The organism is Actinomadura sp. 9N407 (genome assembly GCF_044326315.1).
In the GTDB taxonomy this organism is placed as follows: domain Bacteria; phylum Actinomycetota; class Actinomycetes; order Streptosporangiales; family Streptosporangiaceae; genus Spirillospora.
Genome location: NZ_JBIRAW010000051.1, coordinates 1 through 55456, shown reverse-complemented (window position 1 = coordinate 55456; position 55456 = coordinate 1). Strand labels below are relative to the sequence as shown.

The window sequence follows — 55456 nt, the reverse complement described above, 5'->3', positions numbered from 1 at the left end:
AGTCCTTCGCGGTGACCCACAGGCCCAGCGGGCCCGCCATGCTGTTGGCCCGCTGGTACTTCTCGTCCTCACCGAGTTTGCGGGTGTCGAACGGCTTGGCCTCGATCGAACGGCCCTTGGGCCGGCCGCCCTCGAGCTCGGGGTGGTAGTCGGCGTAGCCCTTGGTCCAGAAGAACCGCATCCACTTGCTCTTGTCGAGCACTTCCATCGCGGCGGGGCCGTTGTCGACGAAGGCGTCCAGGCGCTCGGCCGGGACCTGGCCCTCGGTCAGCAGGTCGAGGTAGCGGCGGATCGACTCGCGGCTGTCGTCGTGCCCGGCGGCCCGCAGCGTGGGGTTGTTGGGCACCCAGATGCCGCCGCCGGACAGCCCGGTGCTGCCGCCGAACTTGGAGCCCTTCTCCACGATCAGCGGCTTGAGCCCGGCGTCGACGGCGCTCAGCGCGGCGGCCATGCCGCCCCCGCCGCTGCCGACGATGACCAGGTCGTACTCGGCGTCCCAGCCCTGCGAAGACTCGCTCACGCTGTGCTCCCCGCTTCCGCTGACTTCCTGGCCACCGCTGTCTTTCCGGCCAACGCCGTGCTCCCCGCTCACGACTCGTCCTTGCGGGTCAGGAAGGCCAGCACGGCACTCTCCCAGGCCGCCTTCTGCTCGATCATCACCCAGTGCCCGCAGTTCGGGAAGATGTGCACCTCCACGTCGGGGATGGTGCGCATCGGGATCAGCGCCATGTCCATCGGGCTGACCCGGTCGTCACGGCCCCACGTGATCATGGTCCGCGCCTTGAGCTTGTGCAGCATCGCCCAGTACGGGGGCGTGTCCGACTGCGCCTGCATCTTGAAGTTGAAGGTCATCGCGGCCTTGCTGTACATCTTGCGGGCGCTGGCGAGGGTGGCCGGGTCGGTGGCCTGCTCCCAGCGCTCCTCGATGAGCTCCTCGGTGACCAGCTTCGGGTTGTACACCATCGAGTTCAGCCACTGGACGAGCCGCTCGCGGCTGGGCTCCTCGGTGAACTCCATCAGCAGGTTGATGCCCTCGCCCGGCGCGGGGCTGAAGATGCTCCGGCCGATGCCGCCGATGGTGACCAGCCGGCGCACCCGCTCGGGGTGGGCCAGCGCCACGTTGGTCCCGACGATCCCGCCCATCGAGTTGCCGATCACGTCGACCTGGTCCAGGCCCAGCCCGTCCAGGAAGCGGATCACCGAGGCCGGGGCGGCCAGCATCGGGTGCTCATCGGTCGGGTCGCTCACGCCGAACCCGGGGAACTCCAGGATCAGGCAGCGGAAGTGCTCGGCGAGCACCCCGAGGTTGCCGCGGAAGTTGCGCCAGCCGGTGACTCCGGGGCCCGATCCGTGCAGAAGCAGCAGCGGCGGGCCGTCGCCGGCCTCGTGGTAACGCAGCACGCCCTGGTCGGTGGCGAGTTCGCGCGACGTCGACTCGTAGGTCAGCTCCGTGGTCATGGTCCCTCAGCTCTTCGGGATGGGCACTGGTCTTCGGGGTGGGCACTGGTCGTCGGGATGGCCGCTGTTCTCGGGGTGAACACCGGCCGTCGGGATGGACACTGTCCGGGTGACCAGTGTCCTGGATGAACACCGTCTTCAGGATGGGCACTGTTTTGGGCACTATGGGGTGGCGTACCCGAAGGTAATCAAGCGCTCGTGCAAATCGCCCGGGTGGATCCCGATCAGCGGGACGCGCGTCTCACGAGAGTCGGGCGACCGCCGGGCCGGGGCCGCCGGGCGGCGGGTTCCACTCATCGGGATCGCGCTACGGGACGGTACGGAGCGCGACCTAACGTCAGGGTTCTGTTCGGCCCGCCAAGAGCAACGAGGTGACTGATGTCAGCCGAGCCAGCGCTCACCGCAGAACCCGGTCCTGCCACGTCGGTGCCGGCTCCCACGCCGGACGAGTTCCGGCGGGCCATGGCCGAGTTCGCCACCGGTGTGACGGTGGTCACCGGACTTGAGGGCGACGAGCCGGTGGGCTTCGCCTGCCAGTCGTTCACGTCGGTGTCGCTGGATCCTCCGCTGGTGCTGTTCTGCGCCGACCACCGCGGCCGGTCGTGGCCCCGGATCCGCGGCGCGGGCCGGTTCTGCGTGAACGTGCTGGGCGAGGACCAGCGCGAGCTGTGCCAGCGCTTCGGCTCCAGCAAGGGCCGCAAGTACGAGGGTCTCGACTGGGAGCTGTCCCCTTGGGGCACCCCGTCCCTGCCCGAGGTGCTGCTGCGCGTGCACGCGGGGATCGAGAACGTGCACCGGGCCGGCGACCACGACGTGGTGATCGGCCGGGTGCTGGCGATCGAGATCCCGAGGGTGGAGGAGCGGGGCGAGGAGCATGCCGGCGAACGGCCGATGATCTTCTTCCGCAGCCGGTTCGGGATCGGCGAGCCGGAGGGGCCGATCGCCCCGTACCCGTGGTCCCGGGGCGACCGGTGGGGCTGAGCACGCCCCCCGCCACCCTGGCCACCCGGGCCGCCCTCCGTATCGCCAGTGTGCCCCGTATCGCCAGTGCGTCCCGTATTGCCGGTGTGTCCCGTATCGCCGGTGCGTCACATCTGATCCAGGGACGGCCGGTGGGGCCGAGCACATCCCCGACCGCCCCCTGCACCGCCGGTCCGTCACATCCAGTCGCCGCGGCCGTCCATCGCCAGCAGCCGGTTCAGGGTCTCGGCGGACCAGGACGCGTCGGCCACCGGAGCGGCGCAGGTGCCGCGCCGGGAACGGGTGCGCCTGACCTCGACCGGGCCGAGGAACAGCTGCTGCGCCGCCTCGCGGGCGGCGGTCGCCACCAGCGGCGCGACGTTCTCCAGCGGGGTACGGATGTCGCCCACCAGGGAGATGCCGGCGACCGGGCCCTCGTGGCCGCGGATCGCGGCGGCCACGCAGGCGATGCCGGGGAACGACTCGCCGCGCTCGAACGCCAGCCCGCGGCGCTGCCGGATGCGGTGCAGCTCCTGGTGCAGCGTGCTGAACTCGCCGATGGTACGGCTGGTCAGCCGGCTGAGACCGGAGCCGAGGCTGGCCTCGACCTCCTCGGGCTCCAGCCAGGCCAGCATCGACTTGCCCAGCGCCGTCGAGTGGGCGGGGGCGCGGCCGCCGACCCTGGACGGCACGACGGAGGCGTAGCGTCCGCCCATCTTGTCCAGGTAGTAGATCTCGGCGCCGTCCAGCACGGCCAGATGGGCGACGAGGCCGGTGGTGATCTGCAGCTCGTGCAGCAGCGGCGCGGCGGCCTCACGGATCTTGCCGTGCCCGCCGTCCCGGCCACCGAGACCCAGCGCCCGCTGGCCCAGGCCGTAACCGTAGGAATTGTGTTCCAGCCACCGCTGCCGTACCAGCTGGTCAAGGATCCGGTGCGCGGTGGAACGAGGCAGCCCGGTGTGCCTGGCCACGTCCTCCAGGGTCAGCCGGGCCGACTGCCCGCTGAAGGCGTCCAGGATCAGCGAGATCCGCTCGACCATCGACGGGGGCGGTTCGTGGCGCAAAGAGGCCGGGTCGTGGCGCACCCCGGGGTCCACCGTCTGCTCGCTCATCGCAGCTCCCGTTGACTGAAATGAATTCTTGTTACTTGGAATCTAGCAACCCGGACCAAGTCTGGGAAGAGGTCTAGTTCCAGCAGGTTAAGTTGCTCTTGCCGCAACTCTCAGCGGCCCCACGAGCACCCGGCCGCACCAGCACATCTCAGTAGAATGTTTTCTTGATCCACACGCATGACCACGGTCGCTCGCACCACCGGCGACCGGTACCACCACCAGCGACTCGCGCCACCTACCAGCCACTGCACTACCAGTCGCACGTACTACCAGTCGCACGTACTACCAGTCACACGCACTACCAGCTAAGGGAGCACGGATGCGGATCGGCATCGTCACTCCGGTGGTGGCACAGCCGCCCCCGGGGCACGCGGCCTGGGAACGCGACGCCGGCATCGAGGAGATCGGACTGATCGCCGAGACCGCCGACCGGCTCGGTTACCACCATGTCACGTGCAGCGAGCACGTGGCGGTGCCCACCGAGGCGGCCGAGCAGCGCGGCGGCGTCTACTGGGACCCGCTGGCCACGTTCGGCTACATCGCCGCCCGGACCAGCCGGATCCGGCTGGTCACGCAGGTCCTGGTCCTCGGCTACCACCACCCGCTGGCCATCGCCAAGCGCTACGGCACCCTCGACCGCGTCAGCGGCGGGCGGCTCACGCTCGGCCTGGGCGTCGGCAGCCTCGAAGAGGAGTTCGCGCTGCTGGACGCGCCGTTCAAGGACCGGGGCGCCCGCGCCGACGAGGCCCTCGCCGCACTCCAGGGCTCCCTGTCCCAGCGCGAGCCGAGCCACCACGGCACGTACTACGACTACTCCGGCCTGGTCGTGGAGCCGCACGCCGTACAGGAGCACGTCCCGCTCTGGATCGGTGGCCGTTCGGCCCGCTCGCTGCGCCGGGCCGCGACCGCCGACGGCTGGGTGCCGTTCGGGCTCCCGCTCGACACGATGGCCACGATGCTCGCCGAGACCGACCTGCCCGACGGCTTCGACGTCGTGCTGGGCCCGAACCGCCCGCTGAACCCGATCGAGGACCCCGCCGCCGCCGGCAGGGCGCTGGGCCGCCTGCGCGACGCGGGCGCCACGATCGCCGGCGTACGGCTGGAGTCCTCCTCGGCCCGGCACTACTGCGAGCAGCTCGCGGCCCTCCGCGAGCTGGCCGACGACCACGGGCTCGTTTTCGAGGACGTGCGCGCCGGACAAGAAGGCTCTGTGGAAGTACAGCAGGGCGTGGAAGCACAGCCGGGCGTGGAAGCACAGCAGGGAGAGAAGCGATGACCGACGCACTCGAGCAGCGGCTGGCGGCCCTGGAAGACCGGCTGCGCGCCGTCGAGGACGAGCAGGCGATCACCCGGCTGATCCTCTCGTACGCGCCCCTGGTGGACAGCGGCTGCGCCGACCAGGTGGCCGGGCTGTGGGAGCCGGACGGCGTGTACGACGTCGACGAGATCCTGATGGAGGGGCAGCAGCAGATCAGGGCGATGGTCAAGTCCGGCAACCACCAGCGCTGGATCGCGGGCGGCTGCGCGCACTTCGCCGGTGCCCCGCACATCACGCTGGACGGCGACGACGCCACCGCGGTCTGCTACACCCTCATGATCGTGAACGGCCCGGACGGCTTCGCCCTCCGCCGCGCCACCGCCAACCACTGGACGCTGCGCCGTACGGACCAGGGCTGGCGCGCCGTCAACCGGACCAACCGCATCCTGGACGGCCGCGAGGAGTCCCCCGACCTGCTCGCTTCCCACTTCCCGGCCGCCGAGCGCTTCCGCAAGGAGTCGGTGTGACGACCGGCCGCGACGCAGCCCGCGAGGAGATCGTCCACGGGCTGTGCGCCGCCGCCACCGCCCTCGACACCCGCGACTGGGACGCCCTCGGCGCCGCCTTCACCCCGGACGCGACCGGCTATGGCGCGTCCGGCCGGGACGCGATCGTGGCGCAGGTCCGGCGGCACCTGGGCGGCTGCGGCCCGTCCCAGCACCTGCTCGGCAACCACCGCGTGGAGGTGGACGGCGACCAGGCCCGTTCCCTGACCTACGGGCGCGTGATGCACCTCGGCAAGGGGCCCACCGAGGGCCTCACGTACGAGTGCTTCGGCGAGTACGAGGACCACTGGACCCGTACGGGCGAGGGCTGGCTCATCACGTCCCGGACCTTCCGGGTCACCATCGAGCTAGGCGACCGTTCGGTCCTACGCCCCGCCTAGCTCCGTTGACTCGTGGCGTGTTCGCCCTTCCACGGCCGCGAAACAGGCGAACACGCCACGAGTCAACCGGGGCGGGTGGTCCGGTGCGCTTGAGTGGATCTTTGCGGACGCGTGGGCCCGCGTTCCGGCCGTGGCGGGTGTGACTCCAGTTATCTGGGCCTGTGCATGTGCCTACCGTGTTCGCGCCTGCCTTGCTCACGCTGCTGGCGTCTGCTCTGCCGGCGTCCACCGCCACGGCCGTACCCGCGCACGCGGACCCGCTGGACATCGACCGCAGGACGCGTCGCGTGGGTCCCGGCACCACGCTGACCTCGTTCGACCGGCTCAGCCCCAAGGGGTGGCTGCGGGCCGACCTGCTGACGGTCGATCTGACGGCCGGCGTGCGGGCCGGATACCTGTCGCCCGGTACGGTCGCGTCCACCGAGCCGCTGTCCAGGCAGGCGGAACGGGCCGGGGCGATCGCGGCCGTGAACGGCGACTTCTTCGACATCGGCCGTACCGGGGCACCCAACGGAGCGGCCGTGGACGACGGGAGGCTGATCAAGTCGGCGAGGCCCGGCTGGCCCACCGGCACGGCCGGGATCGGGCGGGACGGGCTGGGTCAGGTCGCCCAGATCTTCCTGGACGGCGAAGTGGTCCTCCCCCGGGGTCGCAGGATCCGGCTCGACCAGCTCAATACGCACACCGTTCGCGGGATCGGCGCCTACACGCCCCTCTGGGGGACTCGTCCACGCGCGAACGGGACCGAGGTCCTCGTGGTGGACGGCAAGGTCTCCTCCATCTCGGACGAACCAGGCTCCGGCCCCATCCCCGCGAACGGCTTCGTCCTGCTGGAGAACGGCGGCGACCTCCTGCGCGCACTGAAGCCTGGAGACCCGGTCGGCCTGCGCTACCGTCCCCGCTCCTCAGGCAGGAAGCCCGCCTTCGCCATCGGGGGACGCCAAGTCCTGCTCGAGAACGGCCGGATCCCGCCGCTCCCCGATCCCGTGAGGCACCCCCGTACCGCAGTGGGCTTCACCGCCGACCGCCGCCGGATGATCCTGATGACCGTGGACGGGCGGCAGGCCGACAGCCGGGGCGTCACGCTCGCGGGACTGGCCGCCCTCATGAAGGAGGCCGGGGCACACGACGCGCTCAACCTCGACGGCGGCGGCTCGTCCACCCTCCTGGGCCGCGAGCCGGGCCGTTCCCGGCCGCGCGTGGAGAACCAGCCGTCCGGTGGCCGGGAACGCGCCGTACCCAACGGCATCGGACTCTTCGCCAAGGGCAGCGGCAGGCTCACGGGCTTCTCGGTGAAGACGTCCAGCACCCGCGTCTTCCCCGGCCTGACCCGCAGGCTCATCGCGCGAGGCCACGACGAGACCCTGGGCCCCGCCAAGGGCGTCCCGCGCTGGATCAGCGGTCCGCGCGGCAGGATCGATCGGAACGGCACGTTCCACGCCCGCGAGCCCGGTCCCGTCACGGTCACGGCGGTCAAGGGCAAGGCGGTCAAGGGCAAGGCCCGTGGCCAGGCCGAGCTCACCGTGCTCGGCCGGCTGGCCCGCGTCGCCCTGACCCGGCGGAACGGCGCGTACAAGGTCGTCGGGTTCGACCGGGAGGGCTACTCCGCACCGATCGAACCGTCCGACACGAGGCTGACCTGCGACCCGTCCGATCCGTCGCTGGTGACGGCCGAGGTCCAGGGGAAGAAGACGACCACACAGCCGCCGCCCGATCCCGTGATCATTCAGGAGGGCACAGCCCAGGACAGCACCCTTGAGAACAGGGGGCTGCGGTTCGCGGTGGTGTCGGGAGCATCCAGGCATGCGCTCCGCGAGGTGGTGGCCGCCCGGCCGGACTTCCTGATCGTCAACGGCGACTTCGCGAGCACCGGCCGCACCGCCGACCTCGCGGCGGCGAAACGGGCCCTGGACGAGGAACTGGGCGGCCGCGTCCCGTACCACTACCTGCCCGGCGACCAGGAGATCCGCGGCCCCGGCACGATCGAGAACTTCCGCCGGATCTTCGGGCGACCGTGGCGGACGTTCGATCGCGAGGGCACCCGTTTCATCCTGCTGGACTCGTCCACGACCACCTACCGGGCCGGGTCGTTCCGGCAGCTCCACATGCTCCGGAACGCCCTGGACGGTGCCCGGCGCGACCCGTCCGTCCGTTCGGTGATCGTGGTCGGGCATCACTCCCGGCTCAGCGACCCCAAAGAGAGCGCGCTCCTGAAACGCTGGCTGTCGAAGTTCCGTGCCACGGGCAAGGGAACGGCCGTCCTGAACGCCCACTCCCCGGCCTTCCACGCGTCCCGCCTCGACGGCGTCCGAACGTTCACCAGCGGCACCAACGGCTGGGCGATGTTCGGCGTCTCCCCCGCGCGCACGCCCCGCTGGCTGCGCGCCAAGGTGAACATCACCCCACGCGGTACTCGCTCGGGGTGACGCCCCGGAGGCGCTTGAACGCGACGCTCAGCGCGAAGACGTTGGCGTAACCGACCCGGCGGGCGATCGAGCTCACCGTTCCGTCGCTCTGGCGCAGCAGATCGGCCGCCAGCGCGATGCGCCATTCGGCCAGATAGGCCATCGGCGGCTCGCCGACCCGCGCGGCGAACCGGCGGGCCAGCGTGGCCCGGGACACGCCCGTGCTCGCCGCCAGGCCCGCCACCGTCCACGGCCGGGCCGGATCGTCATGGATCAGCCCCAGCGCCTCGGCCACCACGGGATCGTCCATCGTCCCGTACCACGCGGGAGCGTTCGCCTCCGGCCGGTCGAACCAGCCGCGCAGCGCCGAGACGAGCAGCAGGTCCAGCAGCCGGTCCAGGACCACCTGCTGCCCCGGCCGCTCGATGGTGATCTCCGCGGCGATCTGGTCCAGCGGCGAGCCGCCGGGAACGGCCAGGACCCGGGGCAGCGTGCGCAGGAGCCGCCCGCTGATCCCGCCCCGGCCGTCGTACGCGCCGGCGAGCATCAGCGCCGAGCCGTCCGGACTCTCCCCGCAGGTCCGCACGTCCTGCGCGATCTCCTGGGTGCCGTCGGCCCGGAGGCAGTGATCGTCCACGGTCACCACGTACCGGGCCGGTGCGTCCGGCGCGTCGCCGACCACGAACGGCTCGGGTCCCCGGACGATCACGACCTCACCGGCGCGCGCCGGCACCGGCCCGCCCTCCGCCGGGACGACCAGGGCTTCCCCGCGCACCATCGCGACCAGCGTCAGCTGCGCCCCGGTCGCGAACCGCACCGACCAGGGCGGATCCATCACCGCCTGCCCGAAGATCGCGCCTCTCGCGCGCACGCCGTCCAGCAGTTCCGCCATCGCGTCCATGACCCCACGCTAGCCGCTGGATGAGATGCACAGACATCGATGTGCGCTCTTCAACCATGTTCCGTCTCACCGCTCGCGGCTTCACTGGACCCATGACCGAAACTCTGATCCTCGGCGGCACCGGCAAGTCCGGCCGCCGCGTCGCCTCGCTCCTGTCCGCACGGAACGTCCCGGTCCGGGTGGCGTCCCGTACCGGCGAGCAGCCCTTCGACTGGACCGACCGCACCACCTGGGACCTCGCCCTGAAGGGCGTGCGGGCGGTCTACCTCGTCCCGCTCGACGGAACCACCCTCACTCGCCCCTTCGTCGAACGCGCGGTGGACCTCGGCGTCGAACGGATCGTCCTGCTGTCCGGCCGGGGCGTGGACGTGCCCGGCTACGGGGACCCGACCAGCCCGGTCGGCGCCACCCACACCGACGGCGAGGCCGCCGTACGCGCCAGTGGCGTCGCGTGGACGATCATCCGGCCGGGCTGGTTCGCCCAGAACTTCAGCGAGGGCTTCTTCCGGGACGCGGTCCTCGCGGGCGAGATCAGGCTGCCCGCCGGCGACGGCGCGGCCAGTTTCGTCGACGCCGACGACATCGCCGCCGTGGCCGCCGCCGCTCTCACCGAGGACGGCCACGCCGGGCAGGTCTACGAACTGTCCGGCCCCCGCGCCCTGACCATGGCCGAGGCCGCCGCCGACATCTCCGCCGCGACCGGCCGCACGATCCGGTACGTCCCGCTGCCCGCCGGCACGTTCATCGACGAACTCGTCGCGCAGGGCTGGACCGCCGCCGACGCCCAGGACTACGCCGACGTGATCGCCGCCATCAGGAAGGGACTGGACGCCTACCTCTCCGACGGCGTCCAGCGCGCCCTGGGCCGCCCGGCCCGCGACTTCACCGAGTTCGTCCGTACGACCACCGCCGAAAACGCCTGGCCCGGCTGACCGTCACTGGATGCTCATCTCGTGGGGGTGATCGAACGAGTCGGGGCAGGTGAAGATCCACAGCCGGTAGCCGCGACTGATGGTGACGCCGGGGGGATTGGGGTCGTCGGAATCGTCGTCCTCACGGGGGCGCCAGCTGATGATCCCATCCCATTCCGAACTGTCGATCATGAAAAGCAGCTCCATGGCGGTGCCGCACTCGCAGTCCATGGGATAGCCGTCGGTGAGGTTCCACTGGGAATACCCGCCGATCTTCCAGCCGCTCGCGATGGACAGGTCGCACTGGTACGAGTGCTCGGAATCGTCCTCCCATTCCGCCAACCTGCGCCCCAGGTCATCGGGGAGGAAATCCCAGTACGGGTACTCGGTCACCTGCTCGGGGTGGAGCACGCAGGGGTTCGGCAGGTAGCCGTACCCCATCACCTCGGGCTCGGGCTGGGGGTCGATGACGTCCACGACATCGGCCGACCGGCGCCAGCGCAGCGTCACCGCCGGGCAGTACATGCCATCGCCATCATGATCGAACGGGCACCACAGCACCTGGAGCATGTCCATCCCCGGCGGTGCGACGAGATCGGGGATGTCACGGCAGTAGAGCTGCGCCACCGCCAGCAGGGTGAAGGGCTCCTCGGGCGGGGAGACGGGGATCTCACCGAGGCGGATGATCTCTGCCTGTTCTTCAGGCGTGAACCTGCGTCCCCGCGATGCCGCCAAAATCAGGCGGCGGCGGCGTTCGATATCCAGCCGCTCCAGAATCCCGTCCATGTAGTGGGACTTGGTGCAGACCGGCCATGGCTCATCGGCCGGCCACAGCAGCGGGCCGCCCACCGAACTGTCCTTCACCCCCGGTGCTCCCGCCCGGGGATGCAGGCGGGTCGTGATGCGGGCAAGCTCTTTGATCTCTGGGAAGACGGCCGCGATGTCGACCGGGCGCGGTGGCGTCGTACGGGTCATGGCGGTGAGCGTACGACGCCGGGCCGACAGGCCGAGGCGCAAGGTCAGGCCCTATGAAACAGTCAGGCGCGTTCGGCGAAGCGTTCCACCTTGGTGATGGGGCCTGCGATCAGGATGACGTCGCCGTACTCAAGGATGGTCTCGGTGGTGGCGTAGGTGAAGTCCTCGCCGGGGCGCTTCACGGACACGACGGTGACGCCGTGCTTGGCGCGCAGGCGGGTGTCGCCCAGGGGTATGCCGACGAGTTCCTTGGGCGGGAGGGTCTTGGCGAGGGCGAAGTTCTCGTCGACTTCGAGGTAGTCCAGCATCCGGCCGCTGACGAGGTGGGCGACGCGCTCGCCCATGTCGTGCTCGGGCAGCACGATGTGGTGGGCGCCGATCCGTTCCAGGATGCGGGCGTGCTGGCGGCTGATGGCCTTGGCCCAGATGTCGTCGATGTCCAGCTCGACCAGCAGCGAGGTGGTCAGGATGCTGGCCTCCAGGTCGCCGCCGATGCCCACCACGGCCCGGTAGAAGTCGGCGACGCCCAGTTCGCGCAGCGCGTCGATGTCGGTGGCGTCGGCCGAGACGATGTGCGTCAGCCGGCCGGACAGGCTCTGGACGATCTTGGGCCGGTTGTCGATGGCGAGCACCTCGGTGCCGCGCTTGGCCAGCTCCAGGGCCAGCGAGGTACCGAACCTGCCGAGTCCGATCACCACCACGGGGTCGTTTCCGATGTCAGCCAACGATGGGTCGCTCCTCTGGTAGCTCGTAGCGCCGGGTGCGCTCGCGAATCGCCAGTGCCGTTCCCAGTGTGAGGGGACCGATCCGGCCGATGAACATCAGTGCCACGATCAGCGCGTGGCCGGCCGTCGGCAGCTCGGCGGTGATGCCGGTCGACAGGCCCACGGTGGCGAACGCCGACACGACCTCGAACACCACCTGGTCCAGGGTGTGCTCGGTCATCTGCATCAGCGTGAACGTGGCGGTGACCACGAAGCCCACGGCCATCAGGGCGATCGCGACGGCCTGCCGCTGGGTGCCCTCGGGCAGCCGGCGGTGGCCCACGTTCACCCGGGTCTCGCCGCGCAGCTCGGCCCAGATGACGAAGGCCAGCAGCCCGAACGTGGTCACCTTGATCCCGCCGGCCGTTCCGGCGCTGCCGCCGCCGATGAACATCAGCACATCGGTGACGAGCCAGCTCTCGGGACGCATCTGCCCGATGTCGACGCTGTTGAACCCGCCGCTGCGGGGCATCACCGCGGCGAAGAAGCCGGCCTGGAGCCGGGTCCCCGGGGGCAGGGCACCGAGCGTCCGCTCGTTGCTCCACTCGCTGAGCGTCAGCACGACCGTTCCGAGGGTCAGCAGGGTGGCCGTCATCCCGAGGGTCACCCGGGTCAGGATCGACCAGGCGCTCGGCCGGCGCCAGCCGCGCGCCAGCTCGAAGACCACCGGGAAGCCGAGGCCGCCGACGACCACCGCGATCGCGGCGGTCATGCAGATCCACGGGTCACCGGCGAAGCGGGTCAGGCTGTCGGACCACAGCGCGAAGCCCGCGTTGTTGAACGAGGAGATGGCGTGGAAGACGCCCCAGTACAGGGCCCGCCCGAGCGGCTGCCCGTACTCGGTGGCGAACCGTACGGTCAGCACGGTCGCGGCGATCGCCTCGCAGAACAGGCTGAAGAGCACCACGTTCCGGACCAGCCGGCGGACGTCGACCATCCGCAGCGACTTGGTCTCGGCCTGGACGGCCAGCCGGGCGCGCAGGCCGACCCGGCCCGAGATGACCACGGCGAACAGGGTGGCCATCGTCATGATGCCGAGCCCGCCGACCTGCATCAGCCCGGCGATCACCACGTGCCCGAACGTCGACCAGTGCGTTCCGGTGTCGACCGCCACCAGCCCGGTGACGCAGACGGCGGAGGTGGAGGTGAACAGCGCGTCCAGGAACCGCGGGGACTCGCCGGTGTCGGTGGACGCGGGCAGCAGGAGCAGCAGGGTACCGATCGTGATCACGAGCAGGAAGCCGCTCACCACCACCTGCGCCGGGTGCTGGAAGCGCGACAGAAAGGTCCTGGTGATCCGCGCCCGCACGGATCCCATCGACGGCCGGTTCACCACGCGGCTGCGGCACCCCCAGGGACATGGAACGGCTGCGGAGCCGGTCCCGGCTTCCGCGCCAGGCCTACCGGCCCCACGGCTGCAAACCGTACAACAGCCAGGGTCGGCCAAGGCCACGGGCATGAAGCGAGCAGGGGCACGACCCGTTACTCGGAGTCTCTGCGGCCGGGGTCGGCCAAGGCCACGGGCGGTGGGCGGAGCATGAGCGCGCCGGAGGCAAGCGGGGGGACAGCCCGTATTTCGAAATCCCTTTGGCGTGGTTCGTGCCGTCGGTCATGATGTGCCGGATGAGACTTCGGCTCGCGGGTGGCGTCGTCGCGGCACCGGGGCTCGCCGCCTGGGCGCCCCGGCGGTCCGGTCCCGTACGGCTGACCGGTGAGGGCGAGGCGGAGCCCGGTGCCGCCGTCGCGCTGGGTCCCGCCACGGCGGACGCCGCCTGCGTGGAACGCGCGGTGGCCGGGCTGGCGCGCCTCGTACGGGACGGCGGGGTCGTGGCGGCGGGCGCGGGCATCGATCTGGGGGACGGCTTCCGCACGGCGCGGCTGGAGGGTGCGCAGGGCGACCAGCGGGACGCGGTGCTCGCGGCGCTCAAGGTGCTGGGCATCGAGGACGCCGACCGGCTCGGGGCCCGGGCGGGGTTCCTGGTGGCGCTGTTCGGGCCGTCGGTCACCAAGCCGGTGGGCGCGGCGGCCGCGAACGCGATCGCCGAGGGCCGCTGGGCTGCACTGCATCTGGCGACGGCGGCGAGCGATGTGCTGGGCCCGGAGCAGCTGGAACGGATCCTTGCGCTGACCGTCCCCGACGGAGCGGATCTCATTTCGGGTGGCCTTCCCTCGGCCCTGGCCGTGAACCTTCGCCAGGCGCTGGCGCCCGTTCCGCGGCCGCGCCGCCTGAAGTTGCTCACCGATCTGTGGGAACGGGCGTCGGAGCACCATCGCGAGGCCGCGAGGGCCGCGCGGCGGATGGCGAGCCAGGGACGCCAGACCCGGCGGTACGACCTGCGCAAGCGCAACACGGCCTTCGAGGACGAGTTGCTCCTGGCGGAGTTGCGCTCGGATCTGGGGAGCGCGCGCGAGCCCTCGCTGGCGGACGCCGCCCGGTGGCGGCCGACGGATTTCTACTGGGACGGGATGCTCAACCGGATCGGCCAGGACGCGCACGCCGCGACGGCGCTGGTCCGTACGGCGGTGGCGGTCGCCGATCACGGTTTCGAGGAGGGGCTGGCCCGGTCCGCCGCGCTGCTCGCCGCGACGGACGGCCTGCTTCCCGAAATGGCCAAGCGCTCGGGCAAGAGGGTGCCGGGGCTGACCGGCCTGCCCGCCCGTCCCGGCTTTCTCGTACGGCAGATCCACCACAGGCTGGACGGCCATGAGAGGTCGACGAAGGGCGGGGTGGGAGAGAGCGGGGTGGGAAAGGACGGGGCGGGTGATCTCGCCAAGCTGGCGGCGTACGTCGGTCCGCGCCTGACCCACGCCCGCGATTACGCCTGGATGGTCCTCGATCGGGTCCGCGACCTGATCGACGGGGATCTCGGCGTACCGGAGGACAACCTGCGCCGATGGGCCTCGGCCGAGATGCGCGAATGGCGCGAGGCGATCGGCGAGGGCACCGTACGGTCGGCCTTCGAATGGGTCGACGCCGCCGCGTGGCGGCTCCTGAACGGGGACCGCGAACCGATCGCCACCCGGCTCGAACGGCTGGACGTACCGAACCTCGCCGAGGTGGAGGTGGTCGGCGACCTGCTGTGGTGCGCCGAGCTGGCGGACGCGCTGGCCCCGCTGTACGGGCACCGGGCCGCGAAGGTCGACATCACGGTCGGGGCACCCTGGCTCGATCCGGATCCGGAGATCACGCCGGAGCCGCTGGAGCCGCCGCTCGGTTCCCTCACCCTGGCGATCGCCGGCGCCGCGCAGCTGGTCGCGCTGGGCGGCGCCGCGCCCGTACCGGCGCCGGCCCGCAGCGTGCGGACCTGGACGGACTTCACCGCGAGCCTGCGCGCCGGCGCGGAGATCGCCGAGGCGCTCGGCGGCGAGTTCGCCCTGCCGGCCACGCTCGCCGCCGTGGACGGAGCGTCCGTCCCGGGCACCGGCGCCCGCTTCCGGCTGGCGCGCGGCGCCCGCACCCTGGCCGAATGGGCCAACTACATGGGCAACTGCATCTCCGGCCCGTGGTACCTGGAGAACGCGGAGAAGGGCTGGTGCGGGCTCGCGGCCCTGCACGCCGACGACGGCCGGATCCTGGTCAACCTGGAGCTGAGCCCGCGCCGTCCCGCCGTCCGCGGCTGGCAGGTCACCGAGATCGCGGCGCGGTTCAACGAGGCCCCGGACGCCGATCTGGAACGGCGGATCCGCGACTGGGTCGGCACGATCCCGGGGAGCGTCGAGGACCCCGAGGCCGAGCCGCCGGTCCCCGAGGAGGATCTCGCGCCGGGACGTACCGTACGGCGGCGTCCCCGTCCCCGCCTGCTCCAGGAGGCCGGGCCCGCGCTCGGCGGGCTCGCCGAGCGGGCCTGGGCCGAGCAGCTCACCGGCGCGGCGGTGGGCGCCCTGGCCGTCCTCGCCGGTTCCGGCAGCGGTCCGGGCGGCGGTCCCGAGGCCTCCCTGACCCGGCTGCGGCGCCTGGGTCCCGTCGCGCTGACCAACACCGTACGGAACGGGCTCGGCGATGGCGGGCTCGATCTCGTCGACCTGTGGACGCTGTCGTCGATCCGTCCGCTGGAGACGGCGATGGACGGTCTGGCCCCGGTCTTGCGCGACCGCTTCGAGAATCTGCACCTGCTGCTGGGCGACACCCCGCTCCCGGGCTCGCTGCGCAAGCTGGTCAGGAGGCCCGCGGTGGCGCCCGCGTACTCGATGGGCCTGATGGCGCTCCGCCTGCGGGCGGCGATCGGACGGCTCGTGGACGACGGCGATCCGCTGATCGCGCGGGCCGTGTCCCGCCGGACGACCGAGCCCCTGCTCTGCGCCCTGGTCGTCACGGTGACCTGCGGTCCCGCGCGGAACGGCCACGTTCCGGTGGCTCCGCCGCGTACCGACACGGTGCCGGGCTTCCCGGTGACTTCCCTGGACGACGAGGACGGTCCCTGGCAGCGGGCCCTGCCCGCCGCGCGCGAGCTGGGCGCCGACACCGCCGCGTTCCGGGAACGGATCAGCGAGGACGGCCTGCGCATCCCCGCGACCTGGCTGAAGTCGGGCGGCTGGAACGCGCTGTGGTCCCGTGCCCACCGCGCCGGACGGTCCGCGCGCGCCGGCCGGTCCGGCCGCTAGCGTCCGTTGACTCGTGGCGTGTTCGCCTCTGGCAATGCGTTACCAGGCGAACACGCCACGAGTCAACATTCCGGCAGGCCGGTGTCGGCTGCCTGGTGCCGGTTACCGGGTCGAGCCGGCGCGGGCCGGACCGCTTCCGGCGCCTTGGCCGGCCATCTCTCCCCTCTCGTCGGCTCGGCGGCGGGACCGGTGCGCGTCCAGCGCCCAGGCGCCCGGGCCGAGCACCGCGATCAGCAGGAAGGCCCAGCAGAACATCGCCGCGAGCTCCCCTTCGTTGTGGTGGGGCAGCAGCCCGCGCGGCTGGTGGACGACGAAGTACGCGTACGCCATCGAGCCGGACGCCAGCGTCGCGCCGATCCGGGTGAACAGCCCGGTCAGCACGAGCAGGCCACAGACCAGCTGGATGAGCGCGGCCCACCAGCCGGGCCAGACGGCGAACTCGACCGCCTTCCCGGTCCCGCGGTTGCCGCCGAGCACGCCGAACAGCGAGGCGGCGCCGTGGATCGTGAACAGCAGCCCGACGACCATGCGGAACAGCGCGAGCATCGGATCACCGAATCGCTCAGGTCGCGGCATCGTTCGCACCTCCCTCCGGACTCCGGTCAACCCTCGTCCACCCAGCCGGTCATGATCCCCATGACGCCGTGGTGGGCGTGCTCCATCGCCTTGTAGTTGGCGGTGATCTTCAGCGTGTCGCCGCGGTTGATCCGGCCGAGCGGGGTCCCGGTGCACGTCGGCATGTTGGACACCTCGGTGCGGCCGTGATGGTCGATGAACTCGGGCGTACCGCCCTCCTCGGCATCGCTGCGGCACAGCAGGCTTCCTGTGGTCTCGTTCTCCGTCTTGACGGTGATGCCGGCGTGGTGCAGGTGGCCGCGCATGTGCACGAGGTCACCCGAGATCGTGGACCGCCACGTCCGCGACCTCTCGCTCGGCTCGCCCACCGGAACGTCCCAGGTGGAACTCGCGCAGCCGCCGGCGTCCATCCAGATCGGCGTGACGGGCTTGATCCGCGATCCCCACGACGATTCGTAGGTGAACGTGAATTCGATGAAGACCTGCTTCTCCTCGTGCCCGTGGTTCATCAGGTCGTAGAGCAGGGTCCAGCGGTCGCTGGAATTGACCTTGAACCCGTAGCCGGCCGGGAAGACGCTTTCCATCCGCTCGTTGCCGGACGACATGACCCGCTGCGGGCCGGAGCATACGGTGTCGCGTTTCGCGGAATTGAAGAACACCACATGGTGCAGCATCGGGCCGGTGTTGACGTTCGCGGTGGTCCCGTCCGCGTACACGAGATTGGGCTTGAATCCGGTGATGTAGCAGTTGGTGCACGGCTTCTTGACGTTCAGCGCGATCTGGTTGGGGAGCTCGCCGTGCTCTTCCTGCGTCGCCGCGGGGATCGTGTACGGGCCGTACCGGACGGATGTCGTACGCGCCGCGGCGGCCGCGGCGGTCACTGTGACCTGCTGCTCTTCGGGGGCGTCGCGGAAGGCCGTAGGGGCCAGCACGCCTGCGGCGAGCACGCCTGCCGTGACGATGGCGAACGAGAATCTCCTGAAGGACAGGAATCTCCTGAAGGACAAGGTCTCCTCCTCTGATGGGGCCGCCGCAGTACTTCGGCGGGGGCGGCGATGAGCCGGTGCGGCACCCCGGAGTACGACTCCTTCCTTTTCCGGCCGAGTATTCTTCACCCGGCCCTATTCACCGACGTGCCTTTCCGGCCGCAGTGCCCAAAGGGTGACCGGCAGGTCCGGTGAAGTCAATTGTGAACGGCGACAACCATTTCCTTGATCGCCGTACGGTGGGGCTGACCTGGAAATGCGCGAAGGCCCGGATGATGATCACCGGGAAGACGGGTGATTCCACCTACCCCACCCGCGCGGCCTACGGTTGCCACGGTCGCCCGGACGGGTCCGCCGGCGCTCGGACGGATCGGTGGGCGGACGGGTCGGCGGATCGGTCACTCGCCCTCGCGATGCGGCAGGAACTCCTGCATCTTGGTCTTGACGCCCTTCTTGATCACGCCCCAGCGGTCCTCGTCGCCGCCCAGCATCGCCTGCGCGGTGGACTTGGCCTGCTCGAAGCTGGCGTGCGGCGGGATCGGCGGTACGTCGGGATCGCAGCGCACGTCCAGCAGCGCCGGGCGGTCGGCCTGCAGCGCCCGGTCCCAGGCGGGCCCGATCTCCTCGGGCTTGTTGACCGAGATCCCCTTGATCCCCAGGCTCGACGCGAACGCCGCGTAGTCGACCTCGGGCAGCGTCTGCGAGGCCGCGAACTTGGGCGAGCCCTGCATCGCCCGCATCTCCCAGGTGACCTGGTTGAGGTCGTTGTTGTGCAGCACGGCGATGACCAGCCGGGGATCGAGCCACTCCTCCCAGTAGTGCTTGATCGTGATCAGCTCGGCCAGCCCGTTCATCTGCATCGCGCCGTCCCCGACCATCGCGATCACCGGCCGGTCCGGGTTGCCGATCTTGGCGCCGATCGCGTACGGGACGGCGCAGCCCATCGTGGCCAGCGTGCCGGACAGCGAGCCCCGCATGTCGCCGCGGAACCGCAGGTTGCGGGCGTACCAGTTGGCCGCCGACCCGGAGTCGGCGGTGATGATCGCATCGTCCGGCAGCCGCTCGGACAGCTCCTGGAAGAGCCGCATCGGGTTGATCGGGTCGGCCTCGACCATCGCCTCCATCCGGACGGTCTCCCACCAGCGCTCGACCTTGGACTCGATGCCGTCCCGCCAGCCCCGGTCGGTCTTGCGCTCCAGCAGCGGGATCAGCGCGCGCAGCGTCGCCGCCGCGTCCCCGACGAGGTTGACCTCGAACGGGTAGCGCATCCCGATCTGCCGGGCGTTGTTGTCGATCTGGATGCCCCGCGCCTGGTCCAGCTCGGGCATGAACTGGGTGTAGGGGAAGCTGGACCCGACCATCAGCAGCGTGTCGCAGTCCATCATCATCTCGTAGCTCGGCCGGGTCCCCAGCAGGCCGATCGAGCCGGTAACGAACGGCAGCTCGTCCGACAGCACGTCCTTGCCGAGCAGCGCCTTGGCCACGCCCGCGCCCAGCAGGTCCGCGACCTGGATCAGCTCCTCGCGCGCGCCCCGCGCACCGGCCCCGGCCAGGATCGCCACCTTGTGGCCGGCGTTCAGGATCTCGGCGGCGCGGCGGATCGCCTGGTCGTCCGCGTTGACCTCGGGCCAGTCGACGCCCAGGCTCGACGGGACCATCTTGAACGCGTGCTGCGGCGGGGTGTAGTCCAGTTCCTGGACGTCCGCGGGAATGATCAGCGCGGTCGGCGCCTGCTCGGCGATGGCCACCCGGATCGCCCGGTCCAGCACGTTGGGCAGCTGCTCGGGGACGTTCACGACCTGGACGTAGTCGCTGGCCACGTCCTTGTAGAGCGACAGCAGGTCGACCTCCTGCTGGTACGAGCCGCCCATCGCGGTGCGGTTGGTCTGGCCAACGATCGCGACCACCGGCACATGGTCGAGCTTGGCGTCGTACAGGCCGTTCAGCAGGTGGATCGCGCCGGGCCCCGACGTCGCGGCGCACACCCCGAGCCGGCCGGTGAACTTGGCGTACCCGACGGCCTCGAACGCGCTCATCTCCTCGTGCCGCGCCTGGACGAACCGCGGCTGATCACCCGCCCGCCCCCAGGCCGCCAGCAGGCCGTTGATCCCGTCGCCGGGATAGCCGAAGACCTGCTCCACCCCCCATTCGCGCAGCCGATTCAGCAGGTAGTCGGCGACATTGGTGGCTGCCATCTCGTTCTCCCTCCCATCCGGGCGGCCGTGGCCCCCTGGCCAGAGCGCCGCCTGGGGTCGCCTACCCGCAGTCCAGGCGGCCTACCATCGGCGGCTCCAAAAGGGGAACGAAAGAGGGATCAGGCCACAGAGGGCACCAGTCCTCCTAGAGAGCGCGGCACGCCTTGCGGCCGATTAGCACCGCACCCGCCGCGAGCGCAGCACCGGCGATGAGTCCCCGGTGCCGCCCCAAGTACATCTGGTAGCTCCGCCCATGGGAACGGTCATCGAACGACCCGTGCGCGCCGTAGTCATGCCCGGTGACACCGTCCGCCGGCTCCCACAGGTTGGCGGGCTGGTCGGGATCCTGCGGCCGTCCCGTCTGCTGCGATCTGAACCCGGTCCTGGCCAGGTACCGGTCGAGCAGGCCCGGAGCGAGCCGGTTCCCCAGCAGCGTCCCGACCGTACTGCCGCCGATCCAGTACTCCCGGCGCCCCGGATGGTCCGCCGCGTAGACCAGCGCCTTGGCCGCTACCTCGGGCTGGTAGATGGGAGGCACCGGCTGCGCCTTCTTGGGCAACCGCGACTCGACCCAGTCGAACTGCGGCGTATTGACCGCCGGCATGTGCACGATCGTCGTCCGTATGCCGCTGCCGTCGTGCATCAGCTCCGTACGCAGCGACTCGTGGAATCCCTGGATCGCATGCTTGGCCCCGCAGTACGCCGACTGCAGCGGGATCCCCCGCTTCGCCAGCGCCGACCCCGTCTGAACGATCGTGCCCCGGTCGCGCGGCATCATCAGGTCGAGGGCCACGCGCGTCCCGTACACGAACCCCAGATAGGTGACCTCCGTGGCCCGCTTGAACTCCTCCGGCTTGATGTCGATGAATTCGGAGAACAGCGAGCTGAACGCCACGTTCACCCACACATCGATGGGCCCGAGCTCCCGCTCGACCCGCCGCCCGGCCTCCTCCAGCGCCTCGTGGTCGGCGACGTCCACCGGCACCACCAGCGCCTCGCCGCCCGCCGCGCGCACCTCATCGGCCGCCGCCTTCAGCCCGGTCTCACCCCGGGCGAGCAGCGCGACCCGGTCGCCCCGTTCCCCGAAGGCCCGAGCCGCCGCACGCCCGATACCGCCGCTGGCCCCCGTCACTACGACCACACGTGAAGACATCGCTCAACCTCCGCCGGCCGCCTACCCCATGAGCGGATCTGTACGCTGAGCCGGTGGAAAACATCGGAGCCGGTCCATGAGCCGCGTTCGAGGAACGGCCGCTTACCTGGCCCTGCTCCTGGCCACCCACATCGCCGTCTTCCGCCTGGTGTCCCCCGCCACCAAGGACGACATCCTCCGCGCCATCAGCACCAACCTCGCCGACATGACATGGACGGCGCCCTTACGCCTGGTCGGCAGCGCCCTGGTCGCCGACACCTCGGGCACCATCCTGGACAACATCCTCGTCATCGGCCTGGGAATCGCCGTCTGCCTGAGCGCTTTGGAACGGCGGCTGGGCACCCTCCGGGCCTTCTCCATCTTCGCGACCGCCCACGTCCTCGTCACCCTCATCGTCCTGGCCGTGGTGGCCGTCGCGACCCACACGGGCCGCTATCCCGACGAGATCCGGTACGAACTCGACTACGGCGTCAGCTTCGGCGCCCTGGGCGCGATAGGCGCGGTCACCTACCTGCTCCCCAAATGGCTACGCATCCCCTGGGCCGCGATAGCCGTCCTCTACCCGCTGACCGCTGCAGACTGGTACGGCCTGCTCCCCGACTACTCCACCCTCGGCCACGCCCTGTCGGCCGCCACCGGCGTAGCCCTCTCCTGGCGAATCGTGAGATCGGCACCGGCACGAGCACGCGGCGATTCAGGCAGCGGTTCGGGCAGCCCCGTCACCTGATCGTCCGCGAACAGACCCCTCCAGAGCAGACCCCTCCAGAGCAGATACCAGTGCGAGGTCAGTCGAACCAGTTCCACTGCCAGGGCGTGATCGTACGGAGCGTGCTGGAGAGCAGCGTGGTCGCCGCCGAATCACCGGGCGCCTCCCCCACAAGGCGCTTCTTCTCCGCCAGGTACTCCAGCGGGTCCTCGTCCAGGAACACGGCCAGAACGCGCAACTCCCCCGCCCCGAAGTCGGCCTTGTCACCGAACGACGGCCGGCCAAGGCTCACATGCCGGCTGGAGAACGTCCACGCCCCCGCGGCACCGGCACAGGACAGCACCTCGGGGATATGCACCTGGTCGTGCCAGGCGTACAGCTCATGAGCGGCCTCGCTCCGGGGCTCGTCGATCCGCAGCACGTTGATCTCCAGACCCTGGTTGGGCCGGAACGGAATGACATCCGGTGAAACCCGCACTCGCGGAGCGGCATAGCCCTTGACCGGGGTGAAGGCCCCCATGAGGGGACGCCTCGTATAGGGAAGTTCCTGCCGCCGGCCCAGCTGGTAGGTCTGCTCTCCCAACCGGCGCCACTCCTGGAAGCTCTCCTCCACCGGATCGCGGAACCAGTACATGGTGGCGTAGTGCATCCCGGCCAGGAACTCGGCGGGAGGCGCCCCGGCCTCAGCGCAATCGGGAGAGCGCACCCACCGCTGTCCATGCGTCACACCGGGCAGGGCCAGGTTCTCCGGCATGTGGTCCAGTTGATGCCAGGCGTTGTACTCCTGGTGCCGCGAGGCATCGACTTCCGTGAACGAGAAGAACACCTTGTTCGCCAACATTCGCCGTCCCCCAGGATGAGCCGCCTTCTCGTCCGGCAACCTACGGACCCGCGCATCCGCATCGAACGCGACTCCCAGTGACCGGAACGTACCGCGCCCCGGCCAGGCCGGCAGGGCACGTCAGTGGACCGACTCGACCGGAGCCGGGGCACTGTCTCCGGCCGCGCTCGGTCCGGCCGAACGGGGGCGGCGGAGTGCGATCACGGCCAGCACGGCAAGAGCCAGGGTCACGGCGGCGCCGATGCCGGCGACGGCGTTCAGGGCGTCCGTGAACGCTCGCTGAGCCGTGTCGAGCAGGTCGGCGGCCGGTTGGGGCGGCAGTTGAGCGGCTGCGATGGTGGCGCCTTCGATGGTGTCGCGGGCGCCGTCGGCCAGGTCCGGCGGGATGCCCGCCGATTCCGGGACGGGCCCGGCCTGACGGTAGGCCAGCGTTCCGATGCTGCCCAGCGTGGCCACGCCGAACGCCAGGCCCAGCTCGGTGCTCGTCTCGGAGATGGCCGACGCGGAACCGGCCTTCTCCGGCGGGGCGGAACCGACGACAAGGTCGGTTCCCAAGGCCATCAGCGGTCCCTGCCCGATGTAGACGATGACGATGCCGGCGACCAGGTACGGGAGTCCGGCGGGCCGGTCGAGCAGTGCCAGCAGCAGGAAGCCGGCCGCCGAGATCCCCAGCGACGCGCCGATCACGTATCCCTCCGGCATCCGCCGCGCCAGGGCGGGAGCCGCCATCGAGGTCACGATCATCGCGGCCGCGCAGGGGACCAGCCACAGGCCGGCGGCCAGCGGGGGCAGGCCTTCGACCGCCTGCAGCCACCGCGTGACGAACAGGTACGTCCCGGCGGTGACGGTGAGTCCGAGGAAGAGGACGATCAGGGCCGCGCTGAAGATCCGGTGCCGGAAGAGCCGGAGATCGACCAGGGGATCCTCGATCCGGTGCTGCCGCCGGCAGAACACCGCCCCGGCCGCCACGCCGAGCAGGACGATGGCCAGGCCGGAGAGCACGCCGCTCCCGTGGGCGATCCACTTGATGCCGTAGACGATCGGCAGCATGGCCGCGATCGACAGCACCACGCTGATCACGTCCACCCGGCCGGCCGCCGGGTCGCGGTACTCGGGAAGCAGGAAGGGGGCGGCCACCATCAGGACGCCCATCACCGGCACGGCGATCAGGAAGACCGAGCCCCACCAGAACGACTCCAGCAGCGCTCCGCCGACGACGGGCCCGAGCGCGACGCCTCCGGACAGGCATGCCGCCCACACTCCGATGGCCGTCCCCCGCTGCCGTGGATCGCGGAACATGTTGCTGATCAGCGCGAGGGTGGAGGGCATCAGGGTCGCCCCCGCGATCCCCAGCAGCGCACGCGCGATGATCAGTGCTCCGGCGCTGGGCGCGTACGCGGCGGCCACCGAGGCGACGGCGAACGCGCCGGCCCCGACCATCAGCAGCCTGCGGCGGCCGATGCGGTCGCCCAGCGTCCCCATCGCCACCAGGAATCCCGCGATCATGAACCCGTAGACATCGGTGATCCAGAGCAGCTCGGTCCCGCTCGGCCGCAACCCGGCCGCGAGCCGTGGAACCGCGAGGTAGAGAACGGTGACGTCCATGGCCAGCAGCAGCGTCGGCAGGGCGAGCACCGCCAGCCCGATCCACTGCCGCGGACCCGCGGCGGAAGGGTGGTGAGCCGGCGGCCGCCGGCGTGCTGAGCGTGTCATGCGGCAAAGCTAAACTCTCACATCCATGTGAGAGTCAAATCCTGAGCGAGGACGTATGCGCATCGGAGAACTGGAACGGCGCACCGGAGTCAGCCAGCGACTGCTGCGCTACTACGAGGAGCAGGATCTGATCCGGCCCGCCCGGCGTCCCAGCGGCTACCGCGATTACAGCGAGGCGGACGTCGCGACCGTCGCGCACATCCGGACTCTGCTCGCGGCCGGGCTGACCACGACCACCATCGCCGACCTGCTGCCCTGCATGACCACCGACGGAGCCCACCTCATCGCGGACTGCCCGGAACTCCTGCTCGACCTCCTGCGGGAGCGCGACCGCATCAGAACCGCCATCCGCAAGATGGAGAGCGCCTGCGGAACCCTGGACACCGTCATCGGCACCGCGCCGCCCGAGACCGAGCAGGCGGCGCGCGTCCTGCTCGACGAGGAACGCAAGTCCGCTGTCCACTTCTAGACATTCCGCCGATTCCCTTGCGGGACACACCGCCTTAACCTGCTCGTACCCGGTCAAAACCCGGGAACTCGGGCGGCAGGGTCCCTCTGCGGCCGGATCCACGCCTATATAAACAAAGGTGTCTATTTGTGATAGCGTCCCGGACGTGCTCGTGAACAGGAGTGGCCGCGCCCCATCGCTGGCGGGGCGCCGGGTGCTGATCACCGGTGCGGCGCGCGGGATCGGCGCGGCGCTGGCCGAACGGCTGCACGCCCGGGGCGCGCGGGTGGCGCTGACCGGCCTGGAAGCCGAACTGCTCGCGGACGTCGCCGCGCGGTGCGGGGACGCGCCGTACTGGCCTTGCGACGTGACCGACCGGGCCCAGGTCGAGGACACCACCGCGCAGGCGGCGGAGTCCTTGGGCGGCGGGCTCGACGTGGTCGTCGCGAACGCCGGGGTCGCGGCGCAGATGCCCGTGATCGGGGGCGATCCCGAGGTCATGGAACGCACGCTCGCGGTCAACGTGATCGGCTCGTACAACACGCTGCGGGCGGCCGGGCCGTACATCAGCCACCCTCGCGGGTACGCGCTGGCCGTGGCGTCGCTCTCGGCCGCGGTCAATCTTCCGCTGCTGGGTGCCTACAGCGCCTCCAAGGCCGCCGTCGAGGCGCTCGGCAACACGCTCCGCGCCGAGCTGCGCCCGTACGGCGCGCGGGGAGGGGTGGCCTACTTCGCCGAGCTCGACACCGATATGACGCATCGCGGGTTCGGTACGCAGGCCACGGCCGCGCTCCTCGGCTCCCGCGGGGCCATTTCCAAGGTCACCCCGCTGAAGGTGGGCATCGACGCGCTGGAGCGGGGCATCGCCTGGCGTTCCAGGCGCGTCGTCGCTCCGTGGTGGGTCGCGGGCGTCCTGCCGGTACGGATGATCGCGCAGCCGGTGATGGAACTCGCCGTCCAGCGGCATCTCCGCGACGCCCTGGACATCGCCAGGGAGGAACGCGTCCCGCTGACGACCGAGCAGCCGGAACGGCCGTGACCGGCGCGCGCGTCCGGCCGGGCCGGCTGGGCGACGTGGGCCTGTTCACCCACGTGTTCGCCAAGGTCGCGGGCCGGACGGCGGGGACCGGGCCGCCGAACCTGTTCCTGACGCTCGGCCGGCAGCGCCGCATGTTCCACGCCTGGCTCTGGTTCGCCTCGTCGCTCATGCCCGGCGGCCGGCTCTCGCGCCGGGAGAGCGAGCTGGTCATCCTCAGGGTCGCGCACCTGCGCGACTGCCGGTACGAGCTGGAGCACCACGAGCGGCTGGGCCGCCGCGCCGGGATCGGCCCCGCCGAGCTGGACCGCATCGCCCTCGGCCCGGACGCCGACGGATGGACGCCCCGGCAGCGGGCGCTGCTGACCGCGGTCGATGATCTGCACGGGAACCGGACCCTCGGCGACGGCTCCTGGGCGCGCCTGCGGGTGCATCTGACCGAGCCCGAATGCGTCGAACTGTGCATGCTGGCCGAGCATTACCAGATGCTCGCCACCGTCATCGCCGCGCTGCGGATCCAGCCGGACGGGCCGCGCTAGAGGACGCCTTGCCGTCTCAGCACGCGGACGTGGGCGATGATCTGGTCGCCGACCTCGCGCAGCGCCGTGGTGTCGCCGCTGATGAGCGGGCCGGTCACCATGCCGCCGACCGCGGCGACGATCATCCGGCAGGCGAACCGCGCCTCGTCGTCGGACGCCTCCAGGACGCCGGCCAGCCGTTCGGTCAGCAGCTCCTGGAGGTCCAGCCGCCGCGCGATGGCCTCCGGGCCCGCCGCGTGCGACTCCACGATGAACAGGCGCGCGTATCCCGGCTCCATCGCGAGCAGCTCCACGTACGCCGCGATGCCGCGTTCGAATCGTTCCAGCGGGTCGCCCGGCTCGGTCACGGCCGCGTCGAGCCACTCCTCCATCAGCTGGGCCACGTCGTCGAACGCCGCCATGAAGCAGTCGAGCTTGGACGTGAACAGCTCGTAGAAGCTCTGCCGCGAGACCCCCGCCCGCTTGAGGATCTCCCCGACGGGCGTCCCTACGAAGCCGAGCTCGCTCATCGCGTCCGCCATGGCGGCCAGCAGCCGCGCCCGCTGCACCTTGGAGACCTCACCGGCGGGCAGCGCCGAGCGCCCGCGTGGCAGCCGGCGTGGAGGAGACGTGGTCACGGGCTCAGGGTACTTCGCGCCCTGCCCCGGCGCTCCCGCCGTGTTGAGGGCAAGGCCGTACTCGACCTCCCGGCGAACGCCAGGGAAGGGTGAACGATGGGGTCGCCGGTCGCCTCGCCCGTGGAGGGGACGGGGCCGGCCGACCCGGCTTCGACCGGTGCCGCTGGGACCGGCGGCTCAGGTGGATGAGCGGCTGAGGTGAAGAAGAGGGGACGAGGGCGCCCTTGCCCTCGTCGGGGATCGATCGGATGCGGGTCGAACCGGTACGGGATCGATCAGGTGCGATCGATCGGGTGCGGTTGGAGCGGATCGAGCGGGTGGGAACGGGTACAGCGGGTCCAGCGTTGATCAGGTGTGGGACTTCAGAGCTTGGCGAGCTTGGTGAAGGGCGCGGGGATGCGCACCTTCTGGGGTCCGAAGTCGATGATGACGGCGGTTCCCTCCTCTACCGCGAGGACGCGGCCGAGCCCGTACTTGTCGTGAGTCACGAGGTCCTCGACGACGAAGTTCTCGAGCGGCGGGGCCGGGGGCGGCGGGGCGAAGGGACTGGTGGGCAGGTGGCGCCGGGTGTCGGCTCGCGGAGATCGCATTATGTGTCCAGTATGCGCCAGTTCTCTGGATGTTGGGAGCGTTCCGCGCCATCTCCCTGCGGGGACGGGGTATCGATGAGGTCTCGGCCGGGGCCGCCGGCAGGTCCGGCCGTGCCCGTTCCCCTTGTCCCGTACGGGTTCCCGCGCGCTCCTACCTCCACCCTTCCCCCGCCCTCCGGGGGGTCGCACTCCGACCACTGGGCGTCACCCGGATCCCTGTGCTAACATGGATCTCAGTTGCGGTTCCCATAGACTTTTGTGTGCGCCTGCAGGTTAACTCAGGCGCATTTTTTCTTTTCTGGATCCTCCGGATGGGACTTATCGCGGCGACTCCCGTTCCGCACGGTGCGGTTCGGGACCGACCCAAAAGGAGACTCACATGGCTACTGGCACTGTGAAGTGGTTCAACGCCGAAAAGGGTTTCGGCTTCATCGAGCAGGACGGCGGCGGCTCCGACGTCTTCGCTCACTTCTCCAACATCGTCGGCGGGGGCTTCCGCGAGCTGCAGGAAGGTCAGAAGGTGTCCTTCGACGTCACGCAGGGCCAGAAGGGCCTGCAGGCGGAGAACATCGTCGCCGGCTAGTAACGTTGTAGCGGCGGTACCGTGGCTTCGTGCCACGGTGCCGCCGCTGCTCCATGTCTCGGGGGTTCCAGGCTCGGAGGTTCGAGTCTCGGCCCCCGTCTCAGGCATGGCGGCTCCCGCACATCTCCATGTGGCGTCACATCTGTGACGCCTCTCACACGACGTGACCGGCTGTCCACCCGCCGTCCGTCTTCTCCCCTGGTTCGTTCTTGAAGCTTCTTCGCGTGGCCCATGGCTGCGGAGCACTCCTCGAAACGTGCCGTTCCGAGGAAGGTCTTCCGCATGCCGCCCCGTAATCCCAGGCGCCGACGTCCCGCCACCGCTGCCGCACCGCAGCAGTCGCACGGTGACTTCGCGTCTCCCCAGAACTCCGCTCCGGCGCTCCCGCCGGTCGATTCCTTCGACGAGCTCGACATGCCCGCCGCCCTGCTGACCACGCTGGGCCAGCAGGGCGTCACCGAGCCGTTCCCGATCCAGTCCGCGACGCTGCCCGACGCGCTGACCGGCCGCGACGTCCTCGGCCGCGGCCGGACGGGCTCCGGCAAGACGCTCGCGTTCGGGCTGGCCATGCTCGCCCGCACGGCGGGCAAGCGCGCCCAGCCCAAGAAGCCCCTGGCCATGGTGCTGGTGCCCACGCGCGAGCTGGCCCAGCAGGTCACCGAGGCGCTCACCCCGTACGCCGAGTCCGTCCGGCTGCGGATGACCACCGTGGTCGGCGGCATGTCGCTGAACCGGCAGGCGACCTCGCTCGCCCGCGGTTCGGAGATCCTGGTGGCCACGCCGGGACGGCTGACCGACCTGATCGAGCGCGGCGACTGCCGGCTGGACCAGGTCACGATCACCGTGCTGGACGAGGCCGACCAGATGGCCGACATGGGCTTCATGCCCCAGGTCACCCGGCTGCTCGACCTCGTCGCGCCCGGCGGCCAGCGGATGCTGTTCTCCGCGACCCTCGACCGCAACATCGACCGGCTCGTCAAGCGCTACCTGAGCGGTCCGGTCACCCACTCGGTCGACCCGTCGGCCGGTGCCGTCACCACGATGGAGCACCACCTGCTGCACGTCACCGAGGACGACAAGCAGGACGCGACCGCGCACATCGCCGCCCGCGACGGCCGGGTGATCATGTTCGTCGCCAAGAAGCACGGTGCCGACCGGCTCGCCCGCAAGCTGCTGGCCAGGGGTGTGCACGCGGCCGCGCTGCACGGCGGCAAGTCGCAGTCGCAGCGCAACCGGACCCTTGAGGGCTTCCGTACCGGCACCGTGACCGTCCTGATCGCCACCAACGTCGCCGCCCGCGGCATCCATGTGGACGATCTCGACCTGGTCGTCAACGTGGACCCGCCCGCCGACCACAAGGACTACCTGCACCGGGGCGGCCGTACGGCGCGCGCCGGGCAGTCCGGAACGGTCGTCACGCTGGTCCTGCCCGAGCAGAGGCGCGAGATGACCCAGCTGATGGCGGCGGCCGGGATCACCCCGGCGATCGCCCGGGTCGGCCCGAACGACCCGGAGCTGGCGCGGATCACCGGTGCCCGGCCGCCGTCCGGCGTGCCGATCATCACCGAGCCGCGCCGCGCTCCGGCCCCCAGGGGCGGCGGATCGGGGCGTCAGTCCCGGACCTCCAACCCGGCCGGCGCGTCCACCGGCGGGTCCTCCTCCAGAGGAGGCCGGGGCAGGGGTCCGCGCCGCAGGGTGTCGGCCGGCAATTCCTGACCGGTCCCTCCTCGCCGCCACGGTCCCTTGAAGAGGAAGACCGCGGGGATGAAGAGGGCCAGGCACACCAGTGCCACCAGCAGCCAGATCTGCCAGCTGCCGGCCTCGACCACGTGCGGGACGATGATCAGTGCGATCACGGCCATGCCCTTGGTGAGGAATCCGAAGATGCCCCAGGCCGTCCCCTGCAACCGCGGGTCGATGTCCTCGGTGTCCTCGGAGTAGGCGGCCATCCACGGGCAGTACGCGACGCCCATCGACGCGCCGATCAGGCCGCCGGTGATCATGAGTTCGGGTACGGAGGCGGACTCTCGCCCCATCAGGACCGCCAGGTAACCGGCGGCCGCGATGGTGGCGAGGGTCCCGCCGACCACGAACGGCTTGCGCAGCTGCAGCCGGTCCGACAGTCGGCCCACCACGATCAGCGATCCCAGGTTGAGGATCCAGAACGCGGACATGATCGAGGACGCCTTGGCCGCGCTGATCTCGAACGTGTGCGCGAGCATCGTCTGCCCGTACAGCACCAGCGTGATGTAGAGGACCAGCCACAGCGAGATGCCCACCACGTGCGCCCACACGTGCCGGTGGGCGAACAGGTCGCGCATGTGCGGCGGGCCGGTGTCCGCGACGACCTGCTTGGCGCTCTCCTCGGTCTGCTGGATCCGGGCGCGCAGCTCGGGTGACAGGTCGGCGATGTTCGCCGCGATCACCACCGAGACGATGAGTGAGACGACGCCCATGATGATGAACTGGGACCGCCACTCGTCGTCGAACATCGGCAGCGTCCAGGCGGCGACCCCGGCGGCCAGGAAGCTGGCGCCGACCGGGCCCCAGGTCCAGAAGCCGAACGCCTGGGCCCGTCCCATCCGCGGGGAGAAGTCGCGGACGAGCGGTGCGGTGCCCGCGATCGCCATGCCGTCCACGAAGGCCAGCGCGATCCGGGCGACGAGGAACTCCCCGACCGAGTCGGTGAGGGTCATCGCGAAGCAGCACAGCGCCGTGACCATCATCAGCGGGACCAGGAGCTTGACCCGGCCGACGACGTCGACCAGCCGTCCGCCGATGATCGACGCGATCGCGCCCGACAGCGCGCCCGCGCCCGAAACCATCCCGTAGGTGGACAGGCTCATGTCGAAGTCGTCGAGCAGGAGCGGCACGACCGGGGCGATCTGGGCCTCGTACGAGCCGATGAGGACGGCCAGCACGGCCATCGCGAGGATCTTGATGCGTTTCGAGCCGGTGGGGTATTCGTCGAGTTCACGCGCGTAGGGCAGCCTCATGGGCGAGGCCTTTCTCCGAGCCGTACGGGGCACGGGGGGCTCGTGGCGGGGTGGGTCGCATTGCTAGAGGCGGGTTCTAGAATCTGCTTCACCAATGTGCGGCAGATCACTCCGGATTGTCAACCGCCCCAATCACGCCGTCGCCCGCATCGGTCCGGAAATAGAGTACGGACCGTCCGGAACGCCGGCGCCGGACGAGCCCGGCGTCCAGCAGCACCTTCAGATGGCGGCCCACTGAGCCCAGCCCCTGCCCGGTCAGCGCCACCAGCTGCGTCGTGCTGAGCGGTGTCTCCAGCAGGACGAGCACGCTCGCGCGCCCAGGCCCGATCAATCTTCCGAGCGCCTCGGGCACCGGCTTCCGGACGGCCCCGGCCAGGGTGCCCGAGCACGGATACACCACCGCGTACCGGTCCGGTTCCTCCCACGAGACCCAGCCGTGGCGGCGCGTGACCGGGACGAACATCAGCCGCGCCCCGTGCACCCGCCGTGCCGGATAGTCGTGGACGTTCACCTGCAACCGGCCCTCACCCAGCCAGCGCATCCCCGGCCGGATGTCGTCCAGGGCCTCGGCCCAGCCGCTCCGGCTCAGCCGCCTGGTCCGCGCCACCGTGTCGGCTTCGAGGATCCGCCGGCGCCGTTCCCAGTACGGCAGGACGCTCTCCGTCCACACCCAATCCAGCAGGTCGGCGGCGCGTACGGCCAGATCCGCGCGGTGCAGCCGCGCTGGGATCGGGCCGTTCAGTGCCGTCTCCAGGTGCCCGCGGGCATCGCCGGGCGGGGTGTCACGGATTCGCGCCAGTTCCTCCTGGAACGACGGCTCCCCCTGCCCGAGAGGCGTCGGGGTAAAGAAATCAGCAAGATAGCGCGGCCGTACCGCCGCCTCGATGACCAGCGCGGTGACCGGATCGCCGGCCAGCCGCTCCCGGTACGCGGGCAGGTGGGCGTCCAGCCACGCGCGCTCCCCCGGATCGGCGGCGACGCCCTTCTTCAGAGCCATCAGGCACGCGGTGGCCTCGGCCAGCGGCGAGATCACGAACCGGCTCTGCGCGAGCGTGTCCGCGTCGATCCGCCACAGCCCCATGTTTCGCCCCCTGCTGTTCCGCCCCTGCTGTTCCGACCTCTGTTGTTTCGCCCCCGTGCGAAACATTAACCGGCCGGTACCGGAGATCGTGACACTCCCGGGCATGCGCACCTACCGCGAACTGTTCCGCTCCCCCGAGTTCACGCCCCTGTTCGCGGCGTCGTCCCTGCAGGTGGCGGCGATGACGGTGAGCGGGCTCGCGCTGAGCACGCTCGTCTACGCGGCCACCGGCTCGCCGCTGCTGTCGGCGCTCAGCATGTTCGGCCCCTCGCTCGTCCAGGTGGTCGGCGCCGCGACGCTGCTGTCGGCGGCCGACCGGCTGCCGCCGCGCGCCGCGATGACCGGGCTGGCGCTGGCCTCCGCCGGAGGCACCGCCGTGCTGGCGATCCCCGGACTTCCGGGCTGGGCGGGCCTGATCACCGTCCTGTTCCTCGGGCTGGTCGCCTCGGTGGCGGGCGCGGTCCGGTACGGGCTGCTCAGCGAGATCCTGCCGAGCGGCGGCTTCCTGCTCGGACGCTCGGTGCTCAACATGTCGGCCGGTACGACGCAGATCGGCGGATTCGCGGCCGGGGCGGCGCTGGTGACCGTCCTCTCCCCGCGCGGCACGCTGCTCGCCGGCGCGGCCCTCTACCTGCTCGCGGCGGGCGTCGCCCGGCTCGGCCTCACCCGGCGGCCGCCCCGCGCCGCCGGGCGGCCATCGGTGGCCGAGACCTGGCGGACCAACGGACGGCTGCTTTCATCGCGGCCTCGCCGGTACGTCTACATCGCCCTGTGGGTCCCGAACGGGCTGATCGTCGGCTGCGAGGCCCTCTTCGTCCCGTACTCGCCCGGGAGTGCGGGCATCCTGCTGGCTTTGGCGGCGGCAGGGATGCTCATCGGCGACACGCTGACCGGCCGGTTCGTCCCGCGCCGGTGGCGTGAAGGGCTCGCACAGCACCTGTATCTGCTGCTCGCGGCCCCGTACCTCGTGTTCGCCCTCCACCCGTCCCTGGCCCTGGCTGGGGCGGCCGTCCTGCTGGCCTCCATCGGCTTCTCCACCACGCTCCTGCTGCAGGAACGCCTGATGATCCTGACACCGGCCGACATCCAGGGCCAGGCCCTCGGACTGCACTCGTCCGGAATGGTCGCCATGCAGGGCATCGCCGCGACCCTCGCCGGAACGGTCGCGCAATACACCTCTCCGGCGGCGGCCATGACCGCGATGGCGGCGCTCTCGATCGCGGTGACGCTGGTGCTCGCACCCCGGCTCCGGTACGCGGACCGCCGTAGCCCGTCTGCGTCCTCTCCCCGCGAGCCGCCCAGGCTGTGAACGATCACCGTTCGATCATGGCGTTCCGGGTCCGGCTCACACGCGCCTTCACCGGGTCACCACCGACGGCGGTTTCACCGATGTCCAGGTGACATGGGCGCAACACACTGACGGCCATCCCCACCGTCAGTGGAAGGAGCATCATGCTTCGCAGGAAGTCACTCGGGATTCTGGGTGCCCGGGAGGTCGGACGGGGTCGGTTGGTCGGGGGAATCTTCGCGGCCCTTGTGGCCGGGCTGATCACGGCGCCTCCCGCCCATGCCGCCAACCCCTACGAGCGCGGACCGGAACCGACCGAGTCCAGCGTCACCGCCGCCCGCGGCTCGTTCGCCACCTCGGAGACCTCCGTCTCCAGCCTCAGCGTCCGCGGCTTCGGCGGCGGCAGGATCTACTACCCCACCTCCACCAGCGCGGGAACGTTCGGCGCGATCGCCATCGTGCCGGGCTTCACCGCGTCCTGGTCCACGCTGGACTGGCTCGGCCCGCGCCTGGCCTCGCAGGGCTTCGTGGTGTTCGGCATCGAGACCAACAGCCGCTTCGACCAGCCCGCCAGCCGCGGCGACCAGCTGCTGGCCGCGCTCGACTACCTGACCGAGGACAGTTCGGTCAGGTCCCGCGTCGACGCGTCCCGGCTCGCCGTGGCCGGGCACTCGATGGGCGGCGGCGGCACGCTGGAGGCCGCCAAGGACCGCACCTCGCTGAAGGCCGCCATCCCGATCGCCGCCTGGAACCTCGACAAGAGCTGGCCCGAGGTCCGTACCCCCACCATGATCATCGCCGGCGAGTCCGACACCGTCGCCTCGCCCGGCTCGCACTCCAGCCCGTTCTACAACAGCCTGAGCACCGCCCGTGAGAAGGCGTACCTGGAGCTGAACAACGCCAGCCACTTCTTCCCGCAGACGTCCAACACGACCATGGCCAAGTACATGATCAGCTGGATGAAGCGCTACATCGACGACGACACCCGCTACGACCAGTTCCTCTGCCCGCCGCCGCGCGCGACCGGCGCCATCTCCGAGTACCGGAACACCTGCCCGAACAGCTGACACCCATCGGCGCTCGCGTTCCCCGTTCGCGGGGAACCGAGTGGTCCGGTACGGAACTTTGTGGAGAGTGCGCTGCGGTCAGCGGACCGGGACGCCACCCCCGTTCCCGCTGTGGGACGCCGACCGCAGGGCGTGCTCGATCAGGCTGACCAGGACCTCCTTGGCCGAGCCCTGCCGGCGCGCGTCGCACAGGATGACCGGGACCTGCGGGTCCACGTCCAGCGCGGTACGGATCTCCGGCTGGTCGTACAGGTCGGCGTCGTCGAAGCAGTTGACCGCGATGACGAACGGCGTGCCCCGGCGCTCGAAGTAGTCGATCGAGGGGAAGCTGGCCGTGAGCCGCCGCGTGTCGGCCAGCACCACGGCACCGAGCGCCCCGCGCGACAGCTCGTTCCACATGAACCAGAACCGCTCCTGGCCCGGCGTCCCGAACAGGTAGATCGCGACGCCGTCCCGGAGGGTGATCCGGCCGAAGTCCATCGCCACGGTCGTCGTCGCCTTGGTCTCCAGCCCGTTGAGGTCGTCGACACCGACGCTCGCGGTGGTGAGGGCCTCCTCGGTCTGCAGCGGCCGGATCTCGCTGACCGCGCCGACCAGCGTGGTCTTGCCGACGCCGAAGCCGCCGGCCACCAGGATCTTCAGCGCCACGCGCGGCCCGTCGGACGGCGCCGCGTCCCGTGGGGGTTCAGAGCGCACGTAGTTCATCGAGCACCCTCCTGAGCAGGTTCTGGTCGACCTGGGCGGTCGGCGGGGACCACTGCTGCACACCGACCAGACCCTGGTCGATCAGGTCCGCGGCGAGCACCCGGATCACGCCCAGCGGCAGGCCCATCTCCGAGGCCAGATCCGCGATGGTGTACGGCCTGCGGCACAGCGTCAGCAGGCGCCGCTGCTCGCGCGGCAGCCGCATCTGCTCGCCGGGAGCGCGGCCGGTCCCGACGATGATGGCCACGATGTCGAGCGGTTCGCCGATCGGGCGGGTCCGGCCACGGGTCATCGCGTAGGGGCGGACGATGGGCCCCGCGGCCTCGTCGATCCACCGCTCTCTTCGAGGACCGTGCGCATCCATACCCGTTCACCCTGATCCCGGTCCACTCGTTCTCAGCCCGGTCGACAGCTGCCGGTGGACGCGCTTGACCAGCATCGTCATCTCGTACGCGACCAGGCCCGCGTTCGCGCCCATACCGCTGAGCAGCGCCAGGCAGCTGTTCTCCCCGGCCGGCACGACGAAGAACAGTCCCTTCTCCATCTCGATGATCGTCTGCTGGATCTCGCCGGAGTCCAGATGGGGCTGCGCCCCGATGGCCAGGCTGTGGAACCCGGCCGCGAGCGCGGCCAGGTACTCGCCGTCCTCGCGTCCGATGTCCCGCGACGACCCCATCACCAGGCCGTCGCGCGACAGCACGACGACCTTCTGCACCTGGGGCACCCGGTCGACCAGATCGTCCAGAAGCCAGCCCAGTTCGGCGGTCACATCCGGCTGGGTCATGACTGTCTCCAATCCGTTGTTCCGTTGTTCCCCGATGGCCCTTCGTCCTCGTCGCGCCCGCGCAGCCAGCCCGCCTGCAGCGAGGCGAACAGGTCACGCGACGCCTCCGCCGAACGGTCCTGCCAGACGGGCTTCGAGGGCTCCGGCCGGTTCTCCGGCGGCGGGGGCTGCGCGGCCGCGTTGCGCAGTTCGGGGGCCAGGTTGGCCTGCCGTACGCGGCGCGGCAGCGGGGCCTTGGGCCGCGATCCCGGCGGCCCTTGCTGGGGTATGTGCGGTCCCTGCGAAGCCATCGGCGGCTGCTGTTGCTGCTGCGGTGGCCGCTGGATCTGCATCGGGGGCAGCGAGTCCATCGGCGGGAGGGAGTCCATCGGCGGTGCCGATCCGTCCGGCTCCGGTACGGGAGCCGACAGCATCGCGTCGTTGCCCGGCCCGGCCGACGGGTTACGCCAGACCTCGGCCTCGATCGTCTTGGCCGGACGCGACCACGCGCTCCGCTCGGCCGGACTCGAGATCGCCGGTGTGCGTTCCTGCGTCTCGGCACCGTTGCCGTTCGCGGCACCGTTGCCGGACGCCGCGACCGGCGCCTCGTCCTCGGGCTGCGCGATGTCCACGATCAGCTTGCGGGGAACGAGGACGACCGCGCTGACGCCGCCGTACAGCGACGGCTGCAACGCGACCTTGATCCCGTGCCGGGCCGCGAGCCTGGCCACCACGAACAGGCCGAGCCTGTCGCTGTCGGCCAGATCGAACTCCGGCGGGCGGGCCAGCCGCTCGTTCAGCGCGGCCATCTCGGCCGGGTCGAGCCCGATGCCCCGGTCCACGATGTCGACCGCGAACCCGTTGGCGCCCATCTCGCCCCGTACCAGCACCTCGGTCGGCGGCGGGGAGAACACCGTGGCGTTCTCGATCAGCTCGGCCAGCAGGTGGATGACGTCGGCCACCACCTCGCCGATCAGCGCGGACTGGGCGGACACCACCACGACCTCGACCCGGGTGTAGTCCTCCACCTCCGCGACCGCGGCGCGCAGCACGTCGTCGACGTGCACCGGATGGCTCCAGCCCCGGCCCGGCGACGCGCCGGACAGGATGACCAGGCCCTCCGCGTGCCGGCGCATGCGGGTGGTGAGATGGTCGAGCCGGAACAGGTCCTCCAGCGCCTTGGGCTCGGAGGTGCCGCGCTCCATCTCGTCCAGCATGTTCAGCTGGCGGTGCAGCAGCGACTGGCTGCGCCACGCCACGTTCAGGAACACCCGGCTGATGCCCTTGCGCAGGTGCGCCTCGCTGACCGCCGTCTCGAGCGCGGTCCGCTGCACCCGGGTGAACGCGTCGCCGACCCGGGAGACCTCGGTCGTCCGCCCGATGATCAACGGTGGCGCCTCGGCCTGCACGTCCACCTCCTCACCCCGTCTCAGCCTGGCCACCACCGTCGGCAGCCGGTCCTCGGCCAGCCGCAGCGCCGCCCGCTGCAACCCGCGCAGCTCGCGCGACAGGCTGCGGGCCGCCAGCAGCGACAGGGTGATCGACGCGACCACCGCGAGCAGCCCGAACCCGCCGGCGATCGCGAGCCGCATCACGACCCGTTCACCGATCGGCTTGGCCAGCTCGTTCAGCGCCAGGCTCGCCTGCGTGACCGCCTGCCCCCACGCCTGCGAGAGCCGCGGCATCGTCGACGGCCACTGGGCCGCCTCCACGGGCAGCCGGTTGTCCCCGGCCTTGGCGATCGCACTCTCCATCGCACGGAACTGGCGGAAGCCTTCGGAGGAGGCCAGTTTGGCCAGTGGCGCACGCAGATCGTTGCCGAGGTCGGCCATCCCGGCATCGAACTCGCGCCGCCCCATGGCCACCGATTGCACGAATGCCAGGTGTTCGGCCGGGCTCATCCGGCCGTTGTTCGCCAGTGCAGCCGTGACCAGAGCGTCCTCGCGCAGCATGAACGCGCGCGCGTTGCCGATGCTGATCAGCGCCCGGCCCTGCTCGAAGATGGCCAGATCGTTGACGATCACCAGTCCGCTGAAGAGCCGGATGATGGAGTCGAGCGCGAGGCTGTAGGAGTCGATGACCTGCAGCGTCTCGACCCTGCCCGAGTCGACCTGCGCCCGCAGTTCGGGCAGCCGGTCCAGCCACTTGAGGGCCTGGGCCAGCCGCTGCTCGCTCTTGGCGTCGGCGGCTTCGCGGGCCTCGGGCGACAGCGCGGTCCTGCGGAAGGAGGCCTGGACGGCGCTCACCTTCGCCCGCTGCGCACCCAGCTTCTTGCGTTCGGCCTCGTTGCCGCCGGCCTGCTCGCGGGTGCTCAGCGCGACCACGCTGAGCTGCCGCTCCGCCTGCAGCTCGTTCACCAGGAAGAGGCCGGGCAGGCCCATCTGCTCATACGTGGTGGAGAAGTCGTACTTGTCCAGCGCCTCGCCGAGCGTGATGTTGGCGGCGAATCCCCACAGGCCGATGAGGGAGACCAGAGGGACCAGAAGCAGAGCAGTGATGCGCAGGCGGATCGGACGCCTGCGGGGTCTCCTGCCCTTCTCGTTCTCCGGAGCCCTCGTCGCCGGGGCGTCCTGCCACGCCCGCGTGTGCTCGGCGGGGTCGTGGTGTCCGGCCTGCTTTCCCGCCTTCTTCTTTGCGGCGGCCTGATGAGCGGCCTGGCGGGCGGCGGCTTGGCGGGCCGCGGCCTCACGGCGTCCGGTGGCCATCAGATCACGTCCTCGAGTAGGTGCGGTTCACTCGTCGCTGTCCCGGCCCGTTCCGCTCCCGCCCGGCGGGGGACGCGGACACCCCGTCTCACGGCGGGTCCTCCTCGCCCGCCGGCCTGGTCGCCAGGTGACGGAGGCGCTTGGAGATCAGCACCACGGCCTCCGCATGCCCGCGCCTGGCCTGCTCGCGCGTCGTGTACTGCCCGATGTCGGCATGCGTCGTCATGTCGGAGACGATGGTCTGCCATAGCAAGGGCCTTCCGTTGGATGCCAGTCCTTGGTCGATCACGGTGAACCAGGTGGAGACGACCACCACCTCGGACCCGACGTAGATGACGTCCTGCGCGAGCAGGCGTCCGCGCACGTCGAGCAGGAGCCGTTGCGCCTCGGCGGATGTGGCAGGTCGTCCGTCGGCTCGATACCAGTCAACGGTCATCGGGATCCCCCCTCAGCACCGGTCGCGAGGGTTGGTAGAGGGTCGGGCGGTCGCCGGGTGTCAGGAAAGCGGCGGCATGGCCGGAGGCCAGGCGGGCAGCTCACACCAGACGGACTTGCCGGAGTCGGTACGGTCGATGCCGTGGCGTTCGGCGATGGCCGCCACCAGGAACCAGCCCCGTCCCGTCTCGTCCATGAGGTCGACACGCCGCAGGCTCGGCCGGACCGGGCTCGGGTCGTGCACCTCGATCCGCAGCCGTTCGTCGACCCGGAGGATCAGCAGGCGCAGCGGGATGCCGGAGGTCAGGGCGTGCCGCACGGCATTGGTGACCAGCTCCGAGACCAGGATCTCGGCGTCGTCGCGGACATGCGGTATGCCGCGGGCTCCGGTGAGGGTACGCACGAAGGCCCGGGCCCGCGGAACGGACTCGTGCGCGGCGGGCAGGGTGAGCTCGCCCAGCGGTTCTCCGGTCAGTACGGCCGTCAGGGCCGCCGTCTCACCGGACCATTCGATGGTGTGGAATTCGGCCGACATGGGGGGACGTCTCCTCGGCTGGGGCGCGGTGACCCGGGTTCCGGCGCGGGCGGGGCGTCGGAACGAGGGGGTCGCCGGCAAGGGGGGCCGCAGTCGCGGGTGGACGCGACTGCCAGGAGGTCGGTGACAGGGGTCGGGGAGGGGGGAGGCCGGGAGGGAAGGCCGGGAGTCATGACGACTCCGGGTCCTCGGCGGGGGTGGCCGCGCGCTCGCGCAGCAGCTGTGCGGTGTGCGTGAACCACTCGTAGTTCTCGTACTCGAACCGGCGGCCGCGCAGGCAGGTGAGATAGGGGCCGATGGGGTCGCCCTTACGCAGGAAGGTCTCCTCGTCGAGACCCCCGCGCAGGCGTTCCAGAGTGAGGTCGAACAGGTCGACCTTGGCGGCGGAGGCCGTCGCGCGGTCTTCGAGCTGCGCGATGACGGACGCCGCCGAGATGTGATCCACCGCCTGGACCATCACCAGCAGGTCCTCGCGGATGATCCCGGGCTTGGCGGGGAGGGTCGCGAAGCGTTCCAGCTCCTCGATCCCCGCCGGATTGACGGTGAAGACGCGCTTGTTCGGCCGGTCATGCTGGATGACCTGCTTGCCGGTGATGAGCCCCTCCGACTCCAGCCGGTTCAGCTCGGTGTAGAGCTGCTGAGGGACGGCATGCCAGAAGTTGGAGACCGCGATGTCGAAGATCTTGGCCAGCTGGTATCCGCTGTACTCACCGTCGAGCAGAGCCGCGAGAACTGCGTGCCGTAGCGCCATCGGTCACTCTCCCCGCTGGCGATCCGGCGGCCAGCGTCCGGGTAGTGAGTGAGCTTACTAGTCAATGTCGTGACTAGTAAGGGATTGACGCAATTCTCTGAAAATTGGGCAGACTCCACCGAACCGGCGGCTTCGGAACGGGCCACCCGGACATCGGCACGGCCGCCCGTACGAAGCTGTACGGACGGCCGTGCCGGAGTGGTTCAACGCGACTGGTGCCGTGTCGTCAGGCGCTCACCCGCCCCAGCGCGGCGACATCGGGTTCGAGGTCACCGGCGAGCTGCTTGATCTTCCCGTCCAGGAACGCCTGCCGGGTCAGCCGGCGCTGGATCTTCCCGCTGGTCGTCCGCCGGACGGCTCCCCGCCCGGACAGCACGACGCTGAGCGACGGGAGGCCGAACGCCCGCGCGACCGCGTCCCGCGTGAGCGAGGCCAGTTCGGCCAGTCCCCGCTCCCCCGCCGCGGCCGGGCTCACCTCCTGCACGATGATCACCTGCTGCGGTCCCGCGGCGGCACCGTCCGGCAGCGGCGCGTCCAGCGCGAAGGCGGCGGTGGTACGGGCGCCCGGGTGGGCGGCACGGGCCGCCTCCTCCAGGTCGTGGGCATAGATGTTGTGCCCGTTGACGATGATCATGTCCTTGATCCGCCCGGTCACGTACAGCTCCCCGCCGGCGACGAATCCCAGGTCCCCCGTCCGGAGGTAAGGGCCGAGACCTTCGGCCGTGACGGCCTGGAAGGTCTCCCTCGTCTCGTCGGACCGCGCCCAATAACCCCGCGCGACGCTTCCGCCGCCGACCCAGATCTCGCCGACCCGGCCCTCCGGCAGTACGGCGCGACTCCCCGGATCGACGACGCGTACGTCCAGGGTGACCGGACGGCCGCTGCTGACCAGCCGCCGCATGCCATGGCCGTGCAGCCCGCCCGCCCCGTTCCGGAACGGAACCTCGGCGTCGGCGCGCTCGCCGTCGCGGGTCAAGGGAACCGCCTCGTTGCGGGTCAGCGCCTCGAAGTCGAACTCGCGGATCACCGGCCCGGTACCGAGGGGCGCCGCCGCGACCAGCAGCGTCGTCTCTGCCATTCCGTAGCACGGCATCCACGTCTCGCGCCGGAACCCCACCGCGCCGAATCGCTCGACCATCCGCTCCAGAGTGCCGGCCAGCACCGGTTCGGCCCCGTTCTTGGCGATCCGCAGCGACGCCAGGTCCAGCCCGGCCAGCTGCGCGTCGGTGACCCGGCGCAGGATCAACTCGTACCCGAAGTTCGGCGCCAGGGTGATCGTCGCCCGGTGCCGGGTGATCAGCTCGAGCCACAGCACCGGCCGCTTGATGAACGTGATCGGCGACAGGAACACGTACCGGCAGCCCAGGTACAGGGGCTGCAGGACCTGACCGATCAGCCCCATGTCGTGGTAGTGCGGCACCCAGCCGACCCCGATGGTGTCCGGGCCGCCCTCGATCCGGCACCTGATCTCCTCCGCGTTGCAGAGCAGGTTGCCGTGCGAGACGACCACGCCTTTGGGAGCGCTGGTCGACCCCGAGGTGTACTGCAGGAACGCCGGGCGGTCCGGGCCGTAGCGCGGCATCGTCCACTCGCCGGGGTCGGCGTCCACCCCGGCATCGGTGGCCAGGCAGCGGACCCTCCCGGCCAGGCCGGCGTCCGTCAGCCAGCCTTCCAGCATCTCCCGGTGCGCGGTGTCGGTGAGGATCCAGCGGATGTCGGCGTCGTCGATGATCCGCCGGGTTCGTTCCGAACGGCCCGCGTCCAGGTCGGGGAACGGCGCCGGTACGGCGATGACCCGGGCGTAGAGGCAGCCGAGGAACCCGGTCAGGAAGTCCAGGCCCTCCGGATACAGCAGCAGCACCGCCCGGTCCTGGATGCCGAGGGCGTGCAGGTGAACGGCGAGTGCGCGGGCCTTCCGATCGAGGTCGCCGAAGCCGAGGTCCTCCTCACGGTACGAGCGGCCCCGCCCCTTCTCCTCGGTCACGAACGTGAAGTACCGCCGGTTCCCGTACGCGCGCACGTTCTCGCGCACGATCGACACGAAATCCTTGCTCGGCTCCATCAGGGATCACCGGCCCGGGATCTCGATCGAACGGTCGCCATCGGCCAGCTCGGTCAGCGTGAACCACCGGCCCTCCTCGAAGCAGCGGAACATCACGGTCTCCACGGACGGCAGGTACTCCTCCGACAGGCCGGTGTCGGGCTGGGCGCGTTCCAGGAGGCGCTGCAGGCACAGCACCAGCCAGGCGCCGTCGGCGAACGAGCCGCCGAACTCGGCGTGGTTGTGGATCCAGGTGAGCATCACCGACACCATCGCGTGGAGTTCGCAGTACCGCTTGGCGCGCCGCAGTGCCGCCGCCGAGGTGATGTCCTCGGGGTCCTCCCGTACGCTCGCGTGCAGTTCGGCGCGCAGGTCGCCGATACGGGAGACGAGGGTGGCCAGGTCGGCGGCCACGTCGGGGGCGGCGAAGACGCGGGCCGTGGACAGCAGGGTCTCGGCGGTGGCCTCGTACTGCCGGCCGATCTCGTCGTGGCCCTCGTTGGTGAGCTGGAGCTTGCGGCCGTCGGGCTCCCACGTGGGCGGGGTACGGGTCCAGCTGAACAGGTCGGCCAGCATCTCGTCGGACGGTTCGGGCTCGACCTGGTCCACGATCAGGAACGGCAGCTGGGCCGCGACGTTGGCCAGGTTGACGTGCGTGGTGCCCTCGAAGATGCTCGCGATCGCGTGGTCGCGCTGCAGCTTCTGGAACACGCCGTGCGCCACGCCTTCGCGCAGGTAGCCGCGGGCGGCCAGGACCGCGCCGATGCTCGCCACGACCTCCTCGCCCTGGACGGGGACGAAGTACTTGACGATGGACGACCACAGGCTGAGCCGTCCGGGCGCGACGGTGAGGGCGCGCGCCACCGGTATCGCCATGCATTCGGCGATCAGCAGGTCGAGATGGGCCTTGACCAGATGGTCGCGGATGACGGGGATCTGGTAGATGCCGGCCCCGTACAGGGTGCGTTCCCGGGAGTACTCCATCCCGATGCGCACGACCGCGTCCATCGTCCCGATCGACAGGGCCGCGATGGCGGTACGGGTGATCTGCAGGGTCTTCAGCGTCTGGACGAGTCCGGCTCCGCGCCGTCCGACCACGCATTCGCCGGGCAGCCGCGCGTTCTCGAAGGCGATCCCGCTGAGGTCGTGGCCGCGCAGCCCGAGCGTGCGGACCGGTGGCAGCACCGACCAGGTCGCCGGGTCGAGCTCGTCCTTGTCGACCAGGAGCAGGGAGAAGTCCCTGGCGCCGGTCTTGGCGTAGGTGGTGACGAACCGGCCCCGGGTGGCGTTGCCGACCGGCCACTTGGTGCCGTTCAGGACCAGGGAGTCCTCGTCCTCGCCGATCCTGCCGCTGGCCGCCGCCTCGCACGCCATCACGTCACTGCCGTGATCGGCCTCGGAGACGCCGAAGCAGGCCAGGTCGCCGCGCAGGATCCCGTCGGCGACGATCTTCTGCTGCCTGCTGTCGCCCCACATCCAGACCGGGTTCACGGCGAGCAGCCCCGACCCGTACATCACGGCGATCGTGAGGCTGCGCCGCGAGATGCCGCGGGTGACGAAGAACAGCTCCTCCAGGGTGGCCAGGCGCCCGCCGAGCTGGACGGGCACCAGGTACTCGGGGAAGCCCCAGGCCCGTACGGTCTCGACCGCGCCGCGCGGCAGTTCGTCGCGCTCCTCGGCCTCGACGATGTCCTTGTACGAGAAGGGGCCGGCGTCGTCGTCCATCGGGTCGCCGAGGTAGCCGTCCAGATCGGCGGCGATCCGATGGGCCGGGGTCAGCTCTGCGCGGGGGGACACTTCGCTTCTCATCGTTCGCTTCCCTCTTCGTGGCCTTCTGGGGCCGGCGCGTGGCCTCCTGGGCCGGGCCTACGCCGAGTTAGGGCATTGCCTGGGCATGGCGCCGCCGGGCGCCCGCCGATGTTCCGTAGGGCTCGCCTCACCTGGTCCCCCGTGGTCCGGGTCAGGCGAGCGCCGCGTGTTCCTCCATCCGCCTGCCGACCGCCCGGGCGAGCGTCATCGCCGCGGGCAGCGGCCGGACCATCACGGTCAGGTCGACGACCAGACCGGAGTCGTTGAAGGTGATCAGGTCGACTCCCTGGACGGCCTTGCCCATGACCCGGGCGTTGAAGACCAGCGCCTGGGCCTGCGCTGCGTCAATGGGAGCGCCATCGATAGGGGCTGCGTCCAGATGAGCCGTGTTGGGATGAGCCGTGTTGGGATGAGCCGTGTTGGGATGAGCTCTGTCGGAAAGGGCAGAGCCGGCCAGGTCGTGGGTGTAGTGGAAGTCCTCGAAGGTCTCCAGCAGCACCCGCAGCAGGTCGGTGACCGCTTCCCTGCCCTGGTACGGCTTGACCATCACCGGGCTGCGGAACTCGATGGCCGGATCGAGGGTGCGGGTGATGGCGTCGAGGTCCTTGGCCTCCACCGCGGCACGGAACGTTCCCGGTGCGGTCACGCTCCCCACCCGGCTTCCGCGTTGAACCGTACGGTCACGACCGGGGCGGGCGCGGCGGCGGCCGCGACGACCGTCGTCATGGCGGGCGGCGCCATGGTGAACGGTACGGCCTCGGCCAGGCCGTGCGCCCAGAGGCGGTAGCCGTCGGGCGAGGGGTGCAGCCCGTCGGAGGCGAAGAGCCGGCTGTCGTCGGCCATGCCCGGGTCCATCGGGACGTGGATGGCGCCGTTGGCGGCGGCGACCTCCCGCATGATCCGGTCCATCGCGCGCGCCCTGCCGCCCATCACCCGGCGCAGCGGCTGCGGCAGCGCGGGGAAGCGGTGCACCGGCGGCATCCCGGCGACCAGCAGCTCGGCGTCGCCGTACCGGCCGCGCAGCGAGGCGACCAGCTCGGTCAGATCGGCGGTCCAGGTCTTCAGCGGGCGCCGCCTGATCAGGTCGTTGATCCCGACGGTGAGCACCACCAGGTCGGGGGACGCGCCGTTCAGGGCCGGGACGAGATCGGTCACGACCCGGCGGGCGGTGGCGCCGTTCCGGCCGGTGACCGACCAGGCCACGCTGCGGCGGAGGCGTTCGCGGAGCGCTCCGGCGAGGAATCCCGGCAGCGCCTCGGTGTGCCGGACGGCGCCGACGCCCGCGGCGGTGGACTCGCCGATCACGATGAGCCGGAGGGCGGGGCCGCGGCCGGGGACGGTACCGCGCTCGGCGCCCGACGCGGGATCGAGCCGGGGCGTGCGGCGGGCCGTACGGCGGGCCTGGAGCAGGAGGATCGGCGCGAGCAGCACCGAGAGGGTCGCACCTGATCCGGTGCGGGGTTGGGCGACGGTAAAGGAGAGTGCGCTCTTCATCTCTACCCCAGACTGTGGCGGTCCCGTTCTGTGGTGGTCCCCGATCTGTGCTGCCCCCGAGCCGTGCTGTCCCCGATGTGTGGTCATGACGATGCCGGTACGGCCCGTTCCGCGAGCAGGTCCCTGACGATTCCAGTGATCACTTCCGCGACGTGGGCATGGCCCACGGAGTTGAGGTGGATCCCGTCGAAGCTCCACAACGACGGGTCGGTAACGGCGGACACCGCGGCCGGTTCAAGGAATGTCATCCCGAATGCGCGGGCGTTCTCCCGCAACTCTTCGTTGACCTCCCCGATACGTTGCAGAATCCGGCCTTTCCTGAAGTTGGAGATGATGGTGCGCTCCAACAGCGGCGGATGCGGGACGGGTGCGGCGACGGCGATGGCGCCGGCGGCCGCCGCCCAGCCGAACCACTCCTTGACCAGGCCGTGGATCCGATGCCTTTCGAATCCGTTCAGCGCGTCGTTCATGCCGCAGTTGAGCAGCGCCAGGCGGGGCCGCAGGCCCCGGACGGCGGGCAGTTGGTCACCGATGACGTCCGCCATGGTCGCGCCCGGGCCGGCGACGTTGACGACGCCCTCGCGGGGCCAGTCCAGGTCGCCGGCCAGCCGTCCGGCCCAGCCGATCCAGCCGCCGGCCGGGGCCGGGTCGTCGCGGCCTTCGGCCAGGCTGTCGCCGAACACCACCATGGGGTTCATCAGGCGACCAGTTCGAGCAGGTAGTCGGTGAGGGTGTCGACGGTCCCCCGGCGCCGGGCCTCCGCGACGTCGACCTCGACCTGAAGGTGGTCCTCGATGTCGCTGACGATGCTGATGGCGTAGACCGAGTCCACCCCGTACCGGGCCAGCTCGACGCCGGGGTCGATGCCCTCCGCCGGCTTGTCAAGGTAGAACGCGACTTGGTCAATAAGCCACGTCCGTAGCTCGTCTCGGGAAATCATTTGCGCACTTTCCATCGCATTACCCTTCCGCTAGGGTCATCTTCCTTCGACTGCGATCGCGATCCTTCGTGATTTCCCCGATTGGTCAAACGCATTGAAGGTAACAGCCGAGGCACGGTCCGGTCACGGTGCCTGTGGCGGCCAAGTTGATTTCAAGTCCATAACGTAAAATCAGACACCCGCGAATGGGACAGTTCGGGCCGAGCATCATCATGTTCATAATGGCTGTCAAGCAAAAACTCGCCATCTCGGCGCCCGGACGGTGATTTTCTCCCGAGAGGCCCCGCCACCTCGTGCGACGCGCGCTCGCCCCTGAGAGAACCCGGCAAAACGGACACGGTTGGGACGTGGGCGCTCCCCGCAACGGCAGCGAGCCCGCACACTGTCCGGGGTATTTGGGACACGCTATGTCAGTGATGTTCGCCGTTGATCGGATACCCGGCGGTATGCACCAACGCACGCATCGTCAGCGGAAGATCACCCGGCGCGACGCTCGGTGCGTCTCGGACCGGTCCCGGCAAGCGACCGGCAGTGCGTTACGTCAATGCGGCCCGAACACAACCGCCCATCGGTGACCGCCCGATTCCCGGGTCCGGCCGTGTCACGCCCGATCCGCCCCGTCCGTCCCGTGCTCGGGCTCACCGTCGGCGGCCTCACCCTTGCCCGTGAAGGCGTCCCAGAGGAGCGCGGCGGGCTCGGCGACCGTGAACAGCGACTCGGCACGGGAACGGTCACCGTCCAGATGGGTGAGGGTTTGCACACCGAGGAACATCGCGACCGCGGCCGAGCCCAGTTCGCGGGACGGGACCATGTCCTCGAAGGCCGTACCGGCCACCATGCGCCGCGCGACCGTGGCGGCGAAGTCCACCCACGGCTCGACCTGCGCGAGCAGTTCCTCGCGCAGGCGGGGGGAGGTGGACGCGGCGGCGAAGAGTTCCTGTACGGCGGCGATGTGCCCCTGTGCCGCCATGTCCTCGGCGTACAACTCGCGCAGGCGGGCGAGCAGGCCCGCGGCGCTCGTACAGGACCCGAGGGCCTCCTGGTACGACTCCATGCGCAGCCGGCTGGTGTGCCGCAGGGCGGCGAGGAGAAGGTCCTCCAGATCCTCGAAGTGGTAGTAGATGACGCCCGGCGCGAAGCCGCCGGTACGGGCGATCGACCGCGCCGTCGTACCGCCGTGGCCCTCGGCCGCCAGCGTGCGGATGGCCGCCAGCAGCAGGCGTTCCTTCGCCTCCTCGCGCCGGGCCATCGTCAGGGCACCCTGCGCGGCTGGACGCCGGCCTCGGCCAGGTACGGGTCCAAGCGCCGCGCGAGCCGGGCCAGATGGTGGCTGGGCACCTGGGGATAGAGGTGGTGTTCCAAGTGGTACGTCAGCTCCAGGAAGACGGCGGGGACGACCCGTCCGCGCAGGGTGTGCGTCTGCGTCAGCGGCGTGTCCCCGTAGTGGCGGTGCGGGAGATGGACGGTCAGCAGGGGATAGACCCAGCTGCCCACGATCATCATCGTGGCGTACACGAGCAGTCCCCGCCAGAAAAGCACCCCCATGGTCACGGCCAGGAGCGGCACGGCCGCCTCGGCCAGCAGCCAGGCGCGCGGCCCGGCGCCGCCTCGCCGGTACGCCCACCACCAGAGGCGCACGAGGAACACCGGGCCGTACAGGATCGCGCCGAGCGCGCTCAGGTCGGCCGGACGGCCCTCCGGGTCCTCGTCGCTGGGGAACGTCCGGTGATGCTGCAGATGCGTGGCGCGGTAGGCGTGCCCGCTCTCCAGCAGGACCGCTCCCAGGAAGAAGAGCGCCCATTCCGACGCCCTGCGGCCGAGCCCCAGCGAACGGTGCACCACGTCGTGCGTCGCGGTCACGACGGCGACGAAGATCCCGAACGCGATCAGCGGGGTGATCCACCACCAGCCGAGGGACGCGGCGAGCGCGAAGAGCGCGATCCCCGCGTACGGCAGGGACAGCGTGAGGAGACGGCGGGAACGCGTCGTGACCAGCAGGTCCGGGCCGAGATCGGCGAGTTTCGGGGTCATCGCCGGCTCGCCTTCCTGAGGGCCCGCTCGGCGACGGTCCTGCTGCCGAGCGCGCAGGCGACGGTGCCGAGGCCCGGCCATGTCGAATCGCCCACGAGCCAGAGGCCGGGCACTCCGAGGGTGTGCGGGATCGCGTTCTGGTTGGCGTTCCCGGGTGTCTGGCGCGCGCCGCCGACGGCACCGCGAGGCCGGAACGCGAAGCGCTCGTACGAGCGGGGCGTGCCCACCTCGCAGATCCGGGCGCGCGCGCCGAGTTCCGGATGTACGCGCCTGGCCAGTTGCACGAGGCGTCCCCCGATCGCCCGCTTGCGCTCCTCGTAGGCGGGCGTGGTGAGACCCTCCCAGCCGGCCAGTTCGGTGTGGGTGGAGACCATCACGGCACGGTGGCCGGGTGGCGCGCTGTCGGTGTCCCCAGGCGCCGAGACCGAGACGAACATGTTGTTGCCGTCGCCCAACGGCCGCCGGTAGTCCTGCAACAGCTGGTGGTGCGTGAACTCCTGCCCGGCCACCTCGTCCTCGGGTACGCCCAGGAACACGACGATCGCGCCGCCCAGGTCCTTCTCGTCCCGTTCGACATAGGGACCGAGGCGCCGAGCCAGGGCCGGTACGACTCGTGCTGTCGTACGGGCGGGCAGCGCGCTCACGACCTGTTCCGCGTGGACGACGCCACGTTGCGTGTGGACCTCGAACGCCCCGGCCTGGCCGAGCACCCGCTGCACCTGGCAGCCCACCCGCAACTCCCCGCCCAACCCCCGATAGTGGGCGGTGAAGCGGCGCCAGAATCCCCGCATGCCGCCGTCGGCGCGAGTGAGCCCGGCCCCACGGATGGTCACGCCGAGGGCTGCGTTGATGTACGGCGCCCGGTCGACGGTGCTGTGCACGGTGTCCTCCACCAGCATCGACAGCAGTCCTACAAGCGGCGCGTCACCGCGCAGGCCGTGCCGTACAAGGGCGTCCCCGAGCGTCGCGTTCATGTGGCGCGCCAGCGGCAGGTTGCGCGGTCCCAGCGCTTTCAGGTTGTGGACGGCGTCCGCGGGCCGCCGCAGTGGCAGCCGTACTCCTGCACGGCTCGCGTCCCAGAACACCTGCGCGATCCGGTCCAACTCGGCCCAGAAGGCACGGTGCCTGGGAGTGTCGCCAAGCGCGCGCAGCCGTTCGCGGTGCCACGCCTCCGCATCCCGGTAGAGGGTCACCTTGCGATCGGGCAGCCATCCCACATAGCCGGGCAGCGCCTCCCCCGGCACCGGATCCATGCCGACGCTGTCCAGCAGTTCCGCGCCGACCCCGCCCGGCTCGAAGTCGACCATCGTCGTCGCGCCCACATCGAACGAGAAGCCCCGCCGCCGGTAGTAGCCCGCGCAGCCGCCCACGTGGCCATGGGCCTCGATCACCACCGTCGACAGCCCCGCCGCCTGCAACCTGGCGGCCGTCGCCATCCCGGCCAGGCCGCCGCCGAGCACGGCCACCTCACACGACACCGGGAAGCGCGCGGACGCTCGCCGTGCCGGCCGTTCTTGAACGTCTGTTCTGAACATATGTTCAAAATCGGGGGCGCACGAACGGCACGTCAACACCGCCGACCGCATGTGGCCAGTGGTGCCGCCGTGCCGCCGCGCCGGTCCTGTTTCCGATTCCGGACTGTGGCGAGGGCCTGATCAGGGCTTATGCAGCATTACCGGCAGCGAGCGGTGCCCGTTGGAAATGAACGAGTCCACGGGCCGCAGCTCGGCCGGGTCGACGGCCAGGGCGACATCGGGGAAGCGCTCGAACAGCGCGGGCAGCGCGACCTCCGCCTCAAGCCGTGCGAGCGGCGCCCCGAGGCAGAAGTGCACCCCGTGCCCGAACGCCAGGTGGTCCTTGGTCTCGCGGGTGATGTCGAACCGCCCGGCGTCGGCCCCGTGCAGGCCGGGGTCCCGTCCGGCCGCCGCGTACGCGGCCATGATGGCCTCGCCCTTGGCGATGACGATCCGGTCCGGCCCGGCGCCCTCGATCGCGATGTCCTCCGTCGCGTACCGCAGCGGGAGGTTGGCGACCGGTGCCTGCCAGCGCAGCGTCTCCTCGATCACCTCGCCCCACAGGTCGTCTCGGGTACGGATCAGCGCGCGCTGCGCGGGATGGGTGAGCAGGGCCGTGATCGCGTGGTCGAGCAGGTTCACCGTCGTCTCGTGCCCGGCCGAGATCATCAGGATCAGCGTGTCGACCATCTCGGTCTCGCTCAGCCGCGAGCCGTCGTCGTCCCGCGCCATGACGAGGCCGCTGGCCATGTCGTCGCCGGGCACCTCGCGCTTGCGGGCGACCAGTTCCACCAGAATCGCGTACAGCTCCTGCTGGTTGGCGACCGACTCCTCCGGCGTCAGGGACGTGTTGAACACCCCGTCCACGCACCGGCGCAGGGCCGGGCGCGTCTCCTCGGGGATCCCGAAGAGCCGGCAGATCACCTCGATCGGCAGCGGGTAGGCGAAGCCCTCGCGCAGGTCGGCCGTACCGTCAGGGGAGGCGGCCAGCCCGTCGAGCAGCCCGCCGACGATCTCCTCGATCCCCGGCCGCATCGCGGCCACGTGGCGGGGCGTGAAGGCCTTGGACACCAGCGAGCGCAGCCGCCGGTGGTCGCCGCCGTACGCGGTGAACATGTTGCGTACCGACACCCACAGCGCGAGCGGCCAGTCCGGCGGGACGTCCCCGTCGATCCAGGCGGGCCAGTGCTGGTCGGCGTCCTTGGACACGCGCGGGTCCGCCAGCAGCCGTCGCAGCGGCTCCTGCTCGGTCACCGCCCAGGCCACCACCCCGCCGGGCAGCTCCACTCGCGTCGCGGTCCCGCGTTCCCGAAGCCGGTCGGCCTCGGCCTGGATGTCCTTGCCGTTGGGGTCGATGACGTACGGACGGGCCTGAGGTCCCATGAACTCTCCAGACAGCGGATGTGGTCAAGACGGGACGAACCACCCGACACTACAGAGCGTCCACTCTGCCCACCGGGTCAGAAACCTGTCGGAACCGGAAGTCAGGCCGCCTTCCTGCGGCGCTCCTCAGTCAAGACGGCCACGGCGACCGGATCCGGTCACTTCCACCGCCTGCAGCAGCCCCCACACGAAGTGCGCCATGTACGCCGACCCCTCGGCGGCGAACCCCACGTGCCACCGGCTGGGGACCTCGCCCGGCGCATGTTCCACCGGCGCGAACAGCCGGTCCATGTCCCCCACGACGCACGACCACGGCGCGAGGTCGTCGACGGTCTCCAGCCCGGGGACCGGTACGTCCGGGGCCCTGACCAGCCATTCCTGCATGATCGTGCCGTCCGGTGCGGTCATCGCCTCGTACCGCAGGTCGGGCCAGAGCCAGAGCGGCCACTGCGCGATCTCGCACTCGACGTCACCGAACCGCCGGATCTCCTCGTTCGCCGGCGGCCCCAGCACCACCGCGAGGCGGCGGCGCCCGTTCGGAAAGGCGCGTGACCGGACCAGCCGCTGCCACCGGGCGTTCACCTCGCGCATCTCCGTCCGCGACGCCCCCAGCGAACCGGCGGCCGCCGCCACCAGATCCGGCTGGTAGTCCGCCATCCGGCGGAGCAGCACCAGCTGGAACTCCCGCCGCGCGAACCCCTTCATGCCTCCACCTCTACCACCCGACGGTGAAACGGGTGCGGTGGTGCTTGGGGCGCTCGGCCTCGTCCAGGAGGGCCACGGCGAAGTCCTCCATGGAGATGGCCGAGTTGCCGTCGGCGTCCACCACGAGTTCATCGGCGCCCAGGCGGTACCGGCCGGTGCGGTTGCCGGGCTCGATGAGCGCGGGCGGGCTCACGTACGCCCAGTCCACGGCCGTTTCGGTCCGGACCACGTCGAGCTGGGCGGCGCAGGCCAGCGCGATGGGACGCCAGGACGCGGGGAAGTCCGGAGCGTCGACCACCAGGGTCCCGGTGGACGGGTCGGTCAGGGTGGCGGATCCGCCGACCAGCAGGAGGCGGACGCCGGTACGGCGGAGACCGGCCAGCAGCGACTCCGTGGTGGTGACGAGGTCCTTCTCGCGGCCCGCACCGGGACGGGTCGCGCTGATGACGATGTCCTGGCCGGCGCTCAACGCGATGACGTCGTCGATGTTGGCGGCGTCGCCCGTACGGGTCCCGGGGTTGGGCGTTCGCGAAACGGCGGTGACCTCATGGCCACGGGCACGGGCCTCGGTGACCAGTCGGCGTCCGACGTTGCCAGTGGCTCCGAACACGGTGATGCGCATAGCGGTCTCTCTCAGGCTCTCGGGTGACGTGCAGGCTGCAGGATCAGGCGTGGGTACGGACGCGTTCGAGGACCCAGAGGACGAAGGTTCCGGTGGCGAGCGAGCCGCCCAGGACGCTCACGCCCGTCCAGCCGGCGCTCACCCAGACGATCGAGGTGAGGGCAGAGCCGGTGGCGCCGCCCGCGAAGAAGGCCGTCATGAACGCGGAGTTCAGCCGGTTGCGGATCTCGGGACGCAGCGCGTAGATGACGTTCTGGTTGGCGTTGAGCAGGGACGACTGCGCCACGTTCAGGACGAGGACGCCGCCGATGAGCCACCACATGGACGCGCCGCCCGCGCCGACGGCGAGCCAGGACAGGGCCAGCAGCGCGGTGCCGGCGCCGGTGAGCCACTGGACGAAGCCGCGGTCGGCCAGCCGGCCGGCGGCCAGGGTGGACAGCGCCCCGGCGACGCCCACCAGGCCGAACAGCCCGATCGCGCCCTCGGACCAGCCGTAGGTGCCCGCGAGCAGGAAGGTCACGGCCGTCCAGAGCACGTTGAACGAGGCGAGCGAGAGGGCGGCGATGCCCGCGCGCCAGCGGAGCAGGGGCTCGGTGCGGAACAGCGCGAAGGTCGAGCGCAGCAGCGCGGGGTAGCGCAGCCCGGCCGGGGTGTGCAGCTTCGGCAGGTGGCGCCGGAGGAGGACGGCCACCACGATCATCAGGACCGCGTTCACCCAGTAGACCGTTCGCCAGCCGCCGAGTTCGGACAGCGCGCCCGAGGCCGTACGGGCCAGCAGGGCGCCTAGGAGGAGGCCCGTCATCACGGTGCCGACGACACGGCCGCGCTGTTCGGGGGCCGCGAGCGTGACCGCGTACGGGACCACGACCTGGGCCGCGACCGAGGTCAGCGCGGTGAGCGCGGTTCCCAGCAGCAGGATCGAGCCGTTGGGGGCCAGCGCCGTCAGGACCAGGAAGGCCGCCGTGGCGCCGAAGAGGCTCACGGCCAGGCGGCGCCGTTCCACCAGGTCGCCCAAGGGGACCAGCAGCATCAGGCCGAGCGCGTAGCCGACCTGGGCGGCCGTGACGATCAGCGCGGCCATGGTGGTGCTGAGCCGCAGCTCGCGTCCCATCAGGTCGAGCAGGGGCTGGGCGAAGTAGTTCCCCGCGACCGACAGGCCGGTGGCCACGGACATCAGGAGGAGCAGCCCGCGACCGAGCGCCGGCTTGGCGGTCTGAAGTGGCCGTTCGACTGCCTGCGTGACCTCGGCTGCCTGCGTGACTTCGGCTGCCTGCGTGACTTCGAGTGTCTGCGTCATGAGAAAGAGCCTGGTCGATCGGCATTCATGAGTCCAACACATGTTTGTCATCAGAACGATCGTGATACAAGATGGATCGCGTGGACCTGCAGCAGATGCGGTACGTGGTGGCCGTGGCCGAGATCGGGAACTTCACCCGGGCGGCCGAACACTGCCTGGTCGTCCAGTCGGCGCTGAGCCATCAGATCGCCCGGCTCGAACGGGAGCTGGGCGCGCGGCTGTTCGACCGGACGAGCCGCCGGGTCCGGCTGACCCCGGCCGGGGAGGCGTTCCTGCCCGCCGCCCGGCAGGCCCTCGAAGCGGCGGATCGGGCGCGCGCGGAGGTGGCCGCGGCGGCGGGCGAGATCCGTGGACGGCTCGCGATCGGCGCCATCCCGACGGTCGCGGCGGTGGATCTGCCCAAGGCGATGAAGGACTTCCGCCTGCGGCATCCCGGCGTACGGATCACGCTGCGGGTGGGCGGGAGCGAGGCACTGGCCGAGCAGGTCGGGCAGGGCACCCTGGACGTGGCGTTCCTCGGCCTGCCGCAGGACACCCGTCCCAAGGGGGTCCGGAGCCACGAGCTGGCGCGCGGCGAACTCGTCGCGGTCGTCGGCCCCGGGCATCCTCTCGCCGGGCAGGACGAGACGGACCTGGAACGGCTCGGGGAGGAGACGTTCGTCGACTTCCCCGCTGGTACGGCGGGCCGCGCCCAGTCGGACGGGGCGTTCGCGGCGGCCGGGATCCGCCGCGTGGTCGCGTTCGAGGTGACCGCCGTCGACTTCATGGCGCGCATGATCCGGGAGGGCCTGGGCATCGGGATGCTGCCCGCCGCGTTCGTGCCGCAGGTCCCCGACCTCCGGGTCCTGAAGGTCCGCGAGGCGCCGACCCGGGTCGAGTACCTGGTGTGGAGCCGCTTCCGGCCCGCACCGGCCGCCGGCGCCTTCCTGGCCGCACTCGGCGTCCCCTTCGAGCCCGCCCCGTGATACTCCGTCGACTCGTGGCGTGTTCGCCTTTCAATCCCCGCGAACAGGCGAACA

Annotated in this window: 53 protein-coding genes (1 of these 53 cut by a window edge); 16 read left to right on the top strand and 37 right to left on the bottom strand. The window is 70.8% G+C overall.

Going from position 1 to position 55456, the window contains the following annotated elements; translation table 11 throughout:
* Both ACH34Q_RS44535 and ACH34Q_RS44530 read right to left on the bottom strand, forming a co-directional pair.
* Positions 1-520 carry the start of an FAD-binding protein gene (locus tag ACH34Q_RS44535; RefSeq protein WP_395989304.1) on the bottom strand. The gene continues 1289 nt to the left of window position 1, outside the view, so the window shows 520 of its 1809 coding nt (coding positions 1-520); its start codon is at positions 518-520; its stop codon lies off the left edge, out of view.
* 68 nt (positions 521-588) lie between these two features.
* Positions 589-1458 carry an alpha/beta fold hydrolase gene (locus tag ACH34Q_RS44530; protein WP_395989303.1) on the bottom strand — a complete coding sequence of 290 codons (870 nt, stop codon included), beginning with the start codon at positions 1456-1458 and terminating at the stop codon, positions 589-591.
* A 378-nt stretch (positions 1459-1836) separates the two neighbouring features.
* Between ACH34Q_RS44530 and ACH34Q_RS44525 the strand changes: the two genes are divergently transcribed.
* Positions 1837-2439 (top strand): flavin reductase family protein, encoded by a 603-nt coding sequence (locus tag ACH34Q_RS44525; protein WP_395989302.1) that lies wholly within the window; start codon positions 1837-1839, stop codon positions 2437-2439.
* A gap of 176 nt (positions 2440-2615) precedes the next feature.
* On the opposite strand, the gene ACH34Q_RS44520 is transcribed toward ACH34Q_RS44525, so the two are convergent.
* A complete protein-coding gene (locus tag ACH34Q_RS44520) occupies positions 2616-3530 on the bottom strand; it encodes an IclR family transcriptional regulator (protein ID WP_395989301.1) in 915 nt (304 codons plus the stop codon).
* A 319-nt stretch (positions 3531-3849) separates the two neighbouring features.
* Between ACH34Q_RS44520 and ACH34Q_RS44515 the strand changes: the two genes are divergently transcribed.
* From ACH34Q_RS44515 to ACH34Q_RS44500, 4 genes are all read left to right on the top strand, one after another.
* The gene (locus ACH34Q_RS44515; RefSeq protein ID WP_395989300.1) at positions 3850-4806 is read left to right on the top strand and encodes an LLM class F420-dependent oxidoreductase; all 957 of its coding nucleotides are present in this window, start codon (positions 3850-3852) and stop codon (positions 4804-4806) included.
* Positions 4803-5315: a nuclear transport factor 2 family protein gene (locus ACH34Q_RS44510; protein WP_395989299.1), complete on the top strand. Its 513-nt coding sequence runs from the start codon at positions 4803-4805 to the stop codon at positions 5313-5315. Before ACH34Q_RS44515 ends, ACH34Q_RS44510 begins: the two co-directional genes overlap by 4 nt.
* Entirely contained in the window at positions 5312-5734 is a 423-nt protein-coding gene (locus tag ACH34Q_RS44505; protein WP_395989298.1) for a nuclear transport factor 2 family protein, read from the top strand. Before ACH34Q_RS44510 ends, ACH34Q_RS44505 begins: the two co-directional genes overlap by 4 nt.
* 176 nt (positions 5735-5910) lie before the next feature.
* On the top strand, positions 5911-8160 hold the full coding sequence (locus ACH34Q_RS44500) for a phosphodiester glycosidase family protein (RefSeq protein ID WP_395989297.1): 2250 nt from the start codon (positions 5911-5913) through the stop codon (positions 8158-8160).
* Here ACH34Q_RS44500 and ACH34Q_RS44495 read toward each other — a convergent pair.
* Positions 8132-9040, bottom strand: a complete 909-nt coding sequence (locus ACH34Q_RS44495) for an AraC family transcriptional regulator (protein WP_395989296.1) — start codon at positions 9038-9040, stop codon at positions 8132-8134. The genes ACH34Q_RS44500 and ACH34Q_RS44495 overlap by 29 nt on opposite strands.
* Before the next feature lie 92 nt (positions 9041-9132).
* Here ACH34Q_RS44495 and ACH34Q_RS44490 point away from each other — a divergent pair, with 92 nt between their 5' ends.
* The gene (locus ACH34Q_RS44490; protein WP_395989295.1) at positions 9133-9972 is read left to right on the top strand and encodes an NAD(P)H-binding protein; all 840 of its coding nucleotides are present in this window, start codon (positions 9133-9135) and stop codon (positions 9970-9972) included.
* A 3-nt stretch (positions 9973-9975) separates the two neighbouring features.
* On the opposite strand, the gene ACH34Q_RS44485 is transcribed toward ACH34Q_RS44490, so the two are convergent.
* From ACH34Q_RS44485 to ACH34Q_RS44475, 3 genes are all read right to left on the bottom strand, one after another.
* Entirely contained in the window at positions 9976-10926 is a 951-nt protein-coding gene (locus ACH34Q_RS44485; RefSeq protein WP_395989294.1) for a hypothetical protein, read from the bottom strand.
* A 62-nt stretch (positions 10927-10988) separates the two neighbouring features.
* Positions 10989-11651 (bottom strand): potassium channel family protein, encoded by a 663-nt coding sequence (locus tag ACH34Q_RS44480; RefSeq protein WP_395989293.1) that lies wholly within the window; start codon positions 11649-11651, stop codon positions 10989-10991.
* Entirely contained in the window at positions 11644-13008 is a 1365-nt protein-coding gene (locus ACH34Q_RS44475) for a TrkH family potassium uptake protein (protein WP_395989292.1), read from the bottom strand. The genes ACH34Q_RS44480 and ACH34Q_RS44475 overlap by 8 nt, the downstream gene beginning before the upstream one ends.
* A gap of 305 nt (positions 13009-13313) precedes the next feature.
* Here ACH34Q_RS44475 and ACH34Q_RS44470 point away from each other — a divergent pair, with 305 nt between their 5' ends.
* On the top strand, positions 13314-16292 hold the full coding sequence (locus ACH34Q_RS44470) for a hypothetical protein (protein WP_395989291.1): 2979 nt from the start codon (positions 13314-13316) through the stop codon (positions 16290-16292).
* A 102-nt stretch (positions 16293-16394) separates the two neighbouring features.
* Here the strand turns inward: ACH34Q_RS44470 and ACH34Q_RS44465 are convergent, their stop codons facing one another.
* The 4 genes from ACH34Q_RS44465 to ACH34Q_RS44450 form a co-directional block, all read right to left on the bottom strand.
* The gene (locus ACH34Q_RS44465) at positions 16395-16868 is read right to left on the bottom strand and encodes a DoxX family protein (protein ID WP_395989290.1); all 474 of its coding nucleotides are present in this window, start codon (positions 16866-16868) and stop codon (positions 16395-16397) included.
* Positions 16869-16894: 26 nt separating this feature from the next.
* On the bottom strand, positions 16895-17875 hold the full coding sequence (locus ACH34Q_RS44460; RefSeq protein WP_395989289.1) for a hypothetical protein: 981 nt from the start codon (positions 17873-17875) through the stop codon (positions 16895-16897).
* 377 nt (positions 17876-18252) lie between these two features.
* Positions 18253-20049, bottom strand: coding sequence for a thiamine pyrophosphate-requiring protein (locus tag ACH34Q_RS44455; protein WP_395989288.1), 1797 nt, complete (start codon positions 20047-20049; stop codon positions 18253-18255).
* Positions 20050-20194: 145 nt separating this feature from the next.
* Positions 20195-21202, bottom strand: coding sequence for an SDR family oxidoreductase (locus ACH34Q_RS44450; RefSeq protein ID WP_395989287.1), 1008 nt, complete (start codon positions 21200-21202; stop codon positions 20195-20197).
* A gap of 76 nt (positions 21203-21278) precedes the next feature.
* On the opposite strand from ACH34Q_RS44450, the gene ACH34Q_RS44445 reads away from it, so the two are divergent.
* Entirely contained in the window at positions 21279-21929 is a 651-nt protein-coding gene (locus ACH34Q_RS44445; protein ID WP_395989286.1) for a rhomboid-like protein, read from the top strand.
* A 58-nt stretch (positions 21930-21987) separates the two neighbouring features.
* On the opposite strand, the gene ACH34Q_RS44440 is transcribed toward ACH34Q_RS44445, so the two are convergent.
* Complete coding sequence (locus ACH34Q_RS44440) at positions 21988-22749, bottom strand: hypothetical protein (RefSeq protein ID WP_395989285.1); 762 nt, start codon at positions 22747-22749, stop codon at positions 21988-21990.
* Between the two features lie 120 nt (positions 22750-22869).
* Entirely contained in the window at positions 22870-24462 is a 1593-nt protein-coding gene (locus tag ACH34Q_RS44435; RefSeq protein ID WP_395989284.1) for an MFS transporter, read from the bottom strand.
* A 55-nt stretch (positions 24463-24517) separates the two neighbouring features.
* On the opposite strand from ACH34Q_RS44435, the gene ACH34Q_RS44430 reads away from it, so the two are divergent.
* The 3 genes from ACH34Q_RS44430 to ACH34Q_RS44420 all read left to right on the top strand — a co-directional run bounded on the left by ACH34Q_RS44430 (position 24518) and on the right by ACH34Q_RS44420 (position 26485).
* Positions 24518-24931, top strand: a complete 414-nt coding sequence (locus ACH34Q_RS44430; RefSeq protein WP_395989283.1) for a MerR family transcriptional regulator — start codon at positions 24518-24520, stop codon at positions 24929-24931.
* Between the two features lie 145 nt (positions 24932-25076).
* Positions 25077-25949 (top strand): SDR family NAD(P)-dependent oxidoreductase, encoded by an 873-nt coding sequence (locus ACH34Q_RS44425; protein WP_395989282.1) that lies wholly within the window; start codon positions 25077-25079, stop codon positions 25947-25949.
* Positions 25946-26485: a carboxymuconolactone decarboxylase family protein gene (locus ACH34Q_RS44420; protein ID WP_395989281.1), complete on the top strand. Its 540-nt coding sequence runs from the start codon at positions 25946-25948 to the stop codon at positions 26483-26485. The genes ACH34Q_RS44425 and ACH34Q_RS44420 overlap by 4 nt, the downstream gene beginning before the upstream one ends.
* Here the strand turns inward: ACH34Q_RS44420 and ACH34Q_RS44415 are convergent.
* Both ACH34Q_RS44415 and ACH34Q_RS44410 read right to left on the bottom strand, forming a co-directional pair.
* Positions 26482-27102 (bottom strand): TetR/AcrR family transcriptional regulator, encoded by a 621-nt coding sequence (locus tag ACH34Q_RS44415; protein WP_395989280.1) that lies wholly within the window; start codon positions 27100-27102, stop codon positions 26482-26484. The two genes, ACH34Q_RS44420 and ACH34Q_RS44415, sit on opposite strands and share 4 nt — an antisense overlap.
* Positions 27103-27464: 362 nt before the next feature.
* Positions 27465-27692 carry a hypothetical protein gene (locus ACH34Q_RS44410; protein WP_395989279.1) on the bottom strand — a complete coding sequence of 76 codons (228 nt, stop codon included), beginning with the start codon at positions 27690-27692 and terminating at the stop codon, positions 27465-27467.
* Positions 27693-28071: 379 nt separating this feature from the next.
* Between ACH34Q_RS44410 and ACH34Q_RS44405 the strand changes: the two genes are divergently transcribed.
* Together ACH34Q_RS44405 and ACH34Q_RS44400 are read left to right on the top strand one after the other, a co-directional pair.
* On the top strand, positions 28072-28275 hold the full coding sequence (locus ACH34Q_RS44405; protein WP_395989278.1) for a cold-shock protein: 204 nt from the start codon (positions 28072-28074) through the stop codon (positions 28273-28275).
* Between the two features lie 282 nt (positions 28276-28557).
* Positions 28558-29991 (top strand): DEAD/DEAH box helicase, encoded by a 1434-nt coding sequence (locus ACH34Q_RS44400; protein WP_395989277.1) that lies wholly within the window; start codon positions 28558-28560, stop codon positions 29989-29991.
* Here the strand turns inward: ACH34Q_RS44400 and ACH34Q_RS44395 are convergent.
* Positions 29886-31271: an MFS transporter gene (locus ACH34Q_RS44395; protein WP_395989276.1), complete on the bottom strand. Its 1386-nt coding sequence runs from the start codon at positions 31269-31271 to the stop codon at positions 29886-29888. The two genes, ACH34Q_RS44400 and ACH34Q_RS44395, sit on opposite strands and share 106 nt — an antisense overlap.
* Positions 31272-31377: 106 nt before the next feature.
* A complete protein-coding gene (locus tag ACH34Q_RS44390) occupies positions 31378-32352 on the bottom strand; it encodes an ArsR family transcriptional regulator (RefSeq protein WP_395989275.1) in 975 nt (324 codons plus the stop codon).
* 103 nt (positions 32353-32455) lie between these two features.
* Here ACH34Q_RS44390 and ACH34Q_RS44385 point away from each other — a divergent pair, with 103 nt between their 5' ends.
* Entirely contained in the window at positions 32456-33661 is a 1206-nt protein-coding gene (locus ACH34Q_RS44385; protein WP_395989274.1) for an MFS transporter, read from the top strand.
* A 143-nt stretch (positions 33662-33804) separates the two neighbouring features.
* Positions 33805-34707, top strand: a complete 903-nt coding sequence (locus ACH34Q_RS44380) for an alpha/beta hydrolase family protein (protein WP_395989273.1) — start codon at positions 33805-33807, stop codon at positions 34705-34707.
* 78 nt (positions 34708-34785) lie between these two features.
* Here ACH34Q_RS44380 and ACH34Q_RS44375 read toward each other — a convergent pair whose 3' ends face one another.
* The 20 genes from ACH34Q_RS44375 to ACH34Q_RS44280 all read right to left on the bottom strand — a co-directional run bounded on the left by ACH34Q_RS44375 (position 34786) and on the right by ACH34Q_RS44280 (position 54437).
* Positions 34786-35412 (bottom strand): GTP-binding protein, encoded by a 627-nt coding sequence (locus ACH34Q_RS44375; protein WP_395989272.1) that lies wholly within the window; start codon positions 35410-35412, stop codon positions 34786-34788.
* Positions 35393-35776, bottom strand: a complete 384-nt coding sequence (locus tag ACH34Q_RS44370) for a DUF742 domain-containing protein (RefSeq protein ID WP_395989271.1) — start codon at positions 35774-35776, stop codon at positions 35393-35395. Before ACH34Q_RS44370 ends, ACH34Q_RS44375 begins: the two co-directional genes overlap by 20 nt.
* Before the next feature lie 6 nt (positions 35777-35782).
* Entirely contained in the window at positions 35783-36196 is a 414-nt protein-coding gene (locus tag ACH34Q_RS44365; RefSeq protein WP_395989270.1) for a roadblock/LC7 domain-containing protein, read from the bottom strand.
* Positions 36193-38880 (bottom strand): nitrate- and nitrite sensing domain-containing protein, encoded by a 2688-nt coding sequence (locus ACH34Q_RS44360; RefSeq protein WP_395989269.1) that lies wholly within the window; start codon positions 38878-38880, stop codon positions 36193-36195. Before ACH34Q_RS44360 ends, ACH34Q_RS44365 begins: the two co-directional genes overlap by 4 nt.
* Positions 38881-38968: 88 nt before the next feature.
* The gene (locus ACH34Q_RS44355; protein ID WP_395989268.1) at positions 38969-39316 is read right to left on the bottom strand and encodes a hypothetical protein; all 348 of its coding nucleotides are present in this window, start codon (positions 39314-39316) and stop codon (positions 38969-38971) included.
* Between the two features lie 60 nt (positions 39317-39376).
* A complete protein-coding gene (locus ACH34Q_RS44350) occupies positions 39377-39850 on the bottom strand; it encodes an ATP-binding protein (RefSeq protein WP_395989267.1) in 474 nt (157 codons plus the stop codon).
* Positions 39851-40019: 169 nt separating this feature from the next.
* Complete coding sequence (locus ACH34Q_RS44345) at positions 40020-40601, bottom strand: PadR family transcriptional regulator (RefSeq protein ID WP_395989266.1); 582 nt, start codon at positions 40599-40601, stop codon at positions 40020-40022.
* 226 nt (positions 40602-40827) lie between these two features.
* Positions 40828-42663, bottom strand: a complete 1836-nt coding sequence (locus ACH34Q_RS44340; RefSeq protein ID WP_395989265.1) for a fatty acyl-AMP ligase — start codon at positions 42661-42663, stop codon at positions 40828-40830.
* A gap of 6 nt (positions 42664-42669) precedes the next feature.
* Positions 42670-44451, bottom strand: coding sequence for an acyl-CoA dehydrogenase family protein (locus ACH34Q_RS44335; RefSeq protein WP_395989264.1), 1782 nt, complete (start codon positions 44449-44451; stop codon positions 42670-42672).
* A 151-nt stretch (positions 44452-44602) separates the two neighbouring features.
* Positions 44603-45097 (bottom strand): nuclear transport factor 2 family protein, encoded by a 495-nt coding sequence (locus ACH34Q_RS44330; protein ID WP_395989263.1) that lies wholly within the window; start codon positions 45095-45097, stop codon positions 44603-44605.
* The gene (locus ACH34Q_RS44325) at positions 45094-45945 is read right to left on the bottom strand and encodes an SGNH/GDSL hydrolase family protein (protein ID WP_395989262.1); all 852 of its coding nucleotides are present in this window, start codon (positions 45943-45945) and stop codon (positions 45094-45096) included. The genes ACH34Q_RS44330 and ACH34Q_RS44325 overlap by 4 nt, the downstream gene beginning before the upstream one ends.
* 83 nt (positions 45946-46028) lie before the next feature.
* Complete coding sequence (locus ACH34Q_RS44320) at positions 46029-46643, bottom strand: GDSL-type esterase/lipase family protein (protein WP_395989261.1); 615 nt, start codon at positions 46641-46643, stop codon at positions 46029-46031.
* Positions 46643-46885: an acyl carrier protein gene (locus ACH34Q_RS44315; RefSeq protein WP_395989260.1), complete on the bottom strand. Its 243-nt coding sequence runs from the start codon at positions 46883-46885 to the stop codon at positions 46643-46645. The genes ACH34Q_RS44320 and ACH34Q_RS44315 overlap by 1 nt, the downstream gene beginning before the upstream one ends.
* Before the next feature lie 601 nt (positions 46886-47486).
* Complete coding sequence (locus ACH34Q_RS44310) at positions 47487-48134, bottom strand: TetR family transcriptional regulator (RefSeq protein ID WP_395989259.1); 648 nt, start codon at positions 48132-48134, stop codon at positions 47487-47489.
* Between the two features lie 2 nt (positions 48135-48136).
* Positions 48137-48916: a fatty acid desaturase family protein gene (locus ACH34Q_RS44305; RefSeq protein ID WP_395989258.1), complete on the bottom strand. Its 780-nt coding sequence runs from the start codon at positions 48914-48916 to the stop codon at positions 48137-48139.
* On the bottom strand, positions 48913-50451 hold the full coding sequence (locus ACH34Q_RS44300; protein WP_395989257.1) for a phytoene desaturase family protein: 1539 nt from the start codon (positions 50449-50451) through the stop codon (positions 48913-48915). Before ACH34Q_RS44300 ends, ACH34Q_RS44305 begins: the two co-directional genes overlap by 4 nt.
* A 120-nt stretch (positions 50452-50571) precedes the next feature.
* Positions 50572-51813 carry a cytochrome P450 gene (locus tag ACH34Q_RS44295; RefSeq protein WP_395989256.1) on the bottom strand — a complete coding sequence of 414 codons (1242 nt, stop codon included), beginning with the start codon at positions 51811-51813 and terminating at the stop codon, positions 50572-50574.
* Between the two features lie 126 nt (positions 51814-51939).
* The gene (locus ACH34Q_RS44290; RefSeq protein WP_395989255.1) at positions 51940-52518 is read right to left on the bottom strand and encodes a hypothetical protein; all 579 of its coding nucleotides are present in this window, start codon (positions 52516-52518) and stop codon (positions 51940-51942) included.
* Between the two features lie 10 nt (positions 52519-52528).
* Entirely contained in the window at positions 52529-53140 is a 612-nt protein-coding gene (locus ACH34Q_RS44285) for an NAD(P)-dependent oxidoreductase (protein ID WP_395989254.1), read from the bottom strand.
* A 43-nt stretch (positions 53141-53183) separates the two neighbouring features.
* Entirely contained in the window at positions 53184-54437 is a 1254-nt protein-coding gene (locus ACH34Q_RS44280; protein WP_395989253.1) for an MFS transporter, read from the bottom strand.
* An 80-nt stretch (positions 54438-54517) separates the two neighbouring features.
* Between ACH34Q_RS44280 and ACH34Q_RS44275 the strand changes: the two genes are divergently transcribed.
* On the top strand, positions 54518-55402 hold the full coding sequence (locus tag ACH34Q_RS44275; protein WP_395989252.1) for a LysR family transcriptional regulator: 885 nt from the start codon (positions 54518-54520) through the stop codon (positions 55400-55402).
* Positions 55403-55456: the final 54 nt, after the last annotated feature.

Bases quoted from the DNA above. Each gene is read 5' to 3' on its own strand.
- ACH34Q_RS44315 (WP_395989260.1), bottom strand. From the start codon at position 46,885: ATGATTTCCCGAGACGAGCTACGGACGTGGCTTATTGACCAAGTCGCG.
- ACH34Q_RS44325 (WP_395989262.1), bottom strand. From the start codon at position 45,945: ATGAAGAGCGCACTCTCCTTTACCGTCGCCCAACCCCGCACCGGATCA.
- ACH34Q_RS44350 (WP_395989267.1), bottom strand. From the start codon at position 39,850: ATGTCGGCCGAATTCCACACCATCGAATGGTCCGGTGAGACGGCGGCC.
- ACH34Q_RS44355 (WP_395989268.1), bottom strand. From the start codon at position 39,316: ATGACCGTTGACTGGTATCGAGCCGACGGACGACCTGCCACATCCGCC.
- ACH34Q_RS44430 (WP_395989283.1), top strand. From the start codon at position 24,518: ATGCGCATCGGAGAACTGGAACGGCGCACCGGAGTCAGCCAGCGACTG.
- ACH34Q_RS44445 (WP_395989286.1), top strand. From the start codon at position 21,279: ATGAGCCGCGTTCGAGGAACGGCCGCTTACCTGGCCCTGCTCCTGGCC.
- ACH34Q_RS44340 (WP_395989265.1), bottom strand. From the start codon at position 42,663: ATGGAGCCGAGCAAGGATTTCGTGTCGATCGTGCGCGAGAACGTGCGC.
- ACH34Q_RS44485 (WP_395989294.1), bottom strand. From the start codon at position 10,926: ATGACCCGTACGACGCCACCGCGCCCGGTCGACATCGCGGCCGTCTTC.
- ACH34Q_RS44335 (WP_395989264.1), bottom strand. From the start codon at position 44,451: ATGAGAAGCGAAGTGTCCCCCCGCGCAGAGCTGACCCCGGCCCATCGG.
- ACH34Q_RS44390 (WP_395989275.1), bottom strand. From the start codon at position 32,352: ATGGGGCTGTGGCGGATCGACGCGGACACGCTCGCGCAGAGCCGGTTC.
- ACH34Q_RS44285 (WP_395989254.1), bottom strand. From the start codon at position 53,140: ATGCGCATCACCGTGTTCGGAGCCACTGGCAACGTCGGACGCCGACTG.
- ACH34Q_RS44510 (WP_395989299.1), top strand. From the start codon at position 4,803: ATGACCGACGCACTCGAGCAGCGGCTGGCGGCCCTGGAAGACCGGCTG.
- ACH34Q_RS44395 (WP_395989276.1), bottom strand. From the start codon at position 31,271: ATGAGGCTGCCCTACGCGCGTGAACTCGACGAATACCCCACCGGCTCG.
- ACH34Q_RS44525 (WP_395989302.1), top strand. From the start codon at position 1,837: ATGTCAGCCGAGCCAGCGCTCACCGCAGAACCCGGTCCTGCCACGTCG.
- ACH34Q_RS44280 (WP_395989253.1), bottom strand. From the start codon at position 54,437: ATGACGCAGACACTCGAAGTCACGCAGGCAGCCGAAGTCACGCAGGCA.
- ACH34Q_RS44435 (WP_395989284.1), bottom strand. From the start codon at position 24,462: ATGACACGCTCAGCACGCCGGCGGCCGCCGGCTCACCACCCTTCCGCC.
- ACH34Q_RS44295 (WP_395989256.1), bottom strand. From the start codon at position 51,813: ATGGGACCTCAGGCCCGTCCGTACGTCATCGACCCCAACGGCAAGGAC.
- ACH34Q_RS44490 (WP_395989295.1), top strand. From the start codon at position 9,133: ATGACCGAAACTCTGATCCTCGGCGGCACCGGCAAGTCCGGCCGCCGC.
- ACH34Q_RS44470 (WP_395989291.1), top strand. From the start codon at position 13,314: ATGAGACTTCGGCTCGCGGGTGGCGTCGTCGCGGCACCGGGGCTCGCC.
- ACH34Q_RS44405 (WP_395989278.1), top strand. From the start codon at position 28,072: ATGGCTACTGGCACTGTGAAGTGGTTCAACGCCGAAAAGGGTTTCGGC.
- ACH34Q_RS44320 (WP_395989261.1), bottom strand. From the start codon at position 46,643: ATGAACCCCATGGTGGTGTTCGGCGACAGCCTGGCCGAAGGCCGCGAC.
- ACH34Q_RS44515 (WP_395989300.1), top strand. From the start codon at position 3,850: ATGCGGATCGGCATCGTCACTCCGGTGGTGGCACAGCCGCCCCCGGGG.
- ACH34Q_RS44455 (WP_395989288.1), bottom strand. From the start codon at position 20,049: ATGGCAGCCACCAATGTCGCCGACTACCTGCTGAATCGGCTGCGCGAA.
- ACH34Q_RS44365 (WP_395989270.1), bottom strand. From the start codon at position 36,196: ATGACCCAGCCGGATGTGACCGCCGAACTGGGCTGGCTTCTGGACGAT.
- ACH34Q_RS44380 (WP_395989273.1), top strand. From the start codon at position 33,805: ATGCTTCGCAGGAAGTCACTCGGGATTCTGGGTGCCCGGGAGGTCGGA.
- ACH34Q_RS44300 (WP_395989257.1), bottom strand. From the start codon at position 50,451: ATGTTCAGAACAGACGTTCAAGAACGGCCGGCACGGCGAGCGTCCGCG.
- ACH34Q_RS44290 (WP_395989255.1), bottom strand. From the start codon at position 52,518: ATGAAGGGGTTCGCGCGGCGGGAGTTCCAGCTGGTGCTGCTCCGCCGG.
- ACH34Q_RS44440 (WP_395989285.1), bottom strand. From the start codon at position 22,749: ATGTTGGCGAACAAGGTGTTCTTCTCGTTCACGGAAGTCGATGCCTCG.
- ACH34Q_RS44370 (WP_395989271.1), bottom strand. From the start codon at position 35,776: ATGGATGCGCACGGTCCTCGAAGAGAGCGGTGGATCGACGAGGCCGCG.
- ACH34Q_RS44410 (WP_395989279.1), bottom strand. From the start codon at position 27,692: ATGCGATCTCCGCGAGCCGACACCCGGCGCCACCTGCCCACCAGTCCC.
- ACH34Q_RS44475 (WP_395989292.1), bottom strand. From the start codon at position 13,008: ATGGGATCCGTGCGGGCGCGGATCACCAGGACCTTTCTGTCGCGCTTC.
- ACH34Q_RS44375 (WP_395989272.1), bottom strand. From the start codon at position 35,412: ATGAACTACGTGCGCTCTGAACCCCCACGGGACGCGGCGCCGTCCGAC.
- ACH34Q_RS44345 (WP_395989266.1), bottom strand. From the start codon at position 40,601: ATGGCGCTACGGCACGCAGTTCTCGCGGCTCTGCTCGACGGTGAGTAC.
- ACH34Q_RS44520 (WP_395989301.1), bottom strand. From the start codon at position 3,530: ATGAGCGAGCAGACGGTGGACCCCGGGGTGCGCCACGACCCGGCCTCT.
- ACH34Q_RS44360 (WP_395989269.1), bottom strand. From the start codon at position 38,880: ATGGCCACCGGACGCCGTGAGGCCGCGGCCCGCCAAGCCGCCGCCCGC.
- ACH34Q_RS44385 (WP_395989274.1), top strand. From the start codon at position 32,456: ATGCGCACCTACCGCGAACTGTTCCGCTCCCCCGAGTTCACGCCCCTG.
- ACH34Q_RS44465 (WP_395989290.1), bottom strand. From the start codon at position 16,868: ATGCCGCGACCTGAGCGATTCGGTGATCCGATGCTCGCGCTGTTCCGC.
- ACH34Q_RS44400 (WP_395989277.1), top strand. From the start codon at position 28,558: ATGCCGCCCCGTAATCCCAGGCGCCGACGTCCCGCCACCGCTGCCGCA.
- ACH34Q_RS44310 (WP_395989259.1), bottom strand. From the start codon at position 48,134: ATGGCCCGGCGCGAGGAGGCGAAGGAACGCCTGCTGCTGGCGGCCATC.
- ACH34Q_RS44450 (WP_395989287.1), bottom strand. From the start codon at position 21,202: ATGTCTTCACGTGTGGTCGTAGTGACGGGGGCCAGCGGCGGTATCGGG.
- ACH34Q_RS44495 (WP_395989296.1), bottom strand. From the start codon at position 9,040: ATGGACGCGATGGCGGAACTGCTGGACGGCGTGCGCGCGAGAGGCGCG.
- ACH34Q_RS44530 (WP_395989303.1), bottom strand. From the start codon at position 1,458: ATGACCACGGAGCTGACCTACGAGTCGACGTCGCGCGAACTCGCCACC.
- ACH34Q_RS44305 (WP_395989258.1), bottom strand. From the start codon at position 48,916: ATGACCCCGAAACTCGCCGATCTCGGCCCGGACCTGCTGGTCACGACG.